This is a genomic window from Staphylococcus sp. Z5-21, from assembly GCF_056529615.1.
Genome location: NZ_CP096462.1, coordinates 2,421,633 through 2,479,303 on the forward strand (window position 1 = coordinate 2,421,633; position 57,671 = coordinate 2,479,303).

Genomic DNA, 57,671 nt, shown 5'->3' on the forward strand with positions numbered 1-57,671 from the left:
TTACGATAAATGGCTAAAAAAACTAAAATAAATCGCATTTCCAACACACTTAATTTTGTAGGCATTGCTGTAGAAGGCTTTAATTGGTATGCCTATCAATCAAGAAATAAAAAATTAATTTACGCAAGCATTGCCATAACTAGTGTTGGGGCTGTATTAGACTTTTATACAGCTTTAAAATCACCACGTAAATTCGCAAAAGTATTTTCAACTTTCACACTTGCGAGCACACTATTTTCAACAGTAAAACGTTTAAAATCTGTTCGTAAAGGTGAAGTAAGTATCTAGTCACCAACAAACCAACCCAAGTTCTATTTAAAAAAACTCGAATCACAATATGGACATCCATACCATGATTCGAGTCTTTTTTTTAATTTATTATTAATGAATATATACATAAGAACTTACTTGTGAAGCAGGAATTGTTCTATAAGTCACAATACCTGGTGATGCACTATAGTTCATTTCAGAAATCGTTATACTACCGTTAGCATTTACAGATTCTACAAATGCTACATGACCATAATATGCCATATCAGATTGTAAGATAGAACCAACAGTCGCTTTGCGGTCTATTGTATAACCATCCGCTGCTGCAGCTGTATCCCAGTTATTGGCATTCCACCAATATGTACTAATTCCTTTACCAATTTGGGCACGTTTATTGAATACATGCCACGTACATTGACCCCAGTCATATAAATTTGAATGATTAAAGACAGGTGTCTTATACTCAGCAGATCCAGTAGAACTTGATCCTGAACCACCTGTAGATGCTTTACCTGATACTTTTAATTTTTGACCTGGATAAATATTAAAGTTAGTTAAACCATTTAAACTCATGATTTTTTGATACGTTGTGCCATATTTTGCAGCAATCGCTGATAATGAGTCACCCGATTTAACTGTATAGGTTGTTGTGCTGCCACTACTTGTGTTCCCTGAAGTATTTGAGCTACTTGAAGACGCTGTACCTGATACTTTTAATTTTTGTCCCGGGTAAATATTAAAATTTGATAAACCATTTAGGCTCATAATTTTTTGATACGTTGTGCCATATTTTGCAGCAATCCCTGATAAAGTGTCACCCGATTTAACCGTGTATGTTGATCCTGTAGATGTATTTGACGATGTACTAGAACTTGTTGAACCAGATACTTTTAACGATTGATTCGGAAAAATAACGTTTGACGTTAAATTATTAAGCGACTTTAACTTAGCCACTGACATATTATATTTATTCGCTATAGACCATAATGAATCGCCGCTCTTAACTTTATAAGTTGTTACAGCATCTGCGTTTGTCGAAGTAACTGCAGCTAATGCGCTTGTCCCGATTACAGTTGCAATAATTTTTTTACGCAATTTATGTAAACCTCCCAAATATTCTCTTTTTTCGCTTCATCTCTATACTCACCTGTTCATTATACACCCTCGACCTGTAAATGAGTATATTAATTATATGACATTATCATTACAAAAGAGAACAACTCGGTTGCGTTCAAATTAAACCGCAAACAACTAAGATTTATTCAAAAGGTCGTAATTTTATATTTTCTATACCAAAATATGCTTTTAATAGTGTCTGATAATTACTTTGTGTTACAGGAATTTTTTCTTTTTCACCATGATCCGTAATCGTTAAATAATTATTAGATAATGTTACGCGTCCATACAACTTTGCTTTACTAACAATTAATTTTTTTACAAATATAGAATGCGCATCATACTGATTAAAATGAATCGCTTCATCGAAATCCATGATTGCTTGTGCTTTGTCAATCGCGCGATATTGAATTTCCCAAGCCTCATCTTTATATTTACTCATATCAATCGTTTGCGTATCAATCCACGACGCTTGAAAATATCCATTCACATCCTCAATCACTTCCGGTTCATTTTTTAATGGCATCGCTTGTTTAGGTACATCGGCATAACCCACATCCACTAAATATTTTTCTTGATTTATTTGTACAATTAATGCCATATGAGAACCGGCCATGGCCCACCCATTACCCGTATTGATTGTTGCTGATATCATATAAGCATCAAACCCTTTGGACGTTATCCAACTATGGAACAAACGATTCTGTTCGTAACAATAACCACCTCTGTGTTCTGAAACAATTTTATGAATCATCGTCTCATCATCTAAAGCAATCGGTTGCTTATTTTGCACATTGATATTTTCAAAAGGTACATTAATAACATATTGATATATATAATGATTTAGTGTTGTTAAATCATTGTCACGATACTTTTCTGTATTAATATTTAAGTAATCTTCTAATGATTTAAAATCCGTCATTGTCTTCACCCTTTTTAAATTTAAAATACTCCCTAATACAATTCATTTTAATAAATTTTGCTAGACTAATACAATTTATATACATTACACATTTATCGATTTTTTCAATTTTTATTATTTGCAAATAACAAAAACGGGTAAGACAATACATATATGTATTGATAGATTTGACACTAGACTAATAAATAGATACGGTGTATATTCGATGTTTTTAAAGTTGTTATAGGTTATCAATTCAATTTTTCTGATTTTTCAAACTTTTAAATTCATATTTCAATATCTATCAAACTATTTTAATGGGGGTAATTATTTGACTAAAGAACACAGCGAACAACCAAAAGATTTACGTATTCGCAGCAAAGTAATTAGTGAGGGTGTCAGTCGTACACCCAATCGAGCTTATTTACGGGCACTCGGCTTTGAAGATGAAGATTTTCAAAAACCAATGATTGGTGTTGCAAGTACTTGGAGTGAAGTCACGCCATGTAATATGCATATTGATGGTTTAGCTCGTGCTTCAAAACAAGGCATTAGTGAGGCAGGGGCTTCGCCACTTATTTTCAATACCATTACAGTATCAGATGGTATTTCAATGGGAACAGACGGTATGCGCTTCTCTTTACCAAGTCGTGAAATTATCGCGGATTCTATAGAATCAGTTGTCAGTGCTGAAAATTTAGATGCACTTGTCGCTATTGGTGGTTGTGACAAAAACATGCCGGGATGTATGATTGGTATCGCTCGTCTTAATTTACCAGCCGTCTTTGTTTATGGCGGCACAATATTGCCTGGGAAATTGGATGGTAAAGATTTAGATGCTGTTTCTGCCTTTGAAGGCGTCGGACAGTATAATAATGGCGAAATAGATAAAGAGGCACTTCACAAAGTAGAATGTGCCGCTTGTCCAGGTGCAGGTGCTTGTGGCGGTATGTTCACTGCCAATACGATGTCATCTGCTATTGAGGCCATGGGCATGAGTTTACCAGGAAGTGCTTCGCATCCAGCAGTTTCTACAAATAAATCCAAAGACAGCAGAGCAGCAGGTAAAGCCGTTTATAAACTATTAGAAAAAGGCATCTATCCAAAAGATATTATGACTAAAGAAGCATTTGAAAATGCAATTACTGTAGTCATGGCACTTGGAGGATCTACCAATGCGATTTTACATTTACTTGCTATTGCACATACAATCGAAGTCGATTTAACACTTGATGATTTCGAAAAAATTCGTAAGCGTGTCCCACATATCGCTGACTTGAGACCAAGTGGTAAATACGTCATGGCACATCTTGATGAAGTCGGTGGTATTCCAGCAGTTATGAAATTATTACATGACAAAGGCTTAATCCATGGAGATTGCTTGACCGTAACTGGCAAGACTGTTGCTGAAAACCTTGAACAACAACCTGACCTAACCGATAATAAATCTATCATTGATTTTGACAATCCAAAACACGCTACTGGACCGCTTGTCATCTTGAAAGGGAACCTTGCTCCAGAAGGCGCCGTTGCAAAAATCTCAGGTCTAAGCGTAACTTATATCAAAGGACCCGCACGCGTATTTGATTCCGAGTCCAAGGCTACCAAAGCCATCTTAAATGACGAAATCAAACCAGGTGACGTGGTCGTTATTCGATATGCTGGCCCTAAAGGTGCACCTGGCATGCCTGAAATGCTATCTGCATCATCCATTCTTGTTGGTAAAGGATTAGGTGAATCTGTAGCGTTACTCACAGATGGCCGTTTCTCTGGCGGTTCTCATGGTCTTGTTATCGGACACGCAGCGCCAGAATCACAAGTTGGCGGTCCGATGGCATTATTAGAAGAAAACGACACGATTACCATTGACGCAGAAAAACTTGAAATTAGTTTTGATGTATCAGATGAAGAACTTGAGCGTCGTAACAAACAATGGCAAGCACCACCTTTAAAAGCCAATCGAGGTACGCTAGCTAAGTATGCTAAACTTGTTTCCTCCGCTTCAAAAGGAGCTATCACAGACTAAATTTTCTTTATAGGCAAGTAGCAGCGTAATGTCGCTTGTTATTAATAGTTATTTCTAGCATTAGAACCACATTTGAAACATGACTAAATGATTTTAATGTCATGTTCTAGTTATACTAGCAATCTATTTCGTGAACTTGTCTTTTACATTTAAAAAACAGCTAACTACTGTGTATATGATTGAATAGGCCGAAACTCCAAATGAAGTTTCGGCCTATTCATTTTGCTCAAAAATAAAACAATTCCATTCAAGACACTTTAGCATGCGCAATTGTTTTTATTTTTCCTCGCTATACCATTTGCGAATGCTTTTTCACTACTTAGGGATTACTCAACACAATTGAGCACAATTATATTAAAGAAAGGGTAACAAAACAAAGCGAGGTGAGTTACATGACCTTTTTCATTGATATCATCAAAAAATTCGTTAGTTTATTCACAGGTAAATAATTTTCAAAAATTATTTGATGGGTTTGGGACATAAATAGTTGTCTCAAGCCCCTTTTTTATTAGAACATAGGTGCAAGCGCTCACTCCTTTTTAACCTTTTCCATGTTAATCATTTAAGTATGTCCATTCATCTCGCAGTATGCCCATTTTAATCGCATCATATAATTGGCCTTCTACAATTCTTGCTTGACGAATACAAGCTTCTTCTTTCATACCTACCCTCATTGCAAGTTTTATCATCCGTTTATTACCAGACCAAGTGGAAATACCAAGTCGATGTACAAAGTTCTGTTCAAATAAATAATCTACCCACAATTTAAATACTTCAGAACCAATACCACTTTCCCAAAACTTTGTATCATAGATGACAATACCTATTTCTAACCAATTTGTATTTTTATCCACCCAGTACGATCCAACTGTACCTATAAATTGACCATCAGCCATAATAGCTAACGTACTTTCTACATTTGGATAAATGTAACGCCCTTGTTTCGTTCTCTCAAAAAATGTAGATTTATCTATTTTGGGTTCATTAATATACGGTCCATTCCATTTTTTAGCTGCTTGTTGCTTTTCTTCATACTTCCAATAATAAATTTCATCAATTATAGCATCGTCTATGGCTACTAATTCACCTTTTGAAAATGGAATCATTGAAACGCCTCCCAACTATTAGTACGTATTATACGCATGATTATTTAATAAATATACTTTCATCCATAAAAAAGCTCTTCCTAAAAAGTTTACACATATTGCGTGCCTACTTTAAGAAAGAGCTTGTGATATATAGCTTATAAAAGCAATTTTACTTAATAAATCTCTCATAAATAACTAACTTACGCTTAGATGTTCAAATCATCTTAGCGAACTGATATCATATTTTACTATTTTATTAAAAGAATAAAGATTTCATTACTCTGAAGAAAGAACCTAATAAATCGAATAAGTCACCTGACATCATCATAACCTCCTTCGCAAAATTTATCGCACAAATTATGCATCAAATTGTTCGTTACGTACTAAATCATCGGCTAAACCATGCCAAAACTGTTGTAGTTCTTCTGTTGGATGGCTATAATCCGTTGCATCTTGACCAACGAAATCTACATGATCCCAACCATGTTTGATAGGTGTTACTTGCCATATACCTTTTTGAATTTGATCTGTTGCTTCTGTATATGGCTGATTAAATGGATGTTGTGCTGAAATTGTAGAAATCAGACCATCATTTTCACGCCATTCTTTTTCTGCTGCTTTCCCAATCACATTACCTGTAACAGTGAATGGGAAGAACATGCCGATATCAGATTTTTGCTTACCTAATAATGTCGGTCTTGTAGATTCACCAGTATAGGTTTTATATACAATATTAGGATTTAGGGACGTTTTTTTATTTAACTTTTCTGCGCCTTCACGTGTTAAATCATAGAAACCATTATCTTGCGTTGTCCAAAGTGCACTATTTTGTACACGTTGTACATATTTAACATATGATTCCCCTTCTCTTTGTTTAAGTCCCCATTGTCCAAATCCAAAATCTACTTTAGAGTTTTTATTACCTTTGAATTTCGCATAATCAAAGGCCAACTGTCTTACAAAGGCTTCATTACCCAATTTATCTGCGGCAATTGTACCATTATGTGGCGTACCTAAAGTCGTAATAGAATTAATCATATTGTCATTCGTACCTTGATATAATGGTGAAATTTCACCACCATGCGCTTTTTGATATTCTATTTCTTCTTTGTTACCGTTACGCAACAGTTCTTCTAATTGTCTTACCGTTTGTCCACCCATACTATGCGCTACTAGATGTACTTTTTGTCCTGGCTGCCAATCTTTATACACACCTGCATATGTTTTTCCGTAACGGTCATGTCCATATTTTTCAGCATGTGCTGCACCATAGTCCACAGTACCACCTTTTATGTAGTAATAAAGTTCAACGGCACGGTCATAGTTACTGCTTAATGCACCTATACTTGCTTCATATGTTTCATATCCATTACTTTCTAAGTCTTGGCGAATATCTAATTTGTCGCCACCCCAGTAATGCGATAAAACAGATGGATTGATATCATCTGTGAAACCATTAAAGCCATGAACCAAAATGATTGGGTCTTGGTTTTTATACTGTCCTTGTTTAGCAGTTTTATTTGGTTGTTCAGCTGTTTTGTTAACAGCTTGCTGAGTTTGATTTTTCGGTGTTGCTACCGCGCTTTCTTTTAATGCTTTTAGTGATTTATCTTGATTATCTTTACGTTCGTCATCTGAATTGGTATTTGCCGCTTTTTCACCATTTAATTTATCAAACGATAGTCCTGACTTATCTGTAGTAACAGCCGCTTCTTTGTTAGGAGATGGGCGCTCAGTTGATAACGTATCCGTATTTTCCGTCAGCTTATTTTTGTCTGCTTGGTTATATTCCGGGTCTACTTCGTCTGCTTGCTCTTGTTGTACTTTATCTTTTGCGTTGTATTCCGGATCTACTGTATTTTTATTATCAATTGCTTTTGTTTGATCGGATTGTTGTTCAGTATGTAAGCTTGTATTATTCGTATTTTTTCATCATTCGCTTGTGTATGATCATTTTCAACCAGTATTGCTGATGTTTCATTCACTAATTTTTCTTATTTATCATTCCCCAATTGATTCCCACTCAATTGTTGTACCTTTGTTTCAGTATGATGGTCTTCTTCAGTAGCCTGAGCTGTCCCTACACCTAAAAATAGTAATGAACCTATTAAAATTGAAGAAGCGCCGAAAGTAAATTTACGTATACTGTACTTGTTTTGTCTTTTATCCATGTTCAACACCTCTTGGTTAATGATTTTATACACATTCAAATAAAACTATATGAAAAGATTAACGATAAAACGTGGTATCAGTTCAAAAAACTTACCAATTAAAGCTTTCATACGATTCAACCCCTTTAAAAGAGAACGCTTACATCGTTTTCGAAAATTTTTATTTATCAAAAGAATAATTTAAGATATTAAGTCCATACATCGTATCTAAAAAATTAAAACTTTTAATAAATAATTTAATTAGATTTTACTAAAAACTGCTCTCAAGTCAATGATAGAGTGCAATTTAATTTTGCGCAATCAAAAAAGCACTCGCCAAATAACGACGAGTACATTTTAGATAAATTGAGCAATAAATATTAGTACGATGATGACCGGTAAAATAAATTTCACTAGATAATACCACGGCATAAATAATTTAAATTTATCTTTTCCAAAATGGGCTTTTAAATCATCTTTGTTTAGCAATTGGCCTACCACTAACGTTGTCCCTAATGCACCTAAAGGCATTAATATGTTAATAACTAAAAAATCCATATTATCAAATATTGAACCTGCGCCAAATTGAATACCACTTAAACTACTAAATGACAATGTAGCAGGTATACTAATCATAAACACTAATAAACTAGCATAAAAAGCAACAGGTTTACGTTTTGAATTATTATTTTTAGTAAAGTTTGAGACGTTTAATTCAAGTAATGATATAGAAGAAGTCAGTGCTGCAAACAAGAATAAAATTAGAAAAATTAAATAGAATCCTTGTCCAAAAGCCATTTGATCAAATACTTTTGGTAATACTTTGAATAATAAGCCAGGACCTTCAGTTGGACTGTAACCAAATGCAGCGATTGCTGGGAATATCGCCATTCCTGCTAATACCGACACCAAAATATTCATAGCAACAATTGAAACTGCAGAAGTCTTAATAGTCATTTCTTTCGAAGCATAACTAGCATAAGTAATCATGCCCGTTGTTCCTAAAGATAAAGTGAAGAATGATTGTCCAAGTGCAAATAAGACACCTTCCATGGATATATCTTCTAAACGTGGTTCTAAGATAAACTTCAAGCCTTCCATTGAACCCTCTAAAGAAAGTGATTTAATCACAATCACAATTAAAAAGATAAACAGTAATGGCATCATAAATTTAGATGCTTTCTCTAAGCCTTTTTCGACACCCATCATAACAATAATCATTGTTAATAAAATAAAGATACCTTGACCCGTAATGGTTAACCAAGGATTTCCTATAATCGTCTCAAATGCTATACTTCCTAATTGATCATTACTAAAAGTTAATATTTGAAACGCTACATTGATGATATATATAACGATCCAGCCACCAATGACACTATAAAAACCAAATAATATAAATACTGCTAAATTACCGTTCCAGCCAATGACATTAAGCCAACGCTTTTTCGTTAATTTTTCATATATTTTAGTTGTGTAGGTTCTCCCCATTTTACCTATAGTAAATTCCATTATAAGTAGTGGCAATCCTACAAATATCGTAAATACTAGAAACATTAGTAAAAACGCACCACCACCATATATGCCAGCCATATATGGGAATTTCCACATAGCTCCTAGTCCGATAGCAGAGCCAGCACTTGCTAAAATAAATCCTGTCGAGGATTTCCATTGTGATTGTTTATTCATTATTTTTACATCCTTTATATTTTACAAAGCTTTATCGCGTTAAAGCGTTTGCGTGGCATAGCATCTACTATAACATTTTTTTATGACTGACTCAATATATTTTTACACATGATTTCCTTATTAAAACCATGACACCAGTCATAGCAAGCTATAATAACATATGAATGTTTCATGAACTTTCATATGAAAAATACTTTAAATATTATAAATTATCTGACATTTCATTGAATATATATTCAATTTATGATAAAGTAGCATGTGTTTTGTACAAGACAATCTCCTTGAAATCGAGGTATTAAGAATGAATAAACTCATACTAATTTCTGGTCTTATGTTATTTTCATTTTTCTTCGGGGCCGGAAATTTAATATTTCCACCTATGTTAGGTTATACAGCTCAAGAAAATATGTGGGTTTCTATGACTGGATTCGCTATTACAGGTATTTTACTTCCTTATATAACTGTGATCGTTGTGGCATATATGAACGGTGGCGTTGAAAGTATTGGGAATAAAGTACACCCAATCTTTGGTACTGTTTTTGCTATCTGTATTTATTTATCTATCGGAGCACTTTATGGTATTCCAAGGGCTGCTAACGTTGCCTATGAAATCGGAACCAACCATGTTTTACCGGTACATAATCATTTCACTTTAATTATATTCTCGCTTATCTTTTTCTTAGTTGTTTATCTAATTGCGCTTTATCCAAATCGCATTATTGATAACCTTGGAAAATATTTAACGCCGATATTAATTATTATTATTGCAGTCTTATGTATATTAGTAATCATTAATCCTGAAGGTTCAATCGGACAAGCGAGTGGCAAATATGCTCAAACACCTATCGTGTCAGGTATTTTAGAAGGTTACTTCACCATGGATTTAGTAGCGGCGTTAGCCTTTTCTGTAGTCATCGTTCAAATGTTTAAAATGAGCGGTGTAAACGATCATAAGACGCTTGTAAAAAATGTAATTAAATCCGGACTGATTTCAGCCATATTATTATTAATTATCTATTTTGCACTGGCATATGTGGGCGCGACTACAAGTCATGAAGGCTTTAAAGATGGAACTGGTATATTAACATTCAATTCGTTACGCGTATTTGGTTCAATTGGAAACTTATTGTTTGGCATTATTGTTATCTTGGCATGTTTAACAACATGTATTGGTTTAGTTAATGCTTGCGCAGCTTTTGCTATGAAGAAATTACCAAAAATATCCTATAAGATGTTTGTTTTAATTTTTTCTTTATTAGGCTTTTTAGTTTCGACATTAGGATTAGAATTGATTTTACAAATCGCTGTGCCACTCTTAACATTTATTTATCCAACATCGATTGTATTAGTCCTTATATCATTGGTAAGTATTTTCATCCCATTTGAGATGAAATATGCATTTATATTACCAACACTTATAACACTATTCATTTCGTTGTTACAAATATTTAATGATTTTAACCTGTTCCAGCCATTAATTTCATTATATAAAGTACTACCATTATCAGATATACAATTAAGCTGGTTGCTTCCATTCATTATTTTATTATTTATTGGATTAATCATTGATTATTTCTTAAAAAATAAAACCGTCAGGACATCTAAATAGTCTGACATGCCATACTTAAATACATGATTTAAAATTCATTGAGTATTCGTTACCTAGATTAAATGAGGTAGACGAATACTCTTTTTTAGCTACAAGGATATATATATTATTGTCATTTGTTATAATCAGTATAAGCAAATACATGCAATTGTCATATGATTAATAAAACATATAGAATGGAGCATTGTCATGGATACATTCAATACATTTTTAGAAACAATTGATAACGACAAACACAGAACAACATTGTCTGAAGTTTTGAACTGGATTGCAGATACATTTCCTAACTTAGAAACAACAATAAAATGGAATCAGCCTATGTTTACGGATCACGGCACGTTTATCATTGGATTTAGCGTTGCGAAACAACATTTTTCAATCGCTCCTGAAGCTAAAGCCTTAAATGAATATGCACAACAAATTGAGGCAGCTGGTTATTCGCAGACCAATAACCTTTTTCGAATAAAATGGAGCCAAGACATAGATTACGCATTACTAAAAGCTATAATTCAATACAATATAGAGGATAAATCCAATTGTGATACATTCTGGAGACCATAATTTGAAAAATACATCTTTCTTTTTTGTGCTGATTCACTAAAGACGAAAACCGCATACAAGACCCCCTCAGCTAGTTTTCCAGTGAGGGGGTTCTGTTCATGATTCTATTTATTCAGTAAAATCACTTCATATCAGTTATTTAAATATTTCACTATCATTTTAATAATAAATTGGAAATATTTTTTGAATGGCTAAAGCAAATGTTTATAGGTTCTATTTTTATATAAAAGCCATAATTCCAGATATTAAAAATAAAATAGCGCAGATTAGATACAAGTATCCTAGTTTTTTCGATTGTTTCTTAACTATGACATAATATAGTACTATCATGGATAGTGCTAAAACAAGTGACGAGACGCCTCTATGAACAGATATGATATTAAACATGAACACCCCGTTCACGATAAAAAGTATTACCGATATCACAAGTGCAATTTTATCGAACTTATCAAGTCTTCTTTCTACTTGTTTCATTGACACATACCATCCTTTTGAATATTTTATCTAATAATCTTCAAAAAATGCGATGATGTCTTGTTCTACTTCCAGATGACCCTCACCATAAGTCATCAAATGTTTAGACGGGCCATAGCCTTTCATTTCTTTGTCTTCATGTTGGATGCGCTCATAAATATAATGTGCACTCGTTTCATAAGCATCATCATCTTGCTCGCCATATTTAATTGCAATCGGTGCAGTAATATCTTTTAAATGCGCCATGACATTTTCTACCAATAATTGAAACTTATATAGCTGAGGACTATAATTTTCAATTTCAGCCAACTGTTGGTCAATATCTGCTTGTTCAAGACCAACTAAACTCCCCATACGCTGTCCATAAACTTCAAGTCTACCGGAAAGACCCGCATCACTTTTTCTATAAGGTGTAGACATAATCGCTATTGAACTTATCTCTTTGCTTTCTGCCAATTTCAATGACAAGATACCACCTAGCGAAATACCGCACACACTAATTTCTGAATATCCTTTATCTTTTAAAAATTGGTAACCGGCCGTTGCATCTGCTAACCAATCATCAACATCAAATGCCATTAATTCATCAAGCATTAAACCATGTCCTTTGTATGCCGGTATATAACAGGTAAATCCCGCTTCATGTAATTTTGTTGCTAATAGTTTTACATCTCGTACGGTTCCTGTAAAAGAATGAAGCAATAATATCGCCTTTTCAGACGCTTCATGTTCCAAAAATATTGGATTCGGTGCCTTCACATTTATCATTATTTGTCACTCCAAATTTTAGTTTCCTTATGTATTGTAATTGAACAGAACTTGTCCAACAAAATCTTTCATTTTAATCATACAATTAAAAAACTTCCTTTCAAAATGATAGACACAACATATCACTTTAAAAGGAAGTACTACAAATTCAATTTCCTATGCTTAATTCTTACTGAAAAACTGTAATTCATAAATAGATTCATCATTATAAACATTAAAGCTATCAATAATACCATTTAAATACAGTACTTGTGTTTTTCGACTTACATTATGTTGATATGATATTTTTACATTTAAATCTGATTCATAGCCATTATTTTTGATTGTCTTTTCAATTTCACTAAAAACATCTATACATTCTCTTCTTAAATTATATAAATATTTTATTTTTATCATTATAAATTGATAATATTATATTTATATAATTTTTATTAATATCTATAGGAGCAATATATGTCTTTTCAAAATAATAAATTACGCTTATTCATCAAAATTTACAATTTCCGTCTCTCTGTTATAACTATCTTGTTAATGTTGCTTTTAATTATTTTCTCCCCAGATTTAAGAGCTGAAGATACTTATCAGTCTATGACTGACTTAATGGATAATACAAACGAAGGTACAGATTGGGAACTCAGTTATAACGATAATAATAGTGACACACTTATCGGTGCTATTCACGGTGGTAACATTGAAGCTGGAACTTCTGAAGCCGCAAAATTAACTGCGAATAAAGGCGCATATCGCTACTATGCGTTTGAAGGTATTCGACCATCAGACAATTCTGATCTCCATGTAACTTCCACAAATTTTGATGAACCTATCATTGAATCAATGCAACAAAAGGTTTCCAGTTCTGTAATGATTCACGGGGCAGATGGTAATGATGCCACAATATACATTGGGGGCAAAGATGAAACACTTAAAGATTCAATTGAAAATGAACTAACTGAAAATGGCTTTAATGTAGAGGTATCTCCTAGTCATCTAGAAGGTGAATCCAGCCAAAACATTGCTAATAAGAACGCTGAAAATGCAGGTGTACAGTTAGAATTGACTACAGGTTTACGTCAATCTTTCTTTAATAACCAAGATTTATCATTTAATTCGCGTTCTGATCAAAGTAATTGGAGTATGACCCTATATGATTTTGCTCAGGCCCTTAAGGACACGATTGAAGCAAAATAAATATGAATCAATCACAGTCACTGTTCATATCATCACTGTGTTCGATTCATATCTTTTTAAAAGTATTAAGTTTCTTCTTCCACGACTCTATTTTTAGCGGCTGCGAACCCAAAAATGAAAACTAAAATAGACATCATAATAAATGCAACAATGACAATGTCCCAGCTGTTTGTAAGGTCATGAAGCAATCCAATCAAAAATGGACCAAATGCAGCTATGAAATAACCAACAGACTGTCCAAAGCCAGACAACGAAATACTACCATTGCTAGTACGAGCACGTATTGAAAAGAAAGTCATACATAAGCTAAAACATGCCCCCATTGCTAAACCTACAATAACCATACCCATAATAAGTACTGGTAAGGATTGTGCAAAAAATAATCCAAATCCTATTAAAAAGAGCAATGTGACAATAATCACTAAAATACGTTGATTTTTTAATTTCGCAGCTATTACTGGAAATATAAATGTCATTGGTACTTGTGCAAATTGATTCAACATCAATAAATAACCTGCAGTATTAGGATCTATACCTCTGTCCATCAAAATAGAGGGCACCCATGCGACTATCGTATAAAAAATCATTGACTGAAATCCCATCGTTAAAGCAACCATCCATGCGATTTTGGATTTTATCATATTTAATTTTTTATTTTTGTTTAATTCAGCATTTTCAATCGTTCTTGTTTCGAGATTCGATCCACTGCGCACGGTTAATAGCCAAATTGTTATGGCAGCCAGTCCTAATATGACCCAAAACACTAACGACAATCTGAACCCTAATAGCGTCATTTCAGATAAAGGATGACTCAACCCTCCGCCCAATCCTGCAGTAAAATTCATCGTTCCACTATAAATGCCAGTCATAAGTCCTATCTGCATTGGGAAGTACCACTTTACATAACTCGGTAGGACAACATTTCCAAATGCAATGGCAATCCCTAATAAAATAGTACCGATAATAAAGACATTAAAGTCACCCATTATACGTAGTATTAAAGCTACAATTAACAATAACGTCGAGTAAAGTAATGTATAAGACATGGTCAAACGTGTTGTAACTTTAGATACTAAGGGTGAAACAATTGCAAATATAATGAGAGGAATCGTTGTTAGAAAACCTGCGACACTATCGTTGATTGACATCGCTTCTTTAATTTCATGAATCACAGGCCCTACAGAAGTTAATGGCGCTCTTAAAGTTGATGCAATAAGAATGATTGCTATAACGACAATCCAATTTTTTTGAACTTTATGGTTCTGAGTTAATTCAGCCATTCTCCACCAACTTTCTCATTTTCATTTAATAAACTGATACTTATATACTGATGTAAGTATACAACAAATTTTTGACGTCGTTAATCGCATACGACTTATTAAAATGACAATCATTCTATTCTCTGAACAGATTTCTAACCACTCGCATTAGTCCAGATAACACTTAAGAGGGTTCATGTGCTTTATACACACACTTACTACTATTAATTTGAATCACAGACACTTTTATTTAAGATACCATTCAAGTGCTTGGCTTTCCATCCGTTTTACAAATGCATCTTTTCCGTCACAATATCCTTCTATATCATATGGAAACTGTTGTGCTAACGCTACTTTTAATTCTCCATATGCACGTGCCACTGCCACATTTGTTCTTAAATAGTCTCTAACTGCCAAATGACGATTAATTTCGTAACGATTTTCTTGTTGAAATGCATGCACATGATGCGTTCGAGGATTTTCTCCTTTTTTAAAAAAGCGTCTCCCTGTTATTCCATTTTCTCCTAATGCTTTATAACCTATATCTGCCATTGCTTCATTAAAATGATCTATTTTATTTATATCTTGTACAACAGGCATTATATCTATAATAGGCTTTGCCTTTAAGCCAGGAACTGACGTACTACCAATATGATATATTTCAATAATTTCATCACCCCATACCGAAAGGATTTTTTGCTTTTCATTTTCAAATTGCATTACCCATTGCTTTTGATGTGATTGAACCTCTATTTTCATAATTGCACACTTCCTCCTTATTTTTTTATAGTATACATCAACAACCATTGCCCTATCATGCTTCGCTTACCAATCCGTTATATTTTATATCCTTTTAAATATATTCCGAACAACTTGATACCATCCTTATTTTTTAAAAAATAATTGTAAAAAATATTAGATTTTTAACCTTAATGGTTTGCTTTGCTAACTTAAAAGGCATAAAATTTATCGTTGGGATGTTATAAAAGGAGAGGTAATCGTAATGTCGGAAATTACAATATCAAATAAGAAACGAAACACTATTATTTTAGTTATGCTCAGCAGTGCTTTTGTCGCGATGCTCAACCAAACATTGCTCAACACTGCACTTCCTGCCATTATTTCAGGTCTTGAAATCACTGAAACAACTGCTCAATGGCTCATTACAGGATTCATGCTTGTTAACGGAATTATGATTCCTATGACTGCATTCCTTATGGATCGGTTTCATACAAGATCACTTTATATTTTTTCAATGAGTGCATTCTTAATCGGTTCCATTATAGCTGCTTTTTCACCATCATTTGGTTTACTTATGTTTGCTCGAGTGATTCAGGCTATTGGGGCAGGTATTTTACTACCATTAATGCAATTCACCGTCTTCACCCTCTTTCCTTCTGAAAAACGAGGATTTGCCATGGGGCTTACAGGAATTGTTGCGCAATCAGCACCTGCAATTGGCCCTACATTAACTGGATTTCTCATAGACAACTTTAGTTGGAGAGCTCCTTTTATCGTAGTTGCAGCAATTGCTATCATTGCCTTTATTATTGGTATTATATTTGTCGAAAGTAATAACGAAACAAAACGTACAGAACTAGATAAAACGTCTGTAATATATTCAACATTTGGTTTTGGATTAATGCTTTACGGCTTTAGTAGTGCCGGTAATCTTGGTTTCTCTTCACCCATTGTTATCATTTCATTAATACTTGGTATTATCATCGTAGGTATCTTTGTCATGAGACAAATTAGAATCGATAACCCATTATTAAATATGCGTGTATTTGCAAATAGAACCTTTTCACTATCTGCATTCGCATCTATGGTACTATTTATCGGTATCGTAGGTCCGGCTTTATTAATACCCATGTATATTCAAACTGGTCTAGGATTGTCGGCTATCTTATCCGGACTCGTCATCTTGCCCGGAGCCATTGTCAATGCATTTATGTCCGTTTATACCGGCAAAATTTATGATAAATATGGTTTGAAAATATTAGCCGTACCTGGATTCATCATATTAATTATTATGACAATTTTACATTGTTTCTTAACTACAGACACACCTTATTGGTATGTTGTCATTATTTACGCTATCAGAATGTTTGCAGTAGCACTCATTATTATGCCGTTAAATACGATTGGTATTAACGCATTAGAAGCAAAAAATATTTCCCACGGCACTGCCATTATTAATTCTTTAAGAATCATTGCAGGCGCTATTGGTACAGCAGTTATGATTACAATATTAACGATTGTTAGATCTAATTACACCGAACATGTTAGTGGTTCGCAAAGTAAAACAGAAATCATGCAACATGCTACAGTGCTTGGTATCAATGCTGCATTTGCCTTCACGGCAATTTTAATGATCATCGGTTTCGTCTTAACCTTAATGATTCGCACTAAAAAAGAAACAATCAATAGCCGTGAAATTTAATATAAAAAATCCCCTCACATCAGTAATGTGAGGGGATTCATTTGATTTGGTCTATGATGTATTTACTGACATGTTGCTTTGGTTTTGTCTAAAAATAATTGTGCCGCTTTTGAAAATGTATGATCCTTACGCCATACTAAATTATGTTTCGAAACTAATTTTGGTTTCAATGGAATGAAAGTAAGTTCACTTTCTGTAGACGTATCAATAATACTGTCCAATGTAATCGCATAACCCAATCCAGCCTTTACCATCCACCCAGCATTGTAAGCCAAATTAAAAGTACTAACGATATTTAAATCGTCAAATTGTGTACCAAACCATTCTGCAAAATCATTTTTATCCAATGTTGTATCTAATACTTGTCTTGAACATATTAATGGTTTATCTACTAGATACTTATTAGTAATATATTTATTTTGTGACAATGGATCACCTTTTTTAACCACAACACCCCAATGATCTGAACTAGGTAAATACAATGTCTTATATTTATTTAAACTTATTGGTTGAATCAGAATTCCAAAATCTAATAATCCCTTATCAAGCCTATTTGCGATATCGTCCGCATTACCACTATAAATATGAAATTGAATATTAGGGTGTTCATTGTGAATATCCTTAAAAATATTTGCGATAACTTCCATACCTTTTGTTTCACCACATCCTATATACACATTACCTTCAATACTCCTATCAATTACTTTGAATTCTTCTTGTATTTTATTAGACATTTCAAGTAATTCTTCAGCTCTATTTTTTAATAGTTGTCCTTCATCCGTTAGTTGAATATTATGATTACTTCTTTTAAAAAGTTTCACATTTAGCTCTTTCTCTAATTCTTTTATTTGTCTAGATAATGTTGGTTGCGTGATATGTATCGCATTCGCAGCACGCGTAATACTTTCTTCCCTAGCTATTCTCACAAAATATTGAAGTGTCTTTAGTTCCATAAGGCATCTCCTTTGAGTTATTCAAAATAAGCATAACTAAAACTTTAAAATAAGTATTTGTCATATCTCATTCTACCGCCTAAACTAAAATTATTAAAGTTTGGGAGGGACAAATGATGAAAAATAATAAATTAATCATATTCATCTTAACTATTGGCGTCTTCGGTATATTAAATACTGAAATGGGGTTTATTGGATTAATCCCTCAGATTGCTGAACATTTTAATGTAAGTACATCTACTGCTGGTTGGTTAGTTTCCGTTTTTGCTATAGGCATTGCGATATCTGGACCTATTATGCCTTTATTACTTTCAAAAATAGAACGTAAAAAAGTAATGATTGCTGTACTTGTTATCTTTATTATCAGTAACATTGTCTCATTATTCACAACAAGCTTCAGCATATTACTCATTGCAAGAATCATCCCGGCCATATTTCATCCTGTATACATTGCGTTAGCATTTTCTGTTGCTTCTGATTCCGTTAATTCAAAAGATGCTCCAAAAGCAGTAGCTAGAGTATTTATTGGTGTCTCTGCTGGCATGGTCGTGGGTGTGCCTATCGTTAATTTCTTGGCAAATCAATTCAATTTATATGCTGCGTTAGCATTTTTCGCATTAATTAATATGATTGTATTGATTCTCACTATAATCTTTATACCTAAAATGCCCGCTAAAAAAGCAGTAACATATGGAACACAGTTACGTGTACTTAAACGCCCTTTAACTTGGCTATCCATTATTGTATCTATATTGTTTAATGCTGCAGTTTTTGGTGTCTATAGTTATTTGACCGATTTTTTAAATATTGTAACTAACGCGCCAAGTCATGCAGTATCTATTATTCTCTTTTTATATGGTGCCTCTAATATTTTAGGCAATGTCATTGCAGGTAAGCTACTAACAACGATTCACAAAAAAGCAATTTTTCTTTTACCTTTTTCATTGATAATTATTTATGTGGCCATGTTTGGTATTGGCTTATTTTTAATTCCAATGATGATGACTTCAGTACTTTGGGGTATACTCGCAGGTATTTCAGCAAATATTACACAATATGTCATTATCTCAGTTGCGCCCGATGCACCTGATTTATCAAATGGTATTTTTCTATCTGCTGTGAATTCTGGTACAACCATAGGTACATTTTTTGGCGGCATATTTATTGCAAGTTTAGGATCGAATTTTGTTATCTTTATTGGCATACTGGCCTGTATGATAAATATTTTATTTATCTACTTAAGAAACAGGGAGCTTAAGCAGTTTGAAATAACTTCATAAAAAGCAAAAACCCCTTCATATGTTTTCACTACATGAAGGGGTTAATTATTCAATATTTGTATTTTGGGCATAAAAAAAAGACGAGTTATACTCGTCTTTTAGCCGTTATTATAGTTTAACAACGTTAGCTGCTTGAGGACCGCGGTCGCCTTCAACGATTTCGAATTCAACAGCTTGTCCTTCTTCTAATGATTTGTAGCCTTCTTGAGCGATTGCTGAGAAGTGTACGAATACGTCGTTTCCACCTTCAACTTCGATGAAACCAAAACCTTTTTCTGCATTAAACCATTTAACTGTACCGTTATTCATATTAAATTCCTCCATATGTGCTTTTGCACGAATATTTGTAATCTGTCTTAAAAAATCAAAAGGAGTAAATTCAAAAGAATAAAACTACAAATCAATTTCACGAACTAAATTACTTAATACCTATTATAGCGTTTACTTCTGCGTTTGTACACCCCTAATTGAAAATAACTTTTATTATTTAATCATTCTCGTCATTATATTGTATTGACCGACTTAATTTTCACACGATTCATGCATTGTTCTCAGTTAATTTAAAGATCAAGACAATTTTTATGATTTATGAGTTCAAAATATAAAAAGAAAGGCAACTTAATCTATAAGTCCACACTTTCTTAAGTTTAATCCGTAACCGCCTGAGCGCTATTTGTTGATTTTTGTATAATCCTGACCGTGTAACATCCAACGTACATTGTACTTATCCGTAAATGCGCCCATTTTACCACCCCAGAATTGTTCTTCTAAAGGCATTTCAACATCTACCGCTTCTTTAACACGACGATATAACGCTTCAACTTCTCTTGTGTCATCTTCATTATTAATATCATAGTCTATTAATAATGAAATACCATTGTTAATTCTTTCTGCTCTACCAAATGAATCAGATGCAAGCACTGTAGTACCAGCAATATCAAATTGCGCATGCATTGTTGCATTAGCTGCTTCTGCTTCACTCATATTAAAATGAGCTGCTTGATCTTTACCAACTGGTAATCTTGTAATATTTGTAGCACCAAATACTTCTTCATAATATGCTAATGCTTCTTTTGTATTTTCAAAATTCAAATAAGGAAAAATTGTTGTCATCCTGACACCCCATTGTTTAATTTATACTTGCTTTGCATATTATTACATAAGCTATAAAATAGTGGTATTTTAACTCCGAATTACACAATTTATTTTCGTTTAATTTGTAATGATACAACCAGAACCTATATCATCACACTTTTTTCTTATAAAATTCATGATCTTGCTAACATACTTAGAATAATCTTTTCCTTTTTTGTCTCTAATTTTATCACTTACTTTATACTAGCCTTGTTCTAACTTACCGTTTTCTACATATTTATTTAAGTTATGCTTAAGTTTTTGTTTCACTAATTTGCTCTCCCTATAATTATTTCAGTCCACTCCATTTTCATTGTTGTTACATTATGTTTCTCAATACCAAATCATTTTAATTATGTGCTTAATTTAATACTTTTAGTTTTCTTAATTTAAAAATATCCTCGCACTTATTACAGTACAAGGACATTCATTTTAACATTTTTCAATTTTAAAACAGCATGTTATCTTATTTACAAAGTAACATAACATAACTTTTAATAACATATATTATTTAAGTTATTAAATGCTGGAAGGTGTGTCGAAAATCAACTTACTATTAAAAATCCTTTTAGGTATACTTTTCGTCAGTATCAGTTCTTGGAACAACACCATTTCTACACGACAGAAGGTTAATAAAAAAGCTGAAAAACATCGCACTGAACCAATGACAGGGGAACAGTTTCGTTTCATGTTTTTTCTAAATGTGACGATGTCTACTGGTTTTTATTTACTTTTGGTTCATACCTTTTTTAATTAAAAGTATAAAATTCAGTGCTTAAGTACATACAACAACTCGAAATTATGGAATAAATACATTACTTTCACTATCCTCAGGATAATAATAACCATTTGGAATTGATTGTAACTCTATCAGACTATGCCATGGCGATTTTAAATATACACTACTGCTACCTTCACTGTCTTCATATCTAGAGTTATCATGTTTCTCAGATAAAGGGCTCGCTCCTGCATCAACAGCTTGTTGAATTGCACGATCCATATCGTCGACAAATAACGAAATATGATGATACCCATTATCTTCCAACTCAAGTGGTTCCCTTTTATCGTCACTTTCTATCTCAAACATCTCAATATTCGGACCATTGCCAATCACAATCATACGTTGTTTAACAATAGCAGACCCCTTAGATAGGCCTAACATGCGCTCTACTTCTGGACCTTTTCTAGGTTCATCATCGTAAGTTAAGCCATCATATGCATATTTCGCATCAAAGGCATCTTACAAAAAATTTAAATGCTACTTCAATATTAGGCACTGTCATGCCAATATGGTTAATACCTCTTATATTACTTATTTTATCTTCCTCCAATTTATAAACGTTTTATTTGTATACCCTATTTAAAATGAGTTTAATAATTGCAGTATATCATCCATTTTTTACAGAAAAAAGCACACCTTATTTTTATTTATAAGGCGTGCTTGTAGATTTATTATTTTGTTAAATTGTTTTCAGATACTCTTCGCCTTGTTTTTTATCATAAACACCTTCTGTTTTAGCGATAAAGATTGTAGCTACTGAGTTTCCTAATACGTTTACACATGTTCTAAGCATTTCAAGTATTCTATCTACACCGATAATCAATGCTAAACCTTGTGGGTTTAATCCTACAGATCCTAATGTAGTTAGTAATACTACGATTGAGGCTCCTGGTACACCCGCCATACCTTTAGACGTTAACATTAATGTAATCATTAATAAGATCTGTTCACCAATACTTAAATCAACACCATATAATTGAGCAACAAATAGCGCCGCAATAGATTGGTACATGGCCGCACCATCAAGGTTAAATGAATAGCCGGTTGGTAGTACGAAAGATGCAATATCTCTCGGCACACCAAAACGCTCCATTTTTTTCATTACTGTAGGTAATACTGCTTCTGAACTTGCAGTCGAGAATGCCAACATTAAATCGTTCTTTAATAGTTTGATAACTTGTGTAATTCTTACACCACAAACTCTTGAAACAATGCCTAATACAATGAAAATAAAGAATAGCATTGCAATTACCACAGTTAAACACAATTTGAACAATGGAATTAATGCAGATAATCCGAAAGTAATAATCGTTGTAGTAATAAATGCAAATACTGCAATTGGTGCTAATAATAATACTTTTCCAATCATCCAGAATACTGCTTCTAGTGCACCGCCTAAAAAGTCTTTAACCGGTTGTGCTTTTTGTCCAATTGCCGCTAATGCTAAACCAAAAAATACTGAGAAGAATATAACTGGTAATAATTCTCCAGAAGCAAATGCCTCGAAGATATTCGTTGGTATAATATTTACAATTGTATCGATCAAGTGATTGCCATATGTAGATTGTTCTGCAGCTTTTGCAGTTGATTCATATTTAGAAATATCACCTTTTGGAAGCAAATCAGGATTTAGTCCAACACCTGGTTTGAATAAATTACCAAAAATCAAGCCCATAAATATCGCGAAACTTGTCATAATAACAAAGTATAATAATGTCTTACCACCGTAACGTCCAATCGTTTTTGTATCCCCTACATTTGAGATCGATAACGCTAAAGAACAGAATACGATAGGTACGACTAACATTTTAATTAAATTTATAAATACATCGCCAAAAGGTTGTATATAATTAATTACATCTTTATTTCCATGTAATATACTTCCTAAAATTATCCCTAGCACTAATGCTATGATAATTTGTGTCGGTAAGTTTATTTTTTTGATAACTTTCACTCTTGTTCATCCCCTTTTTCAACCTAACATTGTCCAAATGCTAGTTTTCTACAAAATATATTTTATCATAAACAAAATTCCACTCATATATTAAATTTACATGCTTTTAAAATTATTTATGATTTTTAATTTTATGCAGACATTCAATTAAGAATTTATAAATTATTTTGAAAGGGGTTATAAACTGATAAACCCTGTCACCAAAGGTTATTTGCGCATATATAAGTATTTTAAAGGTCATTTTTTAATTGTGAGCAAATTTGTGAACAGTAATAAAATAATCATCAAAATTCAGGCTTATTTGTTTATTTAAATGCCTAATATTGAATAAATATAAACGTGATTTTGTAAAATCATGCTACCTCATTTCATGATATACATGGTTGGTTTGATGTTATTTAAATTACTTTTGAATATATGTTATTTTTAAAATATAGTGTATAAATATTTAAGGAGGGGTATCTTGATAGAAAACAAAGAAAGTTTTACATTACTCTATCAAGCTATTAGTGAACTTGCAGCAGAAATGGGAGATAATCAGTTTGAAACTAAATCTATTAGTCTCATATTTTTAGATCTAGATATCGAACATGAATACTTTGACAAACTATTTCTAGCATTCATACAATATGTGAGCAGGCATAAAGGAGAAGCTATCTCATATAAGAATTTACTAGTTTTAATAAAAGACAAGATGCCACGAGACTTATCACTTCATATCAAACATAAAATTATCATTGGCTTTGCTAATAATTATTTACCAGAACTCAAACCAATTGCAGATGATATAAAATCTGCTATCTTTAATCAAGTGAATAAAGAAATAGATCTTGAATGATTCTTGACGCACTTCATTATGATGCCTTTGCACAGTTTGACACTTTATATATAAATACGTTAAATTTCATTTATAAAATATTTAGGAGTATTTATATTGAAAACAGCATTATTCTTCGTCACAATTTTTGTATTTTCAATAATTTGGTCAATGATTATCATTAACTATTTACCGGATGCAGCAACTGGTAATAAACGTGATAAGACACGTTACAGTGAAAAACAGCGTTTAATCATTTTAGAAACATTGTCTAGAACTTGCACTTGGTTCATTTATTTTTTAGTCATTTCAATTCTCACAAGGTATTTAGGGCCGTCAAACACAAACTTTGATTTAATATCTAAGTACCCCCTAATCACGGTCTTAATTGCCTTGATTATACTTGGGGTTTTGAACTATTTGTTTGTTAAGAAAAAATACAAGACTACTGATTAACACTTGTAATCTATGAATCAAAAAGCGCTTTTTAATTTCGAAAAGACGCTTTTTACTCATTCAATGAAATCACCAAGTACATCATTCTAATAAGTTAAATAACGCTGTTACAGCCATTAAAACTCCTAAGTTGATAAACATTGGTTTTTCATATTTTTGTTTATATTGCTCATAATCATATTCGCTAATTTTCTTATTTTTCAATTTCCAAAATACAAGTACAAAATAGATGGATTGGAACATTAAAATACAAAATGAAACGAGCAATGCCACGTATAATATCATTTTTAATATACTCATATAAACACCCACTTACTATTAATTAATCACTCGCGTTGAATTAATAACCTTAATGGTTAAGCTTTCTTGCCATACCTCATTAAAATTTATACTTTTCCAAACAAAACTGTATACCCCATCTAAAGCGATTTTAAATTAATTGCTGTACTTAATTTTTCCAGCTAAATCTGCGATTGTCTGGTCATCCCCTTGATTAATCGTGACCGTTTCAACATTCTCTTCAATCGCTTTTGTTGTTGCTTCTTTCATATTTGCATCAGTCCTTGAATCACGCCAATCATATGGAACATTTTTATATACATTGATTGACCCATCACCATTGCTACTATATGTCACTGAACCACCTACACCCATAGGAGCTTTTAATTTTACAACGTCTTCTTTAAAGACAGCACTGTCCTCAGCTTGTGGATTTACTTTAGAACCTTTTGGCAATTTTTCTACATTTAATGAATCCATACCATCCATATTATTTTTCAATGGTCCTAGTTGATTCCACACGCGAGCATACTCAATTTCTTCATTATTGTATTGATTTAAAGCACCTTCGTCTTCATCAGTTGTTTCATTCTTGTCTTGAGCAGACTGATTACGTCCATCATTGTTTGTATTGGTATTTTGTTGCTCTGTTTTTTGTTCATTTTGTTTGCTGTTGTCTTTGTTCTTTTCCGATTTGTCTTTATCTGAGTTGCTCGTGTTATCTGTATTTTCACTTTTTTCTTTAGGTTCGTTATTTTCTGAAGCTTCGTTATTACAACTTGCTAATAGAACTGATAGACTCACGGCAAATGTAGCAATAATAGTCTTTTTCATAACAGCAGCCAACCCCTCTTATCAAATTATTAAGTTTACAATAACATATTTCTAATCCGTTTACATTGCACTCAACATTAAAACTATCCATAATAGTTTTTTGAAAACGGCTATTTTAATGGTTATTTTTCAACAATTTTACTTAATCACTTTTTAAACAGATGTTCATTGTATTGTTAACAACATATTATCTTTATACTACGCTTAGATAAAAAAGGTGACTATTCATACATTTACCAATACCAATTGCGATTGTCTTGGGAATTATTTTTGTTATTCTTTATACTTATATCGGTATGAAATTAACACTCAAACACCATAATCATAAAAGAAAACATTATAATGTAGAACCGATGTCTAAACTACGCATCTACGTCGAAGCATTCTTCTTTGTATTAGCTGGCATATCATTTGTGTCACTACTTATTTACATAGGATATTTTAGCTAGATAGCGACTTTTGTAATATATACGTGGTCAGAAAATTTTAATTTGGTTTTTATAATTTCAAATCCACAAAAACAACCCCTTAAGCCTATGCCTAAGGGGTTACTTCATTCTATACGATTATTCCCACTCAATTGTGCTTGGTGGCTTAGATGTAATGTCATAGACAACGCGGTTAACGTGGTCCACTTCATTTACAATACGACTAGAAATCTTCTGTAAGACTTCCCAGTCGATACGTGCAAAGTCACTTGTCATACCATCAATGGATGTAACAGCACGGATGCCTACCGTGTGATCGTATGTACGGTAGTCTCCCATAACACCTACAGATTGGATGCCAGGTAACACTGTGAAATACTGCCAAATCTCACGTTCAAGACCTTCCTCACGGATGACCTGTCTTAAAATGGCGTCTGATTCACGTACAATTTCAAGTTTGTCTTCTGTGATTTCACCAAGTACACGGATACCTAATCCAGGACCTGGGAACGGCTGTCTCCATACTAAATGTTCAGGAATACCTAACTCGATACCTAATTCACGTACTTCATCTTTAAACAGTGTATTGATGGGTTCGATTAATTGGAACTCCATGTCTTCTGGTAAACCACCCACATTGTGGTGTGATTTGATTGTTTGTGCTGTCTTCGTACCAGATTCGATAACGTCTGTATATAATGTACCTTGTGCTAAGAAATCCACACCTTTTAATTTAGATGCTTCATCATCAAATACATAGATGAATTCATTACCGATGATTTTACGTTTTTGTTCTGGATCAGAAACACCTTGTAATTTGCTCATGAATCGTTCTTGTGCATCGACACGAATAATATTCATGTTGAAACCTTCACCAAATTGTTCCATAACCATGTCGCCTTCGCCTTTACGTAATAAACCATGGTCTACAAAGATACACGTCAGTTGGTCGCCAATCGCTTTGTGTAACAATACAGCTACTACAGATGAGTCAACGCCACCACTCATCGCACATAGGACTTTACGGTCGCCAACTTGATTACGAATTTTTTCAATTTCAATCTCAATGAAGTTTTCCATTGACCATTCACCTGTACAGTCACATACACGACGTACAAAGTTACGAAGTAAATCGTTTCCGTATTCTGTGTGACGTACTTCTGGGTGGAATTGCACACCATAGATGCGACGAGATTTATCTTCAATTGCTGCATAGTTGGTACTTGGGCTATCAGCAATCACTTCGAAACCTTCTGGAATTTCGATCACTTTATCTGAGTGGCTCATCCAAACATTTTGTTCTTCTGGTAAACCAAAGAATAACTCATCAGTCTTCGCATTAATAATGGCTTTACCATATTCACGTTCATTGGCACGCTCTACTTTTCCACCTAAAAGTTTTGTAGTTAGTTGCATACCATAACAAATACCTAAAATAGGTACTCCCAAGTTATAAATTTCTGGGTCAATTGTGAATGAATCTTCTTCATAAACTGAGTTAGGACCACCAGAAAGGATAATCCCTTTAGGATTTAAACGTTTAATTTCTTCCATGCTAATCTCGTGGTCATGTAATTCACTATATACACCCATTTCACGAATGCGTCGTGTAATTAATTGGTTGTATTGGCTACCAAAGTCTAAAACAAGTATGAGCTCTTGCTCTTTCGCCATTTCCATATCTTTTTTATCTCCTTTTAACTTAGAATGAATAATTTGGTGATTCTTTTGTAATTTGAACGTCATGTGGATGACTTTCTGCTAGTCCAGCAGGTCCCATGCGCGTAAATTGTGCTTCTTCTCTTAATGCTTCTAAGTTTCTAGAACCTGTATAACCCATACCAGATCTTACGCCGCCCATAAGTTGATAAATTGTATCTTGTAATGAACCTTTATATGCAATACGACCTTCGATACCTTCTGGCACGAATTTTTTAGGTGCTTTATCTTCTTGGAAATAACGGTCGTTTGAGCCGCTTTCCATTGCGCCTAATGAGCCCATACCTCTATATACTTTGTACTGTCTGCCTTGGAATACTTCTGTAGCCCCTGGGCTTTCTTCAGTACCAGCAAGTAGACTACCTAACATAACTGCATGGCCACCAGCCGCTAATGCTTTGATGATGTCTCCAGAGAATTTAATCCCGCCATCAGCAATAATTGCTTTACCATGTTTGCGCGCTTCTGTTGCACAGTCATAAACTGCTGTAATTTGCGGTACACCAACACCAGCAACGACACGTGTTGTACAAATAGAACCAGGACCAATACCAACTTTCACTACATCAGCACCCGCTTCATATAACGCTTTTGTACCTTCGGCTGTAGCTACGTTACCTGCGATTAATGTAACTTGTGGGAATGTTTCTTTAATATGTTTAACTTGCTCTAATACACCTTTAGAGTGACCATGAGCTGTATCAATAACTAATGCATCTACACCAGCTTCTACTAATTTTTGAGCACGGATGTCTGTATCTTTAGCAATACCGATAGCAGCACCAACTAATAAGCGGCCGTGTTCATCTTTTGCAGAATTAGGGAATTCTAGTACTTTTTCAATATCTTTAATTGTAATCAGACCTTCTAAACGGCCTTCTTTAACTAATGGAAGTTTTTCTATTTTATGTTGTTGTAATAACTTTTCTGCTTCATCTAATGTCGTACCAACTGGAGCTGTAACGAGTTGCTCTTTTGTCATCACATCAGAAATTTTAATTGAGAAGTCTTCAATAAAGCGTAAATCACGGTTAGTAATAATACCGACAAATTGTCTGTCTTCTTTATTATTCACAATTGGCACACCTGAAATACGATATTTACCCATTAATGCTTCTGCTTCAAAAACACTTTCTTCTGGAGTTAAAAAGAATGGATTTGAAATAACGCCATTTTCTGAACGTTTTACTTTTTGTACTTCATCAGCTTGATCTTCAATATTCATATTTTTATGAATAACACCAAGTCCACCTTGTCGTGCCATTGAGATTGCCATTTTTGATTCAGTTACTGTGTCCATACCTGCTGAAATAACAGGGATGTTTAATTTAATACCTTCTGATAATTGCACACTTAAATCCACTTCTTTCGGTAACACATCTGATTCTGCTGGTAACAGTAACACATCGTCAAAAGTTAAAGACTCTTTTTCAAATTTATTTTCCCACATACGCTTACAGCCTCCTAATATTTGTTTGATAACATCATTATTTCATAACTTCCGTATCTTGTTGCTGTTTTATACCATTAAAAAAGAAATTCAAAATAATTGCTGAAATTGCGCCAAGAACAATACCGTTTTGTGTTAACCATGCAAATTGCTCACCCAAAGCTTTGAACGCTTGCGGTACTGCACTTATACCCGTTCCTAGTCCAACTGATACAGCAATAATCAATAAATTATTTTGATTCTTAAAATTAATATTACCTAATATACTAACACCATATGCCATGACCATGCCAAACATTGCTATCATCGCTCCACCTAATACTGGTAGAGGAATCATATTAGCAAGTGCACCCAATTTAGGAATACAACCACAAATGATTAACAAGATGACCATGCCATAGATAACTTTATTCTTTTTCGCACCAGATAATGACACTAACCCAACATTCTGTGAATAAGCGGTATACGGAAACGCATTAAAGATTGACCCTAAAATGATAGCAATACCTTCTGCTGTATAACCTTTTCGGAAATCTTTACGTTCCAATTTTTTACCTGTAATTTCACTCAATGCGTGATATACACCAGTTGATTCTATTAAGCTGACTAATGCGACAATAAAGAATACGAGCGTTGCACCTAAGTCAAAGCTAAACGTTGAGAACCTAAATGGTTGTGGTAAAGAGAACCAATGTGCTGTGCCAACTTGATTAACATCCACGATACCAAAGAGTGCGGCTAATACTGTGCCAACAATTAGTCCAATAAGTATGGCAATAGATTTTAGAAATCCAGCAGTAAAACGCTGTACAATTAAAATGATGATCAGCGTAACGACACCTAAGATGATATTTTTAGGATCACCGTAATGTTTATCACCTTCACCGCCTGCTAAGTAGTTCATCGCAACTGGCATCAAATTGATACCAATAATCGTAACGACACTTCCTGTAACTACGGGTGGAAAGAACCTAACTAAATAAGAAAAGAATGGTGCGATAAGAACTACTAGTATACCCGATAAGAATAATGAACCATATAAGTCACCAATACCTTTTGTTTGTCCAATTAAAATCATCGGTGCCACAGCTGTAAATGTACAGCCTAATACGATTGGTAGTCCTGTTCCTGTGCCTTTCCATACTTGTAAGAAGGTTGCTACACCACACATGAAAATATCAACTGTTACTAAAAAAGCGATTTGTTCTGGCGTGAAATCTAAGCTAGTACCTACAATAATAGGAACCAGTATCGCACCTGCATACATCGCTAATAAATGTTGTAAGCTTAAGATGAACGTTTTCATGCTTCGTCTCCTACAAACGTCACTTTATTACCACTTAATGATGCCACTTTACATAAAGATGAAACGGTTAAACCAGCTTCTTCTAAACGTTCTCTGCCTGGTTGAAAGCTTTTCTCTACGACAATACCTATACCTACCGTTGTAGCCTTAGCTTGTTTCACAATTTCATTTAGCCCAAGTGAAGCATCACCATTGGCTAAGAAATCATCGATGATTAGTACGCGATCATTTTCACCTAAAAACTCATCAGACACGACAACGGTACTTGTCGTATTTTTTGTGAAAGAATGAATCTCTGCTTGATAAACACCTTTTTTCAATGTACTCGGCTTCGCTTTTTTAGCAAAAAGACAAGGTACGTCGAAGTGCATCGCGGCCATAATTGCTGGTGCAATACCTGAAGCTTCTATCGTTAATATCTTCGTAATACCTTCATCTTTAAATTGCTCATAAAATGTTTGTCCCACGTCGTGCATTAACCTTGCGTCTATTTGATGATTTAAAAAACCATCAACTTTCAATATCTTTTCATCAATCACAACACCATCTGCTTCAACTTTCTGCTTCAACAAATCCACTCGAAAAAACCTCCTCATTTTGTGTACAAAAAAAATCCTAAACTAACTTAGTTTCAGGATCTATGAGTGAACGTGCAATACCAAAGCAGCATCGTTTCAATTACAATATATGTCCTTAAAATTAATTTTTTTACATTCATTTCCCTTTAACTATGTAAAAAAAGTATTCTTAATGAACAAAGCTTGTATGTATGAGCGCTTTAAAAAGTCTAGTTTCTTTCACAACTTTTCATAACTTCTCAATTTGAATCGCTAGTGTATTGTATTGTTTACCCATAGTCATGTTGTTAATGGCAACATGGTAGAAACTTCTAAAGCCGTATCCTTCAGATTATATGAGTTAGATAAATTATTAACTGATGATAGCAAATTTTGGCAATATTTTCAATACACTTATTGATTGTAAACGCTTCACAAAAGCTTTTACTTCTTTTTTATATTTTTTCAGAAAACGTTCACATATGCATGAAATGTCGTTTGTCAGTTGTGTAAGTTCATTATATAATGTAATTGTATTCGTTTTATATAATAACTTAAGGGTAAACACAAAATAATTCATATAATAATGAACGGAGGAACACTAAATGTCAGAATTCACTATTGTACAAAACAAAGAAGATCTTATCGATGCAATAAAATCTAAACTATCAGAGGGTTATAAAGAATCAGAAATGACCGTAATTAGTAAAACAAAATTACACATTGATGCGTTACATGATTCTGAAGTCAATCTAACTGCTACAAGTGGTTCGTTCAGTGATAAAATGGCTAAAATTTTAACTGGCGAAGACGGTGAAGAAGCCGTATTGGCTCACTACAAGCTACCTGAAGAAGAATTAGAACGCTATAAGAAAGAAATATTAAACGATAATTATCTCGTTGTTGCAACAAAGGATACGACTTCACACCTAGAAGCCGACAAAGCCAACGTTGCTTTCGAAACGAACCAAACTAAAAGTAATAGCCATTACTCCGAAGAAACAAACGGACCAAAATCATAATCCAAACGTTATACGTAAATCAAAGATGGTACTGGAGGCGTTAGCTTAAACTCTCATTTCACCAAAACCATTTTGAGACGCATTTGCGAAGTTAAATTAAGTACTGAGATACTGTTTGATTAGTACTACAACATTTGTATAAGCAGTACTAACGTAAACATATAACGCCCTTATAATTTAGTCGGTCGAGACACACATATTGATGTCTCGACCCTTTTTATGTTTAACTGCAAATTAAATTAAATTGCAATTCGATTCATATTTTCTCTATTATGTTATAATGAACGCAATAATTTGGGGGTGTACCTATGGAGTTTAAGACAATAACATCAATCGATGATCCGTTATTTAAATCCGCATTGAAGTTATATGATGCTAAATTTGATATCGGTCTATCTGAAGACGAACAAATTTTTAAACAGTCCTTAAGAAACGAACGTACAAAAGATGATTATATCTTTTTAGTAGGCATTGAATCAGATGAAGTAGTGAGTTTAGCCACAGCGCATTATGAAGCTACGACAAATTCATCTTTTTTAATTTATTTAATTGCTAAAGATAAACCCGAGCATGATGAAATTATAACAAAAACGCTTGAACATATTCAAAAAGAAATAAACATTCTGTCGAATCAACTGCATGCACATGATGTCAATTTCATTATGTTGGAAGTGCCTAAAGAACCCGAAGACATTTCTGAAGATGTAGTTCAAATCATGGATAACAGACGCCAATTTTTATATGAACATGGTTTTGAAAAACAATATGAAATTGATTATTTAGCCCCTAATATCCAAGATTATGCGAGCGGCGAAGCTATGGATTTATTTATAAAGTCAAATATTGAATTAACAAAAGATATCTATGGACCAAGCGTGAAATCAAATTATATTCTCAAGTATGTTTTTGCAAACAGAATTTCTCGAAGTGTTATTTATCCGCTACTTGAACAAATGGAATTACGCAAACGATAGTTATCACCACTTGAAATCACTGTTAAAACAGTTTAAACTAGCATAGAGGTAAGACTGACGTTTCACTGACCGAAGACAAACGTCGGTATACATAAATTAATTAATGAAAGGACTTATTTCTATGTTAACCAAAGAATTTGCACAACGCGTGGAGCTAAGTGAAAAACAAGTCCGTAAAATCGTTCAGCATTTAGAAGAACGCGGTTACCAACTTAGTAAAACAGAATACCGTGGCCGTGAAGCTACAGATTTCCAAGAAGAGGATATCGAACTATTCCAAGATATCGCCGATAAAGTTAAACAAACAAATAGTTATGATTTAGCTTTTGAAGAATTAGAAAAAGAAAAAGACTTCTTACAAGTATTAGTCAAAGATGACGGTAATCATTTACCTACAGATCAAAATGTTTCTAAACTTGTTGAAGATTTACGTTCGGAAATTCAAAAAATGCGTGATGAACGTCATATGCTTGGTCAAATGATTAACCAAGTACATCAACAACAACAGGAATTACACGAAATGCAGAACCAAATCACTACAAAATTAGACGCAAATACAGAATCTCTAAAAGCGATTCAAACGTCAACAGATGAAATCAAAACGACACAGAGCGTTATCCAAGATTCTCAAAAAGAACAATCTGAGTTAGCTAAATCAAATGTTGAAACTGAACATGTTAGCACTGCTAATACAACAACGAATAACAGCGACGCGCTAACAGAACATTCAACTGAGAGTGCGAGCAATGACGAAAAATCTGATGATAAAGTTACTTCTACAACTTCTGAAACTGTAGCTGATACAACTGATGCAACTGTTTCTAACCCAACTGATAAATCATCTGCGCAAGTTGCGACTGAAGAATCTGCAATCACTCAAATCAGCGAACAACCAACTGAAACGACAACAGCTGATACAGATGCTTCAACATCAGCTACTGAAAAAGAAATGGCTTCTGCTGAACAAGTCAAAGCAGATGACAAAACAGATGAAACTTCTACATCATCTACTGATAATTCATCAATTAATGAAGAAATAACGAAACCGAACACACAAACGCAGCCAACTGAAGATACACATGCGCAGTCTTCATCAGTTGCAAATGACACACCAAAAGAAGAACGTAAAGGTTTCTTCGCACGCCTATTCAATCTATAAACTATTTTAATAAATGGTGCTAATTAACTATCAAACTAAACGAATCCTAGATCACAGAAATGTGATTTAGGATTCGTTTTTTTATTTCATTCTCTAAACGGTGAAATCATCGTTTTGCTACCTTTAAATTATCAGAAAATAAAGTCATTTAAAATTCATGAATTTCTTGAGTCATAGACTTGAATATTATTGAAATTGCTAATATCCTTAGTATACGTATCGGATTTCAAAAAATTATTATTAAGAAAGTGTAGGTCTTTTTTTATGTTATTAACTATTCTTAACATTATTATTTTTGTGGCCTTCCTCGTTGGATTATATGTAATGGCTAAAAGACATGTTTCATTTCCTAAACGTGTATTCTCTGCCTTAGGGTTAGGGATTGTTTTTGGTGTCGTTATTCATTTAATTTACGGCGTGGATTCACAAGTAACTAAACAGTCCATGGATTGGTTTAGCATCGTTGGTGATGGCTACATTGCATTATTACAAATGATTGTAATGCCACTTATTTTCATTTCAATCGTTTCAGCATTTACTAAAATTAAAATTGGGGACAAATTCGCTAAGATCGGAATTTATATTTTTATTTTCTTAATTGGTACCGTTGCTATTGCAGCAATCATTGGTATTATTTCAGCACTCGTATTCGGACTAGATGCTTCATCTATTGACTTAGGCAGTGCCGAAAGTTCAAGAGGTAGTGAAATCGCAAGCCAAGCAAAAGATATGGCCGCTAATACATTACCACAACAAATCTTAGAATTATTACCAAGTAATCCATTCTTAGATTTCACTGGTCAACGTACAACGTCAACAATTGCGGTCGTTATTTTCGCAGCATTTATCGGTTTTGCATTTTTACGTGTTATGCGTAAACAACCTGAAAGTGGACACTTACTTAAACGTGGTATCGATGCATTATATAATTTAGTAATGGCAATCGTGACATTTGTTTTACGTTTAACACCTTATGGTATTTTAGCAATTATGACATCTACCATTGCGACAAGTGATTTTGGTGCTATTTGGACATTAGGTAAGTTCGTGATTGCATCTTACGCAGCACTCATTGTTATGTATATTATTCACCTAATCATTGTTTCAGGTTTAGGTCTCAACCCTGTCACATTTGTTAAGAAAACTGGCGAAGTGCTTATGTTTGCCTTCACTTCTCGTTCAAGTGCAGGATCATTACCACTGAATGTGCAAACTCAGAAGAACCGTTTAGGTGTCCCTGATGGTATCGCTAACTTCTCTGCTTCATTCGGTTTATCAATCGGTCAAAATGGTTGTGCGGGTATTTACCCAGCAATGCTTGCTGTTATGGTAGCGCCAGCAGCTGGTGTAGAAGTTAACTTACAATTTATATTATCTGTCATCGGTGTCGTTATTATCAGTTCATTTGGTGTCGCTGGTGTAGGTGGCGGTGCAACATTTGCATCCATTATTGTATTATCTACATTAAACTTACCAGTCGCACTTGCAGGTGTCTTAATCTCTGTTGAACCATTAATTGATATGGGTCGTACAGCATTGAATGTTAATGACTCTATGCTTGCAGGTACAGGTACAGCAAAATTAACAAACAACCTAGACAAAGACACTTATAACGACAATGAATATGCCGAGATTACAAACTAATATATTTGAATTAATCACTAAATCCGAGTAGCAAGTTTAGTCATAATTCAAGTAAATGGAAAAAGGTTGGAACACATACTGCTCGTTTCACTGTCTCACAAGAGAGAGTTGAACGTTGTGTTCCAACCTTTTTTATATTTTTATCAACCGCTTATTTAATATCACTAATTACATCTAATACTCTGGTTTAAAAGGTCCCCACGTGATTTTGTGTTTTCCATCGAGCGACAGTGTATCGATTGATTTTGACACATCATCAAACCACTTTAGAAATGCTGGTGCTTTCTCTAATTGTGCTTCTATACTGTCTTCGGTAATGTCGTGAAGATACCACGCTTTACTTTCAAATTCATATTGAACTTGAGAATACGCGAGTCTCGTCATATCCACACTATTATATATACAGTTTATTTGTTTAACCATATTAGGCGCCTGAGTAACGATACTATTTGAAATGACCTTTTTGTGCGCTTCATTATCTAAATCATTCCACATTCTTAACTGTCCATTCATTTGGAAGAATATATCAATCGTAGGGTCTTTTTCATCAAAGGAGATCAAGATGAAGATGCGTTCTGCCGTATAATCTACTGAATTAATAACACCGACAATTAATTTTTGAGCCATCTTTTCCCAATAGTGTTGGGCTTCATCGGGCGTGAGTTTACTATTTGATGAATAAATATAGTTTTCATTTTTATTCTGAGACTCCGAAGCATCTGGTTTTTTTCTAAAAATCTTATCAAACATATTCAACTTGATCCCCCCCTTTCGAGTTATCTCAGGATATTAAAAATATTGAAATTATTATAAGTAAATCTTAGTTTTTCAATGAATTATTTTTTAATAAATCCTGATTTATTCAGTTGTTCTAACATATCTAGTCGTTGCTTCGCGCTCATAAAGTTAGCAACTTGATTAGACCATGATTCAGTACGTTCGCCATTTGTACGTGAACTATAATAGTCACTCACTGTTTGATCATATGCTTTTAATGCTTCACGTTGGCTATCTTTATCACTATCATATTTATTAGCATGAAATACATGTTCAAATGGCAATCTTGGTTTAGGGCTACCATTTTCATCATCTTCTGGAATACCTAATGCCATACCAAAAAGTGGGAAAGTATGTTTAGGTAATTCTAAAATTTCTCTTACTCTTTCCACATCGTTTCTTAATGATCCTAAATACACCATGCCATAGCCCATATCTTCAGCTGTCGCTGCAATATTTTGAGCTACTAATGTCGCATCAATAGTGCCTACAAGTAATCCTTCAGCAGATTCAAATGATGTTTGCATATCATGTTTAGATTCCTCATTGATAATGGAATGTCTATAATAATCCATTACAAAAACAAATAAATAGCCATTTTCAACAACATAAGGTTGCCCAGATACTTCTTTCAATTCTTCCTTAATTTTTGGATCATTGATACCAATAATTGAATAGGCTTGTAAATAACTTGAAGTTGATGCACTTTGACCAGCTTCTACCAGTTGTTTTATATGCGCTTCTGATATTGGTTCCTTTTTAAATTTTCTAACCGAATGATGATTCTTCAATAAGTTGTATACATGCTCAGACAATGTTAACCGCTCCTCTTTACATAAAGTTACTCATAGCATAACAAAACAGCGACTGCTTTGTTTACATTATGTTTACCCGTTTTCATTACTATTAAAAGACTTAGAGGTAAATAACTTACTTATTGCAATACAGATTAATCGTATCATTAAAAAAAATCGCACCATGCATGGTTTATTAATAGTTAAATTATTTTATATCACGGTACAAATCCAATTAATGGGTTTAATATAATTAAAATCATTCAATCAATAATTGCGATATGTTATACATAATTTTTCTATATTTTTTTATGAAATACTTTCAAATCACAGATGCACCTTTAGGTTGCTTTAAAATATATGATTTAGTGCGTGACGCATTAAAGGCTCTATATTAAATTATTCGTAAAGGGAGTGATTATTATGGAAATCGGATCAAAAATAAAAGAAAAACGCGAACAAAAACACTGGTCTCAAGACGAACTTGCAGAGATATTGAATATTTCAAGGCAAAGTATTTCAAAATGGGAATTAAACAAAGTTTATCCAAGTATTGATATGCTCATTAAAATGAGTGATTTGTTTGATATCTCTTTAGACGAACTAATCAAAGGCGACAAACAGTTTAAAAAAACAATCATTGAAACATATCAAGATCCTGTATCGTATCATCATCAAAAAAGAGGCATGAATGGTTGGGAATTTTTAGCTGGACACTGGTGGCTATTCTTCCCGATCGCGGGCATGATTTAATGTTGCGTTCTTTTATTTAACAAATTGAATAACACCGCTCAGGACAGTCTGCTATCCGTCTAAACAATGAAATCATTGATTGTTATATAGCTTATAAAATATGAACAGACCATAAGCACGTAAATATTCATCTATATGAATTTAATCAGCACCCAATAATAATATACTTTTTTTAAATAGCCTTTCTTCTCATTTTCATGTTTTAGTTGAGAATTTAAAGGATATTTATTATTTATACAGCGTTATTTTATAAAGTATAACGCTCGATTTTAATGTAAAAATACATTTTTATTGTATACTGAAACACAGAGTCAAAGTGGTTTTTTTAAGCGTTCTCTCAAAATTCTTCTGTGTTGACGAATAATGAGGGAAATGCAATAATAGAATACGAAGATTAGAATTATTATAATTAAGAAACAGAAAAATCTACCCTTACTTAATTCTAATTGAAAATACATTATTAAATAGGAGGATATTTTTATGTCATTAATAAATAAAGAAATTTTACCATTTACAGCTAACGCATACGATCCACAAAAGGATGAATTCTTCGAAGTTTCAGATGAAAACTTAAAAGGTTCATGGAGTGTTGTTTGCTTCTACCCAGCAGACTTTTCATTCGTATGCCCTACTGAATTAGAAGACTTACAAGGTCAATATGATAAATTACAAGAATTAGGTGTCAACGTATATTCTGTATCAACAGATACACACTTCGTACACAAAGCTTGGCATGATCATTCAGATGCAATTAGTAAAATTCAATACACTATGATTGGTGACCCTTCTCAAACAATCACACGCAATTTTGATGTATTAGATGAAGAACTAGGACTTGCACAACGTGGTACGTTTATCGTAGATCCAGATGGCGTTGTACAAGCAGCAGAAGTTAACGCTGACGGTATCGGCCGTGATGCTAGCACATTAGTACACAAAATCAAAGCAGCACAATATGTACGTCAACACCCAGGCGAAGTTTGCCCAGCAAAATGGGAAGAAGGTTCAGAAACATTACAACCTGGTCTTGACTTAGTAGGTAAAATCTAAGGAGGCATTGATTTAAATGCTAAATGATCAGCTTAAATCACAATTACAACAATTACTTCAATTGATGGAAGGCGACGTAGTTCTAAAAGCGAGCCTTGGTTCAGATGATAAATCTAAAGAACTGAAAGAACTTTTAGATGAAGTATCTGTCGCGTCCGATCACATTACTATAGAAGCATCTGACTTGAAACGTACACCAAGCTTTTCAGTAGATAAACCTAATGAAACATCAGGCATTACTTTTGCTGGTTTACCAATGGGTCATGAATTTAATTCTCTAGTTCTTGCTTTGTTACAAGTAAGTGGTCGTCCACCAAAAGAAGAACAAGCCATTATAGATCAAATTAAAGCAATCGATCGTCCACTACATTTTGAAACGTATATTAGCTTAACGTGTCAAAAATGTCCCGACGTAGTTCAAGCATTAAACTTGATGAGTTTATTAAATCCAAATATTTCTCATACAATGATAGATGGCTCTATTTTCAGAGAAGAATCTGAAAATATTATGGCAGTACCCGCTATTTTCTTAGATGGCGAAGAATTTGGTAATGGACGCATGACGATCCAAGATATTTTAGCAAATCTTGGTAGTCAAGCAGACCCAGCTGAATTTAACGATAAAGCACCATACGACGTATTAATTGTCGGTGGTGGTCCTGCAAGTGGTAGCGCTGCAGTCTACACTGCACGTAAAGGTTTACGTACTGGTATCGTCGCAGACCGTATCGGTGGTCAAGTTAACGATACAGCTACCATTGAGAACTTTGTCACTGTTAAAGAAACAGATGGGCCTAAATTCTCATCTGCATTAGAAGATCATATTAAACAATATGATGTCGATGTCATGACAGGTATTCGTGCCAGTGATATTGAAAAAACGGATGACGGTATTGTCGTAACATTAGATAATGGTGCTCAATTGACGAGTAAGACGGTTATTATTTCAACAGGTGCGCGTTGGCGTAAACTAGAAGTCCCAGGTGAAGAAGCATTAATCAATAAAGGTGTTGCATTCTGTCCACACTGTGACGGCCCGTTATTTGAAAATAAAAATGTCGCTGTTATAGGTGGCGGAAATTCAGGCGTCGAAGCTGCAATCGACTTAGCTGGCATCGTTGAACATGTTACATTACTTGAACGTAACGCAAACCTTAAAGCAGACAATATTTTACAGGAACGTTTAAACAGTCTACCTAATGTAACAGTTATTAAAAATGCTCAAACAACCGAAGTACTTGGAGACGATGCAGTGACTGGTATTAAATATCAGGATAAGGCACAAGGCGAGGAACATACGCTAGAATTAGAAGGTATCTTTGTACAAATTGGATTACTACCTAATACAGAGTGGTTAAACAATTATGTAGAACTAAATGATGCCAAAGAAATTAAAGTAGACCGCACGAATGCGACAAGTATCCCAGGTATATTTGCGGCAGGCGATGTCACTGATGATCGCAATAAACAAATTATTATTTCAATGGGCGCAGGTGCTAATGCAGCATTAAATGCTTTTGATTATATTATCAGACATTAGTAATACCCATTATCGTCACTGAAAATTAAAAATTTGAGATATAAATCCCCCCATTCTCAAAATAAGAGGAGTCTGAGACATAAATAGATGTTTCAGGCTCCTCTTTATATTTAAAATCTCACTATTTAGACCGTCCATATTTGCCTAAAATCTGGTTCAAATCTATAGTCTCTCACTCATACTATTTCCCCACGGCATCAGCAAATTACAAAATCACTACAATATATGAATACCCAAAAATTAACACTCTTTCACATAAGGAAATAACTGTCATCTCATTGTAAAACGAATCACCGTGTCAACTAGAGGTATTCATCTCCCATATGCTTTTTCACATCATATAGCTTATTTGATTATTAATTGAAATACAGCACATATCTAAGTAACATTTTATTATGAAAATCTAATGAATATTTTTAAAATTACTAAGTTCATCTCTTTTCTTTTATATTTTGTTCAAAAGATTGTGCGTTTTATTATTTAATACATCATTCAAATAAATAGCACTACATGATACGCTTAAGTTATAATTTTTAAGAACGTGTTTATACATTCATTAGTTTGTTATATACGTATAATTATTTTTAAAGGAGCAGTTTTTATTTATGAAAAAAAGTATATTACTCTCATTGGTCTTAGTGCTAACTGTGATACTCGCAGCATGTTCAAATGATGAATCCGATGATGACAAAGGTTATAGTGGAAAAAACGCACCTAAAAATGTTAAAACAATTACTGAACAAGACATCTTTAATTCAGACAAAAGTGGCGAAACACTAAGCGAAGCAGAAGCTAATAAAGCAATTAAAAAATATCTAGATGTGAACTCAGATATTATAGACAATAAGTATCTAATCCAATACCAATTAGATAAGCAAACAGGTACAGATACAAAGATTACCGATAAACAAGCAAAACGTTTATCCGAACTATCACATAACTCAGTTAAAAATGATGTGCGTTTCAAAAAGTTCGTAAAAAACAACAAATTCCCAGATGGGTATGAAGAAAACCTCAATCGAATCGTTAATTACTTTACAGCCTTAAATAGCACAATCAAAAATGCTGACGAAGACATTGAGCAATTAGATTACCAGCCACAAAACAAACTTAATGTTGCAGATGTACCAACAAAATATGCTGGAGATGTTAACGGGAAACAACAAGATAAAATCAAAAAATTCTTAAAAGATAAAGGTATTAAATCTGAAGCCGTCGACAAATAAGTGACAAACTTATAGTTTAGATATGTTTTCCAACTCTGTCGCTACTTATGTATTTACAAAATATTCGGTTAAGTTACAAAGAGATTACATGTCACCTTTTCATATTTATAAAGGGCTCAAGCCTATTTATATCCATATTAACCATAGTCTATGACTTATTTCTGTAAAAAACCTTACTTAATTGTAAGGTTTTTTAATATGATATCCCTTTTTTTCGCAAAGTAACATTTGTTATGCTTATTTATAAGTTAAAGAACAAATGAATCGAAGCTCAGCCACTCAAGTAATAATTTTAAGGAGGAACACCTTTATGATATTAACAATTTTAATAGGTGCCATGGCTGCTATCTTCATAGCTTTTAATCTCTTTGAGAAGAAAGAAAAATATGGCGTTGTTTCTTATAAAACAATTGCACTTAGTGTAACTTACGTCATACTTGCCGTAATTGTCGGAAGTTTTTTAGACAATTTCAACACGCTATTCCAAGGATTTCATGATAGCTTAACAGCGGCTAAAAGATATTAACCTGAACCGACGATGTCGTAGTTCAGGTTTTTTATGTTATTAGCTATTTGTCTAGTTCATAAGGTACACAGTTTTCAATTTTTCTATCAATCACTGTAGCTTCCGAATCATATCCTAAATATACGAAGCAACAACGTATAACAACTTGATGTGCTACGATAGCAATGGAATCGAGTGAATCATCAATTTCATTTTCAAAAAATTGTTTAACACGTTCCATAACATCCGCATAACTTTCTCCCTCTGGCGCCTTTTGCGTAAAACTGTGACGAAATTCAAGATAATTTTGATCTTCAAAATAGCGCGTATAAGATGGATTTTGTTCCACCGCTTCAACCATTTTACCTTCGAAAATACCAAGCGAACGCTCTCTTAACAAAGGGGTCACGCTTGCCGGAATCGATTTATCAAATATCGCATTATAAGTTTGACGTGTCCGTAATAAATCAGAAATATAAATATGATCTATTGCTTTTTTGTCAAAATAGCTCTGTAATAATTGAGCTGACCATGTGCCTCTCTCAGTAAGTGGTACATCTAATTGTCCACAGAAATAATTTTTCCCTTGTTTCTTATCATAATTTGATTGTGACTCACCATGTCTTACCAAATATATTTTCATATTAACCATCCTCTCTTTTTGTATGCATATGCGCATGATTACCATAATCAATCGGATTAACTAACAATACTGTCATGTTAAGCTTTTACTCTATATTTTTTGAAACTACCTTGTTAGTATACTAAATGAGGTGATACAAATGAATGACAGAGTTATACAAAACAGTACACAAGGAGAACGCGTTCTCGCAGCACTGAGTTATTTTAGTATCTTTTTTGCACCAATCATATTACCTATTTTTATATGGATTTTTGCTGATAGACCTACTTCTAACCACGCAACTAAATCGTTAGCTTATCATATTATAACGTATATTGGACCGATACTTTTAATTCTCAGCATTGGATTTGGTGGCGTCTTAATCAATAATAGTTCTACCATTACCAGTGTGATAATGATTACAGTGTCAATTATTTTATTCGTCATAACCGTTTGGTATACGATCAAAAATATTTATCGTGGTGTCAGAGTATTGATCTCTGAACACGCTTATTTTCATCCCTAAACTGAATAGCAATTTATTTTTTGACAAAATTAGCAACATTTTAAAAGATTATATACGAATTTACTTTAATCCTTTATGCTTAACATAAAAGGAGACAGAGTATATGAATAAAAAATTAACAATTTCTATCATTAGTATTTTAGTCATTATTGGTGTCGTCTTCACCATCTTTATGATTACATCGAGTCAAAAGAGCACATATTATGGCTATATGTCAGATAGTACAACTGCTGAAAAAGTAGTCAGTGAAAAAGACGGTCTCGTGACTAAAAACGTTAAAATAGACAATAAAAATGACGATTTCAAACCTAAAAAATGATAATCCCAAGTGTAGCATGCCATTTTTGGAATCTTAATCGCTTACTTTTATTTGTAATTAATTTTTTCTTAATTAACATATACGTTCCAGACAATATCATGAAAATAGTCCAACACGCTGTCAGTTCTACCAAGTAATTAATAAAAGTATTTTCAGTAAATAATGAGCTATGTATATTTCGTACAACGTTCGCATACGTATGTTTTGCATTTTGATCAGCAACAATTTGATTATTTTGATCTAGAAAAACATAACGTTGGTTCCCTGCCATATCATCTAATGTAATTCTACTATTATAAGGCTCTTCTAAAATACTAACTTTACTTATGTAAAAACCATCAAATTTATCTTCTACTTGATCAACTGCCTGATTAAGTGATTGATGTTCTTTTACAGGACTATCACCGAAAAATTCTGTCTTATAAATATTATTTTCTACTTCTTGGAAAAACAGAAACCCAATGCCCGAAATTGTTAACGTAATCAGTAGCGGCGTAATAAATAACGCTGCATAGAAATGAAGCCTCTGTAATGGATTAAATATATTTTTCAAAAGTTTATTCCCCCTCTCTCTTTTAATATTATAAATAACTAACAAGATTATTATGGAGATAAATTGTGAATATTTCAAAAGAGTTTTACAAACAATTATCTACAATTTAAATTATTTTGTTTATTTATGACTATGGTAACTTGTAATTTAAAATGGGATAAAATAAAACGTCCAACACATCAAGTAATGTCTCAGACGTTCATACATGCTATTTAACTACTTTTACTCAATAGCAGATTAAGTGATAAGCCAATCAATATTGCGCCAACCGTATAATCAAAAATTGCTTTTATTTTTCTATTCGTAAACAATAGCTTAATATATTGAAAAATATAAACACAGAAAATAAACCAGAGCAAAATAACTGTGGTCACAATTGCAGTTAATATAGCAATTTGAGATGTAACAGCTTCACCAGTACTTAAAAATTGCGGCAATATACTGATATAATAAAGTAATGCTTTGGGATTTAAAATCGTACTAAAAAAACCTTGTCTATATGAACTTAAATAAGTAATACGCTGTGCTTTCATCTGAGATGTTGAAAAGTTCATACTTTGTCTTGCACTGATGATACTTCTAATTCCTAGATATATAAGATATATAGCACCTAAAATCTTAATTGTCACAAAGACATAATACATATTAGCCAGTATAAAAATAATACCGAACACAGCTAACAATGAATAAACTACATGAGCTGACGTAATACCTAAGGCTGCCATAGCGCCATTACCTTTTCCTGAGGTAATCGAATTTTTCATTACGACAAAGAAATCCGGCCCCGGAACAATAATAATCATTAATGTTATGATAATAAATGCTGCCAAACCTTCCATAGACTACATCCCACCTTTGTACTTCATGGTATCAGTTACCAAATATCCCCGCAATATCGTAATTGACAGTTTTTTATTTTAACTCATATGATTTGAGGAAAAATGAATGCTTATGTGACAATATTACATTTTTATTGAAGCCTGATTACTAGATATGATATATTAAAGGTGTAGTTGGAAACCGACTACTAGTCTTTTATATTCATGAACATATTACTCTTAAGGCGACACGGATGTGTCGTCTTTTTTTATATAAACGTACATTGTCTACACTGCAATACTGTGTTTCGATATTCATCACGTCCTATATAAACTTGAAAATTGAATAATCCCTCATCACATTTTTGACCGTATAATATTTACCAAATTGTCCTTCACTTTAACTCACTAATTTTAAACCAATCGTACTTCCCAATATCACTAAAATACATACTACTCTTTTAATATCCTTAGATTCATTATAAAAGATCATCCCAAGAATTGCGCCACCTACTGCACCAATACCTGTCCATATTGCGTACGCTGTGCTCATCGGAAGGTACATCATTGCGGTAGATAATGCCATGAAACTCACAGCAAAAAAGAAAATGAGTCCCATTGCATCTCGTTTTTGACGATGATGCACATATGCATTTAAAAAATTTATACCTAACATTTCAAAGACACCTGCAAAAACTAATAAGATCCATGCCATTATGCTTCTCCTCCTTTATTTGTAGTTACTAATTTCAGGCTAATGACACCTGCAAGTAAAATGATAATTAACATTATTTTCATAACATTAAACGGTTCGCCAAAAAACAAGAAATCAAACAACGTAACCCATGTTGTTCCGAGACCTACAAACACGGCATACGCTGTGCCTACAGGCAGAACCTTTGAAGCATCTACTAATAAATAAAAGCTTACAAATATAGCAATCATCGTAAACAGCCATTCCCACCAAGATGACGCATGGGTTAAACCAATCACCCATCCTACTTCAAAAAATGTTGCGATAATAATTTTAATCCAATTCATTCCTATGTCCTCCTTTAAAATAAAAAAAGCCCGGGAGATAGTGTTAATTACTATCTCCCAGGCTTTTATCCTTCCGTGTCACATAAAAATATGTGGCTTTCTCTCGGACCAGACCAAAGTAATCACCTTGCGGAACCCTAGAAAGCTTTATTCGATTAATTATATCGTAGCAAATTACACTAACGATTACAAGCATGCTCATTCATTTCATCCAGTTTAAAATAATTATTATTAAGAAAAGGCTTAAGCATGCGTTTACATGTAAAATTTTACAAATTTCCAAGAATTTTTAAGTCAAAACCCTCTACATTTTATAAATTTTAATGTATAATCAGTTATATATTGTAATTATTATAATCTAGATAAAGATGAGTTGAAATTTATTCTCATTTACATCAATCAATGCTTCATATGCATTGAAATATAATATAAGCGAGGGATAACGATGCAGTTACTAAATTATAAAATGCACAATGATGAACTAATCGCTACTGTACTTTCCGACAAAAAGCAATTATTTAAATATACGTTTGATATTACGACGCCAGAATATGAAATATTAGATGTCCTTGAAGAAATAAATCACTATGTAGACAATGGACAACACCCACTTGGTTGTTCTTTACTTAAAAATTATGCCTACGAGGACGTGAGTCACAATCTTTTATAATCTTCTTTACACAACAAAAAGATGAGTATATCTGTTATGAATTAAACAGTATACTCATCTTTTAATTTTGCATTATTATAAATAGCCATTCCAGTTTTTAATTTTCGAAATCCAAGCGCTTCGTAAAATGATTCATTCCCAGTAGTTGCGATAAGATGAATACAAGAAAGTTCCCCTAAATAATTAACCATTTCTTGAACAATTTTATTGCCAACGCCTTTAGATTGATAAGTGGTATCTACTACAACATCATAAATCGCGGCATTAAACACACCATCTGACATCGCTCTAGCGAAACCAATCACTTGTCCCTCTCTTTTTGCAATCACGACATGTGTCGCAGTATTAAATAGTGTAATCACTTCTTCTTGATTATGGCCATTCCAATGGTTCCCATGATAAATGCGCACTATTTCATCTATATCATTCATATCAAATTGATACTCATATTTTATATCCATTTAGCACACCTTCCAAAATAATTTTCAATATTTATAAACCACATCGTTCTTTATATATGAATTATTAAATAATATATATTTTAACATGAATCTTTAAAAATTAATGGATGTCATAGCAATCTATTGATTTTAATACATATTAACTAATTTCATTATTACGTATAACGCTGATCATGATGTATAAATAGAAATATACATTGTACACGTTAATTATTAGCTACTGACGGGTAAATATATATTAAACGGGGCGATAACATTGTCACGCAACGCAATCAATACTGAATATTTATTAGGAGGCGACTTATCATGTGGATTGGTTCAATCATACTCATCATTGTCGGTATTGTGTTACTCATCATAAATCAGCAGACTTCTAAAAAGGAAGGCGTAAGCAAAAAACAAAGTTATATTAGTATCGGCATTGTTTGTATCATTATTGGTGCTTTTTACCTTATCGGACAGATTATTAAAGCCTTGGTTAGTTAAAGTCATATAAAAAAGCTCGGGGCTATGATGAGACCCGAGCTTTTTAACTTCCTATATTGATCGTTGAGTGTAAATTTATTTACATATTAAATAAATCGTTAAATGACTCTACCATCGTTGGGTGTGTATAAATGTTTGTATTCAATACTTTATATGATAATTTTTGATCAATGGCTAATTTTACTAAATTGATAATTTCTTCAGATTCTTTACCATATAACGTCACACCCAAGATAGTTTCGCTATCTTTATCAACGACTGCTTTAAATAAGCCTCTTGGATCGTTGTTTACTTTATGTCTAGGGATTGTATTAACTGGAACCGTATTTTCCATAATATGATATCCCTGTGCTTTGGCTTCTTTACCAGTTAAACCAACACGTGCTAATGGCGGATCAATAAATACTGTATAAGGCACAGCGCCACGATTTTCAGTAGAACGTTCACCATTACCAAACAATTGATCTTTCACGATTCTAAAGTCATCTAATGAAATATATGTGAACTGCATACCACCTTTAACGTCGCCTAATGCATAAACGTTTGCTGCAGTTGTTTGGAGGTGTTCATTTACTTTAATTTCACCATGTTCACCCAATTCAATATCTGTATTTTCAAGATTTAAATCTGTATTGGGTTTGCGACCAGTAGCTAATAGTACAGCATCCGCTTCGTATGTGCCATCTGTCGTATGAACAAGTGTACCTGCTTCAACATCTTCAAATCTTTCTGTATTCGCGTTTAATACGATATCGACTTGTTTATCTGCTAAGTCTTTTTTAACTTCTTTAACGATATCTTCGTCTTCTCTCGGCATGATATCATCGCCACGTTCTAGGACAGTGACTTGTGTACCAAAATTGGCAAACATAGATGCAAATTCTAATGCAATATAGCCACCACCAACAATAACTAATTTTTTAGGTTGGAAATCTAGATTCATAATACCTGTAGAATCATATAAATGTTTTGAACTTTCTACACCATTAATCGGTGGAATAACTGATTTTGCACCTGTATTAATGACTACATGCTCTGCAGATAATGTTTCTACCACATCACCTTGATCATTTAATAAATTGACTTCGCGATTCGATTTAAATTTAGCTGTGTAATCTAATACATCAATATTGTCTTCATCTGCTAAATTATGATAGTTCTTGCTATTTAATGCATTAACAACATCTGTTTTTCTTGAAAATGCTCGGTCAAACGAACCATGGTCTAAGCCTTCATGTACAAGTGTTTTAGAAGGAATACAACCGATATTAATACAAGTACCACCATACATCTCTTGAGATTTTTCAACGACAGCTACTTTTTTACCTTGTGCTGAAGCAAATTTCGCTAGTGTTTTACCACCTTTACCAAATCCTATAATCACTAAATCATACTGTTTCATGAGAATCCTCCTTTAATACTTCGTTTAATACGTCTTGGATAGTTACACTTTTATAATAATCAATTAGTAAGGCTTGCTCTCTTTTATGAAAATTAGACATTGTATGACCTATTTCCCTGGAAATTTCACAGTCACTACCTTCATCACCTGTAAACAATCGTCCATCCGATCTTTCTTCACTAAATGCAACAAATAATTCAGCGAGATTCACTTTCTTTGTTTGATCATTCGCTTGATACCCCCCGTATTTACCACGGCTTGCGTCCAAGTACTGTTGATTATTCAATTTTCTCGTGACTCTTCTTAACTGTACAGGATTAACACAAATGCGTTCTGCTAATTCACTACTACTATACCGTTCATCCGGATGTTTCACTAAAAACGTCAGAAGATGCACAGCAATATTAAACTCTAAATTCATGAACATCACCTTTTTAATTGTAACTTTTATAATTACATTAAGACATATGCCGTTTATTTTGAAAAGTATTTTGCTTATATTTTTGTACTCCCTCTTTTTTAACATTTATAAAAAAAGAGCGAGATTGTCATCTAATTAATTTAGATCTCTGTTTCTCGCTCAATCACTTTCACTATAAAATGGCTGCTCTAATGGTAACGCCATGCTCTAAGTAGGCTTTCAAAACAACTGAGCATATAAACCCAGCCTTCTTTTTGACCTAATAATTGCTTCACATCTTGCATGTCGAAGTCTTTTTCAGTTGTTGTTACAACAGTGCCCGCTTCACCCTCTTCAAATTGAATGGTTACAGGATGTGCACCCCAAGTAAATGCTATTAACTGGTTGTCCTCCACCCGCTCAATGTTGATATTTAACTCAGCATCATATTCTTCATAACGGAGTGTAATGGCTTTACCTTGTTCCCATCTTTCAGAACTAGAAGAGAACCAGAATCCTCCAATTTTCTCTGGATCTACAAATGCTTCAAAAACAGTTTCTCTTGGTACATCAACTTGCATTTTTGTTATGATATCTATCCCAACCACGTCCTTCCTATTTGTATAATATGAATTTTACATATGTTTGACATAATTTGCACTTAGCATGATATTTTATGACGATTTAACTTCACTTAGTTTGAACAGTTAAATATTTTGTATTACCTGTTTTATTTTATATACTTAAATTTAAGTAATACAAAAATTATGGGGGCGATATAATGATTCAAAGATTAGATGAAGTAATGATTTATGTTTATGATCATGATAAAGCAATTACTTTTTGGACTAAAAATTTAGATTTCAAAGTAGTAGAAGATACTGAAGAAATGCAAATGCGTGTGGTTAAATTAGCACCCAATGACGATGCGCAAACTGCTATTGTTCTACAAGACAAAGCTAAAGTAGATGAAATGGATATGGGCGTTAGCACTGATACACCCTCTTTGATTTTTGCTACTACACAATTCGATGAACTATTTAATCGTCTAAAAGATAGCCAAGTAACTGTTGGCGACATTATGACATTACCTATGGGACGCGTTTTTAATTTTGCTGATGAAGAAAACAACTATTTTGCAGTAAAAGAAGTTTAGATTCCAACATAGTTTGAGCCGTTCTATTTTATTTGTCATTGATATTGATAATGGGCTAACTGTCTATCATTCATCACTTTATTACCAAAGTAACAAGATTGTAATAAATATATGACACGATTAATGTTTGATTTCTGGGAGTGGGACAGAAATCAAATTTTCTAATAGAGATTTCGTAGTCCCACCCCGGCAAGGATGACTAGGATTGAAATGTTTACCTGAGCTAAAGCTCATGCATAAGTCTCACTAACTTAATGAATTAATCAGTGAGACTTTACATTTTCAATTCAGTCATCTACTGCCTAAATGAAAAAGAGCCTGTGACATCTATTTCTGTCTCAGGCTCATGCTTAACAAGGGAGTATTATGAAAAACGCATTCCATTCTTATTTATATTATTTAATCATGTTGATTATTGTGGGAATTATTCTGGCGACACTTTATTTCTTATATGTTTGGAAAAATGACCAACCACAAAATCAAGATCATTATAAAAATTTCACTGAACTTAAATCAGATACTAAAGAACATCGTGATTGGCAAACAAATGCCAAAACAACAAATAACAAAGATATACTCGTTACAGCGATTCATGGAGGAGGCATTGAGCCTGGCACTTCAGAATTAGCTAAACTTATTTCTAAAAAAGGTGATTATAATTTATATAGTTTTGAAGGTTTAATGAAATCAAATAATCAAAAATTACATATTACCTCAACCCGTTTTGATGACCCCAAACTAATTAAATTAACGAATCAATCAAATGAATCGATTTCGATACACGGTATACAAGAACAGAAGAAAGTTGTCTATATCGGTGGTAAAGATAAAGCTATGGCCAAATCAATTACTAAAGAACTCGAAAAAGAAGGATTTAATGTTGAAAAGAGCCCCAACTATGTTAATGGAGATTCCAGTAAAAATATCATCAATAAAAATGAGACGGGCTCGGGCGTTCAATTAGAAATCTCAACTCAGTATCGTAAATCTTTTTTTGATCATGGGCGTCTCGATAGAAAAACACGTGAAAATCCCAATGATTATAAACAATCAATATACGATTTTGCTGAAGCTGTAACAAAAGGTATTAAGGAACAAACAAATAAAAATTAATAGGCAACTTAACCAGAATCGTTAAAACTATATGACGATTCTGGTTTTTTAAATTCAAAAAGTTTTCTAAAAAATTTACTTGCTTTTTTAAAGTATAGGTATAAAATACAATTGATTAAAATAGTAAAGGAAATGAATCATGAAACAATTAACTAAGCCTTTATACTTTTACCTATTACTTTTTATTACAACAACACTGATTGGCGCGTTACTATTATATTTGCCAATCACAGGTAAACATCCTATTGATTTTGTGGACGCCTTTTTTATAGCTGCTAGTGCATTTACGGTAACTGGGTTAGCTACTATAGATGTCTCTACCCAATTCAATTGGTTGGGCGATACGATTATCATGTCACTCATACAAATCGGTGGATTAGGGATCGTCACTGTGACACTTTTAACCTTTATATTAATCAATAAGCGAATTAGTAATAAAAGTCGCTACCTCGTCATGGCAATGTGGAACATTGATACGCCTGGGGGCATAATCCGCTTAATCTTACAATTTGTTTTGTATAGTTTGGTAACTGAACTTGTAGGTGCGTTATGTATTGCGTTATCCTTTATTCCAAAGTATGGCTTAGGACAAGGGGTGTTTTTAAGTATATTCACTTCTGTGTCTGCTTTTAATAATGCTGGTTTTGCACTTTTCAAAGATAACCTAATCAGTACGGTTAACGACCCTATTATCACTATAACCGTGCCCTTATTAATTATTATGGGTGGCATAGGTCCACTTGTATTTCTTGATTTAGTAACAACACAAAAATTAACTAAACTTAAATTACATTCCAAAATCGTTTTGAGTACAACTTTCATATTAATCATCGTCGGTAGCATTTCGTTTTTCATTTTAGAATATCCATCCACATTAAATCATTTATCTTTGATTGAAAAAATTGGAGCTTCATTTTTTCAATCCGTCACAACACGTACTGCTGGATTTAATACCGTTGATATCGGACAAATTTCCACACCTACATCAATGATGATGATGTTATTTATGTTTATCGGTGGTGCACCCATCAGTTCTGCTGGTGGTATCAAAGTAACCAGCTTAGTTCTGACGCTATTATTTATAAAAAGTACATTAAGAAACGAGAGCCATCCAGCTATATTTAAAAAATCTATACCTGAACGTACACTTAAAATTGCTGTTACCATCACGCTTTTAGCAACTATCTTTGTATTAAGTATATCGTTTATTGTGAGTGTGCTAAATCCACATACATCCTATACGACCGTATTATTTGAAGTGATTTCAGCGTTCGGCACTGTAGGTTTAAGCATGAATTTCACAACTGACTATGGTACTGTAACTAAAATCATTATTATTGTAACGATGCTTATTGGTAAAATTGGCATCCTCACTTTTGTGCAATTATTTATTAGTGAAAAGAAACAATTATTCCATTATGCAAAAGACAATGTACAGTTATAAAAATAAGCACATATCTACCTCACCGTGGATATGTGCTTATTTTTTTATTTATGATTCTAGCTTCATTATTGCGCCGAAATATTGCTGACATGTTGTAAACGTTATAAAAGCAATAAGTTCACTCATTTCTGCTTCAGTCAAATGGTCGTTTAAAGTCTGTAAAATATAATCAGGAATTTCCGTTCCTAATTTCATATAAACATCAACAAAACCAAGACATATCATAGATTTTTCATCAGTAAATTTTCCCGATGGTTGCCCTTTTGCTTTACAATACGCGCATCCGTGATTTTGAGCAAGCATGCTTCTTATTTCTTCTTTTAAATCGCTAGACAGTTGGTTATCTGTTTCTAGAGATTCACTTAAATTACTCCAACTTAACATGATATCTTTGTTATATCCAAGCAACATTTGAAAAGGCGTAGTACCATTTTCCGATAATTGAATTAATGCCATTATAATCACTCCTTGATTATCCATTATTTTATGGCATTATTAACTATATTGAAATGCTATTTTTTAAGTAAAAATAGTTAAATGCTTTATTATTTAAGGAGTTTTTATAAATGGACTTAACAAATAGAAAAATCTTACAAAGTTTAAATGAAGATAGTAGCAGATCATTAAGCGATATTAGTGAAATTACAAATCTTTCCATCCCCGCTGTTCGTGAACGCATTAATAAATTAAAAGATTCAGGAATTATAAAGAACTATACCATTGATATTGATTACAGTGCTTTAGGCTATGATATAGATATCATCATTGAAATCGTTATTAAAAACAATTTATATAAAGATTTCAAAACCTTTATTGCAGAACAGAGCCACGTCGCATTTTGTTATCGTATATCAGGAGATAGCTGCTTTTTATTTAAAGCAAGATTTAAAACCATGCAAGATGTAGAAACGTTTATAGATATTTTGCAAAAATATGGCCATACAAAAACACATTTTATATTTTCAGAAACGGTTTGATATCAAACGTTCCTTCTTTCAGCTACTATTTTTAGAACTACTGATTCATTTAATGAAAATTAGTAGTTCTTATGCTTGGATTTTTTACAAAACAAGCATTTTTAATTTATATCTAAATCTTACCTTCAGTCTAATCAAGTTCCTCTATTTTCTCTTTTTTGAATCTTTACTCAAATTGTATTTTCTATTCATGATACCTACCGATATGCTTATCAATATAAAAATGATATAGAATATTAATCCATATCCCTTATATGCTGAAAAACCAAAATATACGTATACCATAATAGTTATACAAATTATCGATGCTATATACAATAAGCAATAAAAATTATTAAAATACTTCATTTGCATCACCTAATTCTTTTAATATATTTACATTTTGTCACATTTTCCATCTTATTCACAAATAAATATAGTACAATATTAATAATTACTTATACTAAGGAGAATCTCAAATGAAAAAATTACTATTTTTATTATTATCTTGTTTTTTGGTCTTAGCAGCATGTAGTCATTCTGAAGAAAAACATTCGAAAAATACGAAAGAAAGCCATTCAGATAAATCACAAAAAACAAAAAGTAATAAAAAAATTGAAAATAAAGATCAACCAAATAACCAATCTAAAACAGAAGATGCTAATAGTGATGAGCAACCTTCTTCAGAACCTGCATCAACACAAAATGAACAAAATGAAGTAGCTGTGTCAACAGAAGAACCAAGTAATGAAATTCCATCCAATGTAACACCAGATACTGCAGAAGATAATCAAGTGCAACAACCTACTCAAACTAAACAACAAATCGACTTAAATAGTATGCCAGCGACTGATTTTTCAACAGATCGCATGTCTGAGGAAGCACAACAACAAATCCAAGATTTAACAAAACAAAAAGACTTCGAGGGATTGCCTCAAGAAGAGTACAATGCAAAGTTTCAGAAATTATGAATAATGAAATGAACTAATATCGAAACAGGAGTGACAATCTTATGCACTTTTCAACAGATTCAAACATACCGTTAAATCAATTAGTTAATTTATATAATGATGTTGGATGGTCTAACTATACTACTAATCCAACCAAACTAAAGGAAGCTATCATTAATTCCTTACATGTACTTTCACTATGGGAAAATGAAACGCTTATCGGGCTTATTCGAACCGTGGGTGATGGTGTTTCTATAATTTATATTCAAGACATACTGATATTAAAACCATTTCAAAATAAAGGACTAGGTAGTCAACTTTTAACTACTATATTGAATAAATATCAAAATGTGATGCAAGTTGTTCTTTTAACGGATAACACTGATAAAACAAGACATTTTTATGAAAAATACGGTTTATTTTCAAATGATAAATATCATACTGTTGCATTTATGCTATTTAGACATACGCTTTAAGATCTTTATATAAATTAAAAGAGACACTTCACTATTGTAATTTAACAATTAAATGAAGTGTCTTTATTAATCTATTTCATTTTCAGTATTTGACCGACTTTAATACTATTGGAATTCAATTTGTTATCTGCTTTAATTTTATTTACAGTAGTCTTTTGATTTTTAGCAATACTGTATAATGTATCACCTTTTTTTACGGTATATGTTTTAACTAAATACAGTGTTTGACCTTTACTAATGCTATCAGATTTAAGATTATTCCACTTTTTAATATTATCTACACTGACGCCACTTCTTTTTGAAATATTATATAACGTGTCACCAGTGACAACTGTATGAGTATCGCCGGATATGTCGCCATTATTACTTGGTGCTTTCAACTTTAATGTCTGACCAACTGATAAGGAATTACTCTTCAAGTTATTCCATTTTTTAATATTATCAATCGTTACACCGCTTCTTTTAGAAATACTATACAATGTATCGCCTTTAACCACTTTATAAGTCGCACCTGTAATAGCGTCATTGTTCCCACCCGAGAGTACTTTATAATGTTTTTGAACTAAACTGTAAAACTGATTCATATTGTATCCCCATTGACTAAAATAACCAACTGGATCAGAGTGATCTGTGCCGCCCCAATATTGGCTGATGGCATTGTGACTAATAATTGTGCCTGTTCCTTGATTATTATCTGCAAGTGACGGTGTTAAACCATTTTCTTTTAACATTTTTGCAGCTAAGTATGCCTGATTATTAACAGATTTAGCAAAACCATCAAACGTATTAGATCGTGTTAATTCAATTTGATAAAAATACGGATTGGCATTTGCACCAGCACCCCATGCTAAATAGTTACTCGGCGCAGTTTGAATAATTTTATCACTGCTTGCATAGGCATGCACGAACGCACTATTGTAATTGTTGTACATGTAGTTCACTTCACCATCAATCGTACTGCTTGGATTGGCCGTTTCATGAATAACTACGCCTATAAATTTTCCAGACTTATAATTATATTTAGGTAAATTATTCATTCTAGCATCTTGGACGATTTGGGCTGGCTTTATATTATTATTTGCAATATATGTATTGACGTCTTGGTATGCTCTATTCGCAAACGTACGTGCTTCAACAGTATTATGTTCTGCTACTTTATTATGTAATTTTAAATCTTCTGGTGTTAATTGGTCCTTCAGCGCTTGTGGGCTCATCTTTTGAGCTTTTTCAAAATTAATCGGTTTACTTGTATTCTCTTTTTCATTTTTTTCTGTTGTTTGCTTATGATTGCCTTCTTGCGCTTGTGCGACTGTTGTACTTAAAATTAAACTCGTTGCCAATACTACT

The 57,671-nt window shown here is 33.1% G+C and carries 58 protein-coding genes, 4 pseudogenes and 2 riboswitches (1 of these 64 only partly in view); of the genes and pseudogenes, 28 read left to right on the forward strand and 34 right to left on the reverse strand.

The window, feature by feature from the left end:
• The first annotated feature begins 9 nt into the window (after nucleotides 1–9).
• Nucleotides 10–288, forward strand: a complete 279-nt coding sequence (locus M1D64_RS12110; RefSeq protein ID WP_002484239.1) for a hypothetical protein — start codon at nucleotides 10–12, stop codon at nucleotides 286–288.
• A 93-nt stretch (nucleotides 289–381) separates the two neighbouring features.
• Here M1D64_RS12110 and M1D64_RS12115 read toward each other — a convergent pair whose 3' ends face one another.
• Together M1D64_RS12115 and M1D64_RS12120 are read right to left on the reverse strand one after the other, a co-directional pair.
• Nucleotides 382–1,365: a CHAP domain-containing protein gene (locus tag M1D64_RS12115; protein WP_480977495.1), complete on the reverse strand. Its 984-nt coding sequence runs from the start codon at nucleotides 1,363–1,365 to the stop codon at nucleotides 382–384.
• A 163-nt stretch (nucleotides 1,366–1,528) separates the two neighbouring features.
• A complete protein-coding gene (locus M1D64_RS12120) occupies nucleotides 1,529–2,308 on the reverse strand; it encodes an arylamine N-acetyltransferase family protein (RefSeq protein ID WP_041079860.1) in 780 nt (259 codons plus the stop codon).
• Nucleotides 2,309–2,618: 310 nt separating this feature from the next.
• Here M1D64_RS12120 and ilvD point away from each other — a divergent pair, with 310 nt between their 5' ends.
• Nucleotides 2,619–4,313 (forward strand): dihydroxy-acid dehydratase, encoded by a 1,695-nt coding sequence (gene ilvD / locus M1D64_RS12125; RefSeq protein WP_002484243.1) that lies wholly within the window; start codon nucleotides 2,619–2,621, stop codon nucleotides 4,311–4,313.
• Nucleotides 4,314–4,867: 554 nt separating this feature from the next.
• On the opposite strand, the gene M1D64_RS12130 is transcribed toward ilvD, so the two are convergent.
• From M1D64_RS12130 to M1D64_RS12145, 4 genes and pseudogenes are all read right to left on the reverse strand, one after another.
• Nucleotides 4,868–5,419: a GNAT family N-acetyltransferase gene (locus M1D64_RS12130; protein WP_126424524.1), complete on the reverse strand. Its 552-nt coding sequence runs from the start codon at nucleotides 5,417–5,419 to the stop codon at nucleotides 4,868–4,870.
• A gap of 339 nt (nucleotides 5,420–5,758) precedes the next feature.
• Nucleotides 5,759–7,312, reverse strand: a pseudogene (lip, locus tag M1D64_RS12135) (YSIRK-targeted triacylglycerol lipase); the annotation flags it as partial.
• Between the two features lie 83 nt (nucleotides 7,313–7,395).
• Nucleotides 7,396–7,572 carry a YSIRK-type signal peptide-containing protein gene (locus M1D64_RS12140; RefSeq protein ID WP_002484246.1) on the reverse strand — a complete coding sequence of 59 codons (177 nt, stop codon included), beginning with the start codon at nucleotides 7,570–7,572 and terminating at the stop codon, nucleotides 7,396–7,398.
• Between the two features lie 336 nt (nucleotides 7,573–7,908).
• Nucleotides 7,909–9,240 carry a sodium-dependent transporter gene (locus M1D64_RS12145; RefSeq protein WP_480977570.1) on the reverse strand — a complete coding sequence of 444 codons (1,332 nt, stop codon included), beginning with the start codon at nucleotides 9,238–9,240 and terminating at the stop codon, nucleotides 7,909–7,911.
• A gap of 298 nt (nucleotides 9,241–9,538) precedes the next feature.
• Here M1D64_RS12145 and brnQ point away from each other — a divergent pair, with 298 nt between their 5' ends.
• A complete protein-coding gene (brnQ, locus tag M1D64_RS12150) occupies nucleotides 9,539–10,846 on the forward strand; it encodes a branched-chain amino acid transport system II carrier protein (RefSeq protein ID WP_037539119.1) in 1,308 nt (435 codons plus the stop codon).
• 189 nt (nucleotides 10,847–11,035) lie between these two features.
• The gene (locus M1D64_RS12155) at nucleotides 11,036–11,407 is read left to right on the forward strand and encodes an iron chaperone (RefSeq protein ID WP_069821782.1); all 372 of its coding nucleotides are present in this window, start codon (nucleotides 11,036–11,038) and stop codon (nucleotides 11,405–11,407) included.
• A gap of 504 nt (nucleotides 11,408–11,911) precedes the next feature.
• On the opposite strand, the gene M1D64_RS12160 is transcribed toward M1D64_RS12155, so the two are convergent.
• Together M1D64_RS12160 and M1D64_RS12165 are read right to left on the reverse strand one after the other, a co-directional pair.
• Nucleotides 11,912–12,649 carry an alpha/beta hydrolase gene (locus M1D64_RS12160; protein ID WP_041079855.1) on the reverse strand — a complete coding sequence of 246 codons (738 nt, stop codon included), beginning with the start codon at nucleotides 12,647–12,649 and terminating at the stop codon, nucleotides 11,912–11,914.
• Nucleotides 12,650–12,811: 162 nt separating this feature from the next.
• Nucleotides 12,812–13,000: pseudogene (locus tag M1D64_RS12165) on the reverse strand (hypothetical protein); the annotation flags it as partial.
• Between the two features lie 237 nt (nucleotides 13,001–13,237).
• Between M1D64_RS12165 and M1D64_RS12170 the strand changes: the two are divergent.
• On the forward strand, nucleotides 13,238–13,837 hold the full coding sequence (locus M1D64_RS12170) for a poly-gamma-glutamate hydrolase family protein (protein ID WP_480977496.1): 600 nt from the start codon (nucleotides 13,238–13,240) through the stop codon (nucleotides 13,835–13,837).
• Nucleotides 13,838–13,902: 65 nt separating this feature from the next.
• On the opposite strand, the gene M1D64_RS12175 is transcribed toward M1D64_RS12170, so the two are convergent.
• Both M1D64_RS12175 and M1D64_RS12180 read right to left on the reverse strand, forming a co-directional pair.
• Complete coding sequence (locus tag M1D64_RS12175; protein ID WP_480977497.1) at nucleotides 13,903–15,117, reverse strand: CynX/NimT family MFS transporter; 1,215 nt, start codon at nucleotides 15,115–15,117, stop codon at nucleotides 13,903–13,905.
• Nucleotides 15,118–15,342: 225 nt separating this feature from the next.
• Nucleotides 15,343–15,855 (reverse strand): GrpB family protein, encoded by a 513-nt coding sequence (locus M1D64_RS12180; protein WP_115338689.1) that lies wholly within the window; start codon nucleotides 15,853–15,855, stop codon nucleotides 15,343–15,345.
• A gap of 244 nt (nucleotides 15,856–16,099) precedes the next feature.
• Here M1D64_RS12180 and M1D64_RS12185 point away from each other — a divergent pair, with 244 nt between their 5' ends.
• Nucleotides 16,100–17,539, forward strand: coding sequence for an MDR family MFS transporter (locus M1D64_RS12185; RefSeq protein WP_037539124.1), 1,440 nt, complete (start codon nucleotides 16,100–16,102; stop codon nucleotides 17,537–17,539).
• A 62-nt stretch (nucleotides 17,540–17,601) separates the two neighbouring features.
• On the opposite strand, the gene M1D64_RS12190 is transcribed toward M1D64_RS12185, so the two are convergent.
• Nucleotides 17,602–18,492: a LysR family transcriptional regulator gene (locus M1D64_RS12190; protein WP_480977498.1), complete on the reverse strand. Its 891-nt coding sequence runs from the start codon at nucleotides 18,490–18,492 to the stop codon at nucleotides 17,602–17,604.
• A 116-nt stretch (nucleotides 18,493–18,608) separates the two neighbouring features.
• Here M1D64_RS12190 and M1D64_RS12195 point away from each other — a divergent pair, with 116 nt between their 5' ends.
• Entirely contained in the window at nucleotides 18,609–19,772 is a 1,164-nt protein-coding gene (locus M1D64_RS12195; protein ID WP_480977499.1) for an MFS transporter, read from the forward strand.
• Between the two features lie 108 nt (nucleotides 19,773–19,880).
• Here M1D64_RS12195 and cspD read toward each other — a convergent pair whose 3' ends face one another.
• The 4 genes and pseudogenes from cspD to M1D64_RS12215 all read right to left on the reverse strand — a co-directional run bounded on the left by cspD (nucleotide 19,881) and on the right by M1D64_RS12215 (nucleotide 23,641).
• Nucleotides 19,881–20,081, reverse strand: coding sequence for a cold-shock protein CspD (cspD, locus tag M1D64_RS12200; RefSeq protein ID WP_011303913.1), 201 nt, complete (start codon nucleotides 20,079–20,081; stop codon nucleotides 19,881–19,883).
• Between the two features lie 360 nt (nucleotides 20,082–20,441).
• The gene (locus M1D64_RS12205; RefSeq protein ID WP_002484257.1) at nucleotides 20,442–20,885 is read right to left on the reverse strand and encodes a VOC family protein; all 444 of its coding nucleotides are present in this window, start codon (nucleotides 20,883–20,885) and stop codon (nucleotides 20,442–20,444) included.
• 820 nt (nucleotides 20,886–21,705) lie between these two features.
• A pseudogene (locus M1D64_RS12210) lies at nucleotides 21,706–22,222 on the reverse strand (VOC family protein).
• Nucleotides 22,223–22,366: 144 nt separating this feature from the next.
• Entirely contained in the window at nucleotides 22,367–23,641 is a 1,275-nt protein-coding gene (locus M1D64_RS12215) for a dicarboxylate/amino acid:cation symporter (RefSeq protein WP_037539127.1), read from the reverse strand.
• A 463-nt stretch (nucleotides 23,642–24,104) separates the two neighbouring features.
• Between M1D64_RS12215 and M1D64_RS12220 the strand changes: the two genes are divergently transcribed.
• Together M1D64_RS12220 and M1D64_RS12225 are read left to right on the forward strand one after the other, a co-directional pair.
• Nucleotides 24,105–24,479, forward strand: a complete 375-nt coding sequence (locus tag M1D64_RS12220; RefSeq protein WP_369083304.1) for a hypothetical protein — start codon at nucleotides 24,105–24,107, stop codon at nucleotides 24,477–24,479.
• A 96-nt stretch (nucleotides 24,480–24,575) separates the two neighbouring features.
• Nucleotides 24,576–24,914 (forward strand): hypothetical protein, encoded by a 339-nt coding sequence (locus tag M1D64_RS12225; protein ID WP_480977500.1) that lies wholly within the window; start codon nucleotides 24,576–24,578, stop codon nucleotides 24,912–24,914.
• Between the two features lie 81 nt (nucleotides 24,915–24,995).
• On the opposite strand, the gene M1D64_RS12230 is transcribed toward M1D64_RS12225, so the two are convergent.
• From M1D64_RS12230 to xpt, 6 genes are all read right to left on the reverse strand, one after another.
• Entirely contained in the window at nucleotides 24,996–25,214 is a 219-nt protein-coding gene (locus M1D64_RS12230) for a hypothetical protein (protein WP_037539129.1), read from the reverse strand.
• Nucleotides 25,215–25,349: 135 nt separating this feature from the next.
• Complete coding sequence (locus M1D64_RS12235; RefSeq protein WP_037539130.1) at nucleotides 25,350–26,027, reverse strand: hypothetical protein; 678 nt, start codon at nucleotides 26,025–26,027, stop codon at nucleotides 25,350–25,352.
• Between the two features lie 566 nt (nucleotides 26,028–26,593).
• Nucleotides 26,594–28,135 (reverse strand): glutamine-hydrolyzing GMP synthase, encoded by a 1,542-nt coding sequence (guaA, locus tag M1D64_RS12240; protein WP_002484263.1) that lies wholly within the window; start codon nucleotides 28,133–28,135, stop codon nucleotides 26,594–26,596.
• Nucleotides 28,136–28,157: 22 nt separating this feature from the next.
• Complete coding sequence (guaB, locus tag M1D64_RS12245; RefSeq protein ID WP_002484264.1) at nucleotides 28,158–29,624, reverse strand: IMP dehydrogenase; 1,467 nt, start codon at nucleotides 29,622–29,624, stop codon at nucleotides 28,158–28,160.
• Between the two features lie 37 nt (nucleotides 29,625–29,661).
• A complete protein-coding gene (gene pbuX / locus M1D64_RS12250) occupies nucleotides 29,662–30,930 on the reverse strand; it encodes a xanthine permease PbuX (protein ID WP_002484265.1) in 1,269 nt (422 codons plus the stop codon).
• Nucleotides 30,927–31,508, reverse strand: a complete 582-nt coding sequence (gene xpt / locus M1D64_RS12255) for a xanthine phosphoribosyltransferase (RefSeq protein WP_002484266.1) — start codon at nucleotides 31,506–31,508, stop codon at nucleotides 30,927–30,929. The genes pbuX and xpt overlap by 4 nt, the downstream gene beginning before the upstream one ends.
• Before the next feature lie 256 nt (nucleotides 31,509–31,764).
• A riboswitch (purine riboswitch) is annotated at nucleotides 31,765–31,867 on the reverse strand.
• A gap of 225 nt (nucleotides 31,868–32,092) precedes the next feature.
• Here xpt and M1D64_RS12260 point away from each other — a divergent pair.
• The 4 genes from M1D64_RS12260 (at nucleotide 32,093) to M1D64_RS12275 (ending at nucleotide 36,286) form a co-directional block, all read left to right on the forward strand.
• The gene (locus M1D64_RS12260) at nucleotides 32,093–32,509 is read left to right on the forward strand and encodes a general stress protein (protein ID WP_002484267.1); all 417 of its coding nucleotides are present in this window, start codon (nucleotides 32,093–32,095) and stop codon (nucleotides 32,507–32,509) included.
• A gap of 308 nt (nucleotides 32,510–32,817) precedes the next feature.
• Nucleotides 32,818–33,483: a hypothetical protein gene (locus M1D64_RS12265; RefSeq protein WP_480977501.1), complete on the forward strand. Its 666-nt coding sequence runs from the start codon at nucleotides 32,818–32,820 to the stop codon at nucleotides 33,481–33,483.
• A gap of 121 nt (nucleotides 33,484–33,604) precedes the next feature.
• The gene (locus M1D64_RS12270) at nucleotides 33,605–34,642 is read left to right on the forward strand and encodes a hypothetical protein (RefSeq protein WP_480977502.1); all 1,038 of its coding nucleotides are present in this window, start codon (nucleotides 33,605–33,607) and stop codon (nucleotides 34,640–34,642) included.
• A 264-nt stretch (nucleotides 34,643–34,906) separates the two neighbouring features.
• Complete coding sequence (locus tag M1D64_RS12275) at nucleotides 34,907–36,286, forward strand: L-cystine transporter (protein WP_037539132.1); 1,380 nt, start codon at nucleotides 34,907–34,909, stop codon at nucleotides 36,284–36,286.
• Between the two features lie 174 nt (nucleotides 36,287–36,460).
• Here the strand turns inward: M1D64_RS12275 and M1D64_RS12280 are convergent, their stop codons facing one another.
• Both M1D64_RS12280 and nfsA read right to left on the reverse strand, forming a co-directional pair.
• Entirely contained in the window at nucleotides 36,461–37,036 is a 576-nt protein-coding gene (locus M1D64_RS12280) for a hypothetical protein (protein ID WP_002484271.1), read from the reverse strand.
• A gap of 86 nt (nucleotides 37,037–37,122) precedes the next feature.
• Nucleotides 37,123–37,878, reverse strand: a complete 756-nt coding sequence (nfsA, locus tag M1D64_RS12285) for an oxygen-insensitive NADPH nitroreductase (RefSeq protein ID WP_037539133.1) — start codon at nucleotides 37,876–37,878, stop codon at nucleotides 37,123–37,125.
• A gap of 402 nt (nucleotides 37,879–38,280) precedes the next feature.
• Between nfsA and M1D64_RS12290 the strand changes: the two genes are divergently transcribed.
• The 5 genes from M1D64_RS12290 to M1D64_RS12310 all read left to right on the forward strand — a co-directional run bounded on the left by M1D64_RS12290 (nucleotide 38,281) and on the right by M1D64_RS12310 (nucleotide 42,952).
• Nucleotides 38,281–38,610 carry a helix-turn-helix domain-containing protein gene (locus tag M1D64_RS12290; protein WP_002484273.1) on the forward strand — a complete coding sequence of 110 codons (330 nt, stop codon included), beginning with the start codon at nucleotides 38,281–38,283 and terminating at the stop codon, nucleotides 38,608–38,610.
• A 480-nt stretch (nucleotides 38,611–39,090) separates the two neighbouring features.
• On the forward strand, nucleotides 39,091–39,660 hold the full coding sequence (gene ahpC / locus M1D64_RS12295) for an alkyl hydroperoxide reductase subunit C (RefSeq protein WP_002484274.1): 570 nt from the start codon (nucleotides 39,091–39,093) through the stop codon (nucleotides 39,658–39,660).
• Nucleotides 39,661–39,676: 16 nt separating this feature from the next.
• Nucleotides 39,677–41,200 (forward strand): alkyl hydroperoxide reductase subunit F, encoded by a 1,524-nt coding sequence (gene ahpF / locus M1D64_RS12300; protein ID WP_002484275.1) that lies wholly within the window; start codon nucleotides 39,677–39,679, stop codon nucleotides 41,198–41,200.
• A gap of 605 nt (nucleotides 41,201–41,805) precedes the next feature.
• Nucleotides 41,806–42,426, forward strand: a complete 621-nt coding sequence (locus M1D64_RS12305) for an NDxxF motif lipoprotein (protein ID WP_069826206.1) — start codon at nucleotides 41,806–41,808, stop codon at nucleotides 42,424–42,426.
• Between the two features lie 310 nt (nucleotides 42,427–42,736).
• Complete coding sequence (locus M1D64_RS12310) at nucleotides 42,737–42,952, forward strand: hypothetical protein (RefSeq protein WP_011303933.1); 216 nt, start codon at nucleotides 42,737–42,739, stop codon at nucleotides 42,950–42,952.
• 43 nt (nucleotides 42,953–42,995) lie between these two features.
• Here M1D64_RS12310 and M1D64_RS12315 read toward each other — a convergent pair whose 3' ends face one another.
• Nucleotides 42,996–43,574, reverse strand: coding sequence for a histidine phosphatase family protein (locus tag M1D64_RS12315; protein WP_069826207.1), 579 nt, complete (start codon nucleotides 43,572–43,574; stop codon nucleotides 42,996–42,998).
• A 139-nt stretch (nucleotides 43,575–43,713) separates the two neighbouring features.
• On the opposite strand from M1D64_RS12315, the gene M1D64_RS12320 reads away from it, so the two are divergent.
• Nucleotides 43,714–44,079: a magnetosome magnetite crystal formation protein family gene (locus M1D64_RS12320; RefSeq protein ID WP_480977503.1), complete on the forward strand. Its 366-nt coding sequence runs from the start codon at nucleotides 43,714–43,716 to the stop codon at nucleotides 44,077–44,079.
• A gap of 211 nt (nucleotides 44,080–44,290) precedes the next feature.
• Nucleotides 44,291–44,398 (forward strand): DUF4889 domain-containing protein, encoded by a 108-nt coding sequence (locus tag M1D64_RS12325; protein WP_480977571.1) that lies wholly within the window; start codon nucleotides 44,291–44,293, stop codon nucleotides 44,396–44,398.
• Here M1D64_RS12325 and M1D64_RS12330 read toward each other — a convergent pair.
• The 4 genes and pseudogenes from M1D64_RS12330 to M1D64_RS12345 form a co-directional block, all read right to left on the reverse strand.
• Nucleotides 44,394–44,951: pseudogene (locus M1D64_RS12330) on the reverse strand (PepSY-associated TM helix domain-containing protein); the annotation flags it as partial. The gene M1D64_RS12325 and the pseudogene M1D64_RS12330 sit on opposite strands and share 5 nt — an antisense overlap.
• 212 nt (nucleotides 44,952–45,163) lie before the next feature.
• The gene (locus tag M1D64_RS12335) at nucleotides 45,164–45,790 is read right to left on the reverse strand and encodes a LysE family translocator (RefSeq protein WP_069838262.1); all 627 of its coding nucleotides are present in this window, start codon (nucleotides 45,788–45,790) and stop codon (nucleotides 45,164–45,166) included.
• 379 nt (nucleotides 45,791–46,169) lie between these two features.
• The gene (locus M1D64_RS12340) at nucleotides 46,170–46,484 is read right to left on the reverse strand and encodes a DMT family transporter (RefSeq protein WP_047505262.1); all 315 of its coding nucleotides are present in this window, start codon (nucleotides 46,482–46,484) and stop codon (nucleotides 46,170–46,172) included.
• Entirely contained in the window at nucleotides 46,484–46,810 is a 327-nt protein-coding gene (locus M1D64_RS12345) for a DMT family transporter (protein WP_145437624.1), read from the reverse strand. Before M1D64_RS12345 ends, M1D64_RS12340 begins: the two co-directional genes overlap by 1 nt.
• A gap of 52 nt (nucleotides 46,811–46,862) precedes the next feature.
• A riboswitch (guanidine-I (ykkC/yxkD leader) is annotated at nucleotides 46,863–46,962 on the reverse strand.
• 293 nt (nucleotides 46,963–47,255) lie between these two features.
• Between M1D64_RS12345 and M1D64_RS12350 the strand changes: the two genes are divergently transcribed.
• Nucleotides 47,256–47,480 carry a hypothetical protein gene (locus tag M1D64_RS12350; protein ID WP_037539142.1) on the forward strand — a complete coding sequence of 75 codons (225 nt, stop codon included), beginning with the start codon at nucleotides 47,256–47,258 and terminating at the stop codon, nucleotides 47,478–47,480.
• Nucleotides 47,481–47,521: 41 nt separating this feature from the next.
• On the opposite strand, the gene M1D64_RS12355 is transcribed toward M1D64_RS12350, so the two are convergent.
• A complete protein-coding gene (locus M1D64_RS12355) occupies nucleotides 47,522–47,941 on the reverse strand; it encodes a GNAT family N-acetyltransferase (RefSeq protein WP_002484284.1) in 420 nt (139 codons plus the stop codon).
• A 306-nt stretch (nucleotides 47,942–48,247) separates the two neighbouring features.
• Here M1D64_RS12355 and M1D64_RS12360 point away from each other — a divergent pair, with 306 nt between their 5' ends.
• Nucleotides 48,248–48,427: a hypothetical protein gene (locus tag M1D64_RS12360; RefSeq protein WP_002484285.1), complete on the forward strand. Its 180-nt coding sequence runs from the start codon at nucleotides 48,248–48,250 to the stop codon at nucleotides 48,425–48,427.
• Nucleotides 48,428–48,506: 79 nt separating this feature from the next.
• On the opposite strand, the gene merA is transcribed toward M1D64_RS12360, so the two are convergent.
• The 3 genes from merA to M1D64_RS12375 form a co-directional block, all read right to left on the reverse strand.
• Nucleotides 48,507–49,829, reverse strand: a complete 1,323-nt coding sequence (gene merA, locus M1D64_RS12365; RefSeq protein ID WP_145437625.1) for a hypothiocyanous acid reductase MerA — start codon at nucleotides 49,827–49,829, stop codon at nucleotides 48,507–48,509.
• Nucleotides 49,816–50,250, reverse strand: coding sequence for a redox-sensitive transcriptional regulator HypR (gene hypR / locus M1D64_RS12370; RefSeq protein ID WP_069821896.1), 435 nt, complete (start codon nucleotides 50,248–50,250; stop codon nucleotides 49,816–49,818). The genes merA and hypR overlap by 14 nt, the downstream gene beginning before the upstream one ends.
• A gap of 188 nt (nucleotides 50,251–50,438) precedes the next feature.
• On the reverse strand, nucleotides 50,439–50,837 hold the full coding sequence (locus M1D64_RS12375) for an SRPBCC domain-containing protein (RefSeq protein WP_309543877.1): 399 nt from the start codon (nucleotides 50,835–50,837) through the stop codon (nucleotides 50,439–50,441).
• A 173-nt stretch (nucleotides 50,838–51,010) separates the two neighbouring features.
• Between M1D64_RS12375 and M1D64_RS12380 the strand changes: the two genes are divergently transcribed.
• The 3 genes from M1D64_RS12380 (at nucleotide 51,011) to M1D64_RS12390 (ending at nucleotide 53,942) form a co-directional block, all read left to right on the forward strand.
• Entirely contained in the window at nucleotides 51,011–51,385 is a 375-nt protein-coding gene (locus M1D64_RS12380) for a VOC family protein (protein ID WP_069821897.1), read from the forward strand.
• Nucleotides 51,386–51,751: 366 nt separating this feature from the next.
• Nucleotides 51,752–52,498 (forward strand): poly-gamma-glutamate hydrolase family protein, encoded by a 747-nt coding sequence (locus tag M1D64_RS12385; protein ID WP_069821898.1) that lies wholly within the window; start codon nucleotides 51,752–51,754, stop codon nucleotides 52,496–52,498.
• 139 nt (nucleotides 52,499–52,637) lie between these two features.
• The gene (locus M1D64_RS12390; RefSeq protein ID WP_126424528.1) at nucleotides 52,638–53,942 is read left to right on the forward strand and encodes a TrkH family potassium uptake protein; all 1,305 of its coding nucleotides are present in this window, start codon (nucleotides 52,638–52,640) and stop codon (nucleotides 53,940–53,942) included.
• 48 nt (nucleotides 53,943–53,990) lie between these two features.
• On the opposite strand, the gene M1D64_RS12395 is transcribed toward M1D64_RS12390, so the two are convergent.
• Nucleotides 53,991–54,398 carry a carboxymuconolactone decarboxylase family protein gene (locus tag M1D64_RS12395; RefSeq protein ID WP_326023758.1) on the reverse strand — a complete coding sequence of 136 codons (408 nt, stop codon included), beginning with the start codon at nucleotides 54,396–54,398 and terminating at the stop codon, nucleotides 53,991–53,993.
• 110 nt (nucleotides 54,399–54,508) lie between these two features.
• On the opposite strand from M1D64_RS12395, the gene M1D64_RS12400 reads away from it, so the two are divergent.
• From M1D64_RS12400 to M1D64_RS12410, 3 genes are all read left to right on the forward strand, one after another.
• A complete protein-coding gene (locus M1D64_RS12400) occupies nucleotides 54,509–54,919 on the forward strand; it encodes an Lrp/AsnC family transcriptional regulator (RefSeq protein ID WP_041079834.1) in 411 nt (136 codons plus the stop codon).
• A 458-nt stretch (nucleotides 54,920–55,377) separates the two neighbouring features.
• The gene (locus M1D64_RS12405; RefSeq protein ID WP_480977504.1) at nucleotides 55,378–55,869 is read left to right on the forward strand and encodes a hypothetical protein; all 492 of its coding nucleotides are present in this window, start codon (nucleotides 55,378–55,380) and stop codon (nucleotides 55,867–55,869) included.
• Between the two features lie 41 nt (nucleotides 55,870–55,910).
• A complete protein-coding gene (locus M1D64_RS12410; RefSeq protein ID WP_041079832.1) occupies nucleotides 55,911–56,324 on the forward strand; it encodes a GNAT family N-acetyltransferase in 414 nt (137 codons plus the stop codon).
• A 71-nt stretch (nucleotides 56,325–56,395) separates the two neighbouring features.
• On the opposite strand, the gene M1D64_RS12415 is transcribed toward M1D64_RS12410, so the two are convergent.
• Nucleotides 56,396–57,671, reverse strand: partial view of a peptidoglycan recognition protein family protein gene (locus tag M1D64_RS12415; protein WP_480977505.1) — the 3' portion only. The gene runs 23 nt beyond the window's last position; the window shows 1,276 of its 1,299 coding nt (coding positions 24–1,299); its start codon lies off the right edge, out of view; its stop codon occupies nucleotides 56,396–56,398.

Coding starts and splice junctions, on each gene's coding strand:
- M1D64_RS12110 (WP_002484239.1), top strand. CDS start 10: ATGGCTAAAAAAACTAAAATAAATCGCATTTCCAACACACTTAATTTT.
- M1D64_RS12120 (WP_041079860.1), bottom strand. CDS start 2,308: ATGACGGATTTTAAATCATTAGAAGATTACTTAAATATTAATACAGAA.
- M1D64_RS12130 (WP_126424524.1), bottom strand. CDS start 5,419: ATGATTCCATTTTCAAAAGGTGAATTAGTAGCCATAGACGATGCTATA.
- M1D64_RS12140 (WP_002484246.1), bottom strand. CDS start 7,572: ATGGATAAAAGACAAAACAAGTACAGTATACGTAAATTTACTTTCGGC.
- brnQ (WP_037539119.1), top strand. CDS start 9,539: ATGAATAAACTCATACTAATTTCTGGTCTTATGTTATTTTCATTTTTC.
- M1D64_RS12155 (WP_069821782.1), top strand. CDS start 11,036: ATGGATACATTCAATACATTTTTAGAAACAATTGATAACGACAAACAC.
- M1D64_RS12160 (WP_041079855.1), bottom strand. CDS start 12,649: ATGATAAATGTGAAGGCACCGAATCCAATATTTTTGGAACATGAAGCG.
- M1D64_RS12170 (WP_480977496.1), top strand. CDS start 13,238: ATGACTGACTTAATGGATAATACAAACGAAGGTACAGATTGGGAACTC.
- M1D64_RS12175 (WP_480977497.1), bottom strand. CDS start 15,117: ATGGCTGAATTAACTCAGAACCATAAAGTTCAAAAAAATTGGATTGTC.
- M1D64_RS12180 (WP_115338689.1), bottom strand. CDS start 15,855: ATGAAAATAGAGGTTCAATCACATCAAAAGCAATGGGTAATGCAATTT.
- M1D64_RS12185 (WP_037539124.1), top strand. CDS start 16,100: ATGTCGGAAATTACAATATCAAATAAGAAACGAAACACTATTATTTTA.
- M1D64_RS12190 (WP_480977498.1), bottom strand. CDS start 18,492: ATGGAACTAAAGACACTTCAATATTTTGTGAGAATAGCTAGGGAAGAA.
- M1D64_RS12195 (WP_480977499.1), top strand. CDS start 18,609: ATGAAAAATAATAAATTAATCATATTCATCTTAACTATTGGCGTCTTC.
- cspD (WP_011303913.1), bottom strand. CDS start 20,081: ATGAATAACGGTACAGTTAAATGGTTTAATGCAGAAAAAGGTTTTGGT.
- M1D64_RS12205 (WP_002484257.1), bottom strand. CDS start 20,885: ATGACAACAATTTTTCCTTATTTGAATTTTGAAAATACAAAAGAAGCA.
- M1D64_RS12230 (WP_037539129.1), bottom strand. CDS start 25,214: ATGAGTATATTAAAAATGATATTATACGTGGCATTGCTCGTTTCATTT.
- M1D64_RS12235 (WP_037539130.1), bottom strand. CDS start 26,027: ATGAAAAAGACTATTATTGCTACATTTGCCGTGAGTCTATCAGTTCTA.
- guaA (WP_002484263.1), bottom strand. CDS start 28,135: ATGGAAATGGCGAAAGAGCAAGAGCTCATACTTGTTTTAGACTTTGGT.
- guaB (WP_002484264.1), bottom strand. CDS start 29,624: ATGTGGGAAAATAAATTTGAAAAAGAGTCTTTAACTTTTGACGATGTG.
- pbuX (WP_002484265.1), bottom strand. CDS start 30,930: ATGAAAACGTTCATCTTAAGCTTACAACATTTATTAGCGATGTATGCA.
- M1D64_RS12260 (WP_002484267.1), top strand. CDS start 32,093: ATGTCAGAATTCACTATTGTACAAAACAAAGAAGATCTTATCGATGCA.
- M1D64_RS12265 (WP_480977501.1), top strand. CDS start 32,818: ATGGAGTTTAAGACAATAACATCAATCGATGATCCGTTATTTAAATCC.
- M1D64_RS12270 (WP_480977502.1), top strand. CDS start 33,605: ATGTTAACCAAAGAATTTGCACAACGCGTGGAGCTAAGTGAAAAACAA.
- M1D64_RS12275 (WP_037539132.1), top strand. CDS start 34,907: ATGTTATTAACTATTCTTAACATTATTATTTTTGTGGCCTTCCTCGTT.
- M1D64_RS12280 (WP_002484271.1), bottom strand. CDS start 37,036: ATGTTTGATAAGATTTTTAGAAAAAAACCAGATGCTTCGGAGTCTCAG.
- M1D64_RS12290 (WP_002484273.1), top strand. CDS start 38,281: ATGGAAATCGGATCAAAAATAAAAGAAAAACGCGAACAAAAACACTGG.
- ahpC (WP_002484274.1), top strand. CDS start 39,091: ATGTCATTAATAAATAAAGAAATTTTACCATTTACAGCTAACGCATAC.
- ahpF (WP_002484275.1), top strand. CDS start 39,677: ATGCTAAATGATCAGCTTAAATCACAATTACAACAATTACTTCAATTG.
- M1D64_RS12305 (WP_069826206.1), top strand. CDS start 41,806: ATGAAAAAAAGTATATTACTCTCATTGGTCTTAGTGCTAACTGTGATA.
- M1D64_RS12310 (WP_011303933.1), top strand. CDS start 42,737: ATGATATTAACAATTTTAATAGGTGCCATGGCTGCTATCTTCATAGCT.
- M1D64_RS12315 (WP_069826207.1), bottom strand. CDS start 43,574: ATGAAAATATATTTGGTAAGACATGGTGAGTCACAATCAAATTATGAT.
- M1D64_RS12320 (WP_480977503.1), top strand. CDS start 43,714: ATGAATGACAGAGTTATACAAAACAGTACACAAGGAGAACGCGTTCTC.
- M1D64_RS12325 (WP_480977571.1), top strand. CDS start 44,291: ATGTCAGATAGTACAACTGCTGAAAAAGTAGTCAGTGAAAAAGACGGT.
- M1D64_RS12335 (WP_069838262.1), bottom strand. CDS start 45,790: ATGGAAGGTTTGGCAGCATTTATTATCATAACATTAATGATTATTATT.
- M1D64_RS12340 (WP_047505262.1), bottom strand. CDS start 46,484: ATGGCATGGATCTTATTAGTTTTTGCAGGTGTCTTTGAAATGTTAGGT.
- M1D64_RS12345 (WP_145437624.1), bottom strand. CDS start 46,810: ATGAATTGGATTAAAATTATTATCGCAACATTTTTTGAAGTAGGATGG.
- M1D64_RS12350 (WP_037539142.1), top strand. CDS start 47,256: ATGCAGTTACTAAATTATAAAATGCACAATGATGAACTAATCGCTACT.
- M1D64_RS12355 (WP_002484284.1), bottom strand. CDS start 47,941: ATGGATATAAAATATGAGTATCAATTTGATATGAATGATATAGATGAA.
- M1D64_RS12360 (WP_002484285.1), top strand. CDS start 48,248: ATGTGGATTGGTTCAATCATACTCATCATTGTCGGTATTGTGTTACTC.
- merA (WP_145437625.1), bottom strand. CDS start 49,829: ATGAAACAGTATGATTTAGTGATTATAGGATTTGGTAAAGGTGGTAAA.
- hypR (WP_069821896.1), bottom strand. CDS start 50,250: ATGAATTTAGAGTTTAATATTGCTGTGCATCTTCTGACGTTTTTAGTG.
- M1D64_RS12380 (WP_069821897.1), top strand. CDS start 51,011: ATGATTCAAAGATTAGATGAAGTAATGATTTATGTTTATGATCATGAT.
- M1D64_RS12385 (WP_069821898.1), top strand. CDS start 51,752: ATGAAAAACGCATTCCATTCTTATTTATATTATTTAATCATGTTGATT.
- M1D64_RS12390 (WP_126424528.1), top strand. CDS start 52,638: ATGAAACAATTAACTAAGCCTTTATACTTTTACCTATTACTTTTTATT.
- M1D64_RS12395 (WP_326023758.1), bottom strand. CDS start 54,398: ATGGCATTAATTCAATTATCGGAAAATGGTACTACGCCTTTTCAAATG.
- M1D64_RS12400 (WP_041079834.1), top strand. CDS start 54,509: ATGGACTTAACAAATAGAAAAATCTTACAAAGTTTAAATGAAGATAGT.
- M1D64_RS12405 (WP_480977504.1), top strand. CDS start 55,378: ATGAAAAAATTACTATTTTTATTATTATCTTGTTTTTTGGTCTTAGCA.
- M1D64_RS12410 (WP_041079832.1), top strand. CDS start 55,911: ATGCACTTTTCAACAGATTCAAACATACCGTTAAATCAATTAGTTAAT.